This window comes from Streptomyces sp. NPDC087420 (genome assembly GCF_044744165.1).
Classification (GTDB): Bacteria; Actinomycetota; Actinomycetes; order Streptomycetales; family Streptomycetaceae; genus Streptomyces.
Window position 1 is genome coordinate 411,473 of the sequence record NZ_JBIUXU010000008.1, and the last position, 48,049, is coordinate 459,521.

44 protein-coding genes are annotated in these 48,049 nt (G+C 70.7%); 24 read left to right on the top strand and 20 right to left on the bottom strand.

Annotated elements, in window-relative coordinates; translation table 11 throughout:
- Nucleotides 1-265: 265 nt before the first annotated feature.
- The gene (locus ACIO1C_RS19315; RefSeq protein ID WP_401864942.1) at nucleotides 266-1,225 is read right to left on the bottom strand and encodes a L,D-transpeptidase family protein; all 960 of its coding nucleotides are present in this window, start codon (nucleotides 1,223-1,225) and stop codon (nucleotides 266-268) included.
- Between the two features lie 186 nt (nucleotides 1,226-1,411).
- Between ACIO1C_RS19315 and ACIO1C_RS19320 the strand changes: the two genes are divergently transcribed.
- Together ACIO1C_RS19320 and leuE are read left to right on the top strand one after the other, a co-directional pair.
- Nucleotides 1,412-3,019 carry a methylmalonyl-CoA mutase gene (locus tag ACIO1C_RS19320; RefSeq protein ID WP_401864944.1) on the top strand — a complete coding sequence of 536 codons (1,608 nt, stop codon included), beginning with the start codon at nucleotides 1,412-1,414 and terminating at the stop codon, nucleotides 3,017-3,019.
- 100 nt (nucleotides 3,020-3,119) lie between these two features.
- A complete protein-coding gene (gene leuE, locus ACIO1C_RS19325; protein ID WP_401864947.1) occupies nucleotides 3,120-3,809 on the top strand; it encodes a leucine efflux protein LeuE in 690 nt (229 codons plus the stop codon).
- 20 nt (nucleotides 3,810-3,829) lie between these two features.
- On the opposite strand, the gene ACIO1C_RS19330 is transcribed toward leuE, so the two are convergent.
- Together ACIO1C_RS19330 and ACIO1C_RS19335 are read right to left on the bottom strand one after the other, a co-directional pair.
- Nucleotides 3,830-4,384, bottom strand: a complete 555-nt coding sequence (locus tag ACIO1C_RS19330) for an HAAS signaling domain-containing protein (protein ID WP_401864949.1) — start codon at nucleotides 4,382-4,384, stop codon at nucleotides 3,830-3,832.
- Nucleotides 4,381-4,737: a PadR family transcriptional regulator gene (locus ACIO1C_RS19335; RefSeq protein ID WP_401864952.1), complete on the bottom strand. Its 357-nt coding sequence runs from the start codon at nucleotides 4,735-4,737 to the stop codon at nucleotides 4,381-4,383. The genes ACIO1C_RS19330 and ACIO1C_RS19335 overlap by 4 nt, the downstream gene beginning before the upstream one ends.
- Before the next feature lie 204 nt (nucleotides 4,738-4,941).
- Here ACIO1C_RS19335 and ACIO1C_RS19340 point away from each other — a divergent pair, with 204 nt between their 5' ends.
- Nucleotides 4,942-6,465 carry a hypothetical protein gene (locus tag ACIO1C_RS19340; protein ID WP_401864955.1) on the top strand — a complete coding sequence of 508 codons (1,524 nt, stop codon included), beginning with the start codon at nucleotides 4,942-4,944 and terminating at the stop codon, nucleotides 6,463-6,465.
- The gene (locus ACIO1C_RS19345; protein WP_401864958.1) at nucleotides 6,462-8,786 is read left to right on the top strand and encodes a glycosyltransferase; all 2,325 of its coding nucleotides are present in this window, start codon (nucleotides 6,462-6,464) and stop codon (nucleotides 8,784-8,786) included. The genes ACIO1C_RS19340 and ACIO1C_RS19345 overlap by 4 nt, the downstream gene beginning before the upstream one ends.
- A gap of 86 nt (nucleotides 8,787-8,872) precedes the next feature.
- Here the strand turns inward: ACIO1C_RS19345 and ACIO1C_RS19350 are convergent, their stop codons facing one another.
- Together ACIO1C_RS19350 and ACIO1C_RS19355 are read right to left on the bottom strand one after the other, a co-directional pair.
- Nucleotides 8,873-10,231, bottom strand: a complete 1,359-nt coding sequence (locus ACIO1C_RS19350; protein WP_401864961.1) for a polysialyltransferase family glycosyltransferase — start codon at nucleotides 10,229-10,231, stop codon at nucleotides 8,873-8,875.
- Nucleotides 10,231-11,211 (bottom strand): glycosyltransferase family 2 protein, encoded by a 981-nt coding sequence (locus ACIO1C_RS19355; RefSeq protein WP_401864964.1) that lies wholly within the window; start codon nucleotides 11,209-11,211, stop codon nucleotides 10,231-10,233. Before ACIO1C_RS19355 ends, ACIO1C_RS19350 begins: the two co-directional genes overlap by 1 nt.
- Nucleotides 11,212-11,398: 187 nt before the next feature.
- On the opposite strand from ACIO1C_RS19355, the gene ACIO1C_RS19360 reads away from it, so the two are divergent.
- From ACIO1C_RS19360 to ACIO1C_RS19375, 4 genes are all read left to right on the top strand, one after another.
- Complete coding sequence (locus tag ACIO1C_RS19360) at nucleotides 11,399-12,721, top strand: DUF6716 putative glycosyltransferase (RefSeq protein WP_401864967.1); 1,323 nt, start codon at nucleotides 11,399-11,401, stop codon at nucleotides 12,719-12,721.
- 122 nt (nucleotides 12,722-12,843) lie between these two features.
- A complete protein-coding gene (locus ACIO1C_RS19365) occupies nucleotides 12,844-14,109 on the top strand; it encodes a cytidylyltransferase domain-containing protein (RefSeq protein ID WP_401864970.1) in 1,266 nt (421 codons plus the stop codon).
- Between the two features lie 9 nt (nucleotides 14,110-14,118).
- Nucleotides 14,119-15,045: an N-acetylneuraminate synthase family protein gene (locus ACIO1C_RS19370; RefSeq protein WP_401864973.1), complete on the top strand. Its 927-nt coding sequence runs from the start codon at nucleotides 14,119-14,121 to the stop codon at nucleotides 15,043-15,045.
- A gap of 5 nt (nucleotides 15,046-15,050) precedes the next feature.
- The gene (locus ACIO1C_RS19375; RefSeq protein ID WP_401864976.1) at nucleotides 15,051-16,178 is read left to right on the top strand and encodes a hypothetical protein; all 1,128 of its coding nucleotides are present in this window, start codon (nucleotides 15,051-15,053) and stop codon (nucleotides 16,176-16,178) included.
- Between the two features lie 70 nt (nucleotides 16,179-16,248).
- Here ACIO1C_RS19375 and ACIO1C_RS19380 read toward each other — a convergent pair whose 3' ends face one another.
- Nucleotides 16,249-17,739 (bottom strand): ATP-binding protein, encoded by a 1,491-nt coding sequence (locus ACIO1C_RS19380; protein ID WP_401864978.1) that lies wholly within the window; start codon nucleotides 17,737-17,739, stop codon nucleotides 16,249-16,251.
- A gap of 259 nt (nucleotides 17,740-17,998) precedes the next feature.
- Here ACIO1C_RS19380 and ACIO1C_RS19385 point away from each other — a divergent pair, with 259 nt between their 5' ends.
- The 8 genes from ACIO1C_RS19385 (at nucleotide 17,999) to ACIO1C_RS19420 (ending at nucleotide 27,081) form a co-directional block, all read left to right on the top strand.
- The gene (locus ACIO1C_RS19385; protein WP_401864981.1) at nucleotides 17,999-19,246 is read left to right on the top strand and encodes an amidohydrolase; all 1,248 of its coding nucleotides are present in this window, start codon (nucleotides 17,999-18,001) and stop codon (nucleotides 19,244-19,246) included.
- Nucleotides 19,247-19,482: 236 nt separating this feature from the next.
- Nucleotides 19,483-20,550 (top strand): BMP family protein, encoded by a 1,068-nt coding sequence (locus ACIO1C_RS19390; RefSeq protein WP_401864984.1) that lies wholly within the window; start codon nucleotides 19,483-19,485, stop codon nucleotides 20,548-20,550.
- 214 nt (nucleotides 20,551-20,764) lie between these two features.
- Nucleotides 20,765-22,345, top strand: a complete 1,581-nt coding sequence (locus ACIO1C_RS19395; RefSeq protein ID WP_401865104.1) for an ABC transporter ATP-binding protein — start codon at nucleotides 20,765-20,767, stop codon at nucleotides 22,343-22,345.
- On the top strand, nucleotides 22,342-23,469 hold the full coding sequence (locus ACIO1C_RS19400; RefSeq protein ID WP_401864987.1) for an ABC transporter permease: 1,128 nt from the start codon (nucleotides 22,342-22,344) through the stop codon (nucleotides 23,467-23,469). Before ACIO1C_RS19395 ends, ACIO1C_RS19400 begins: the two co-directional genes overlap by 4 nt.
- Nucleotides 23,466-24,761 (top strand): ABC transporter permease, encoded by a 1,296-nt coding sequence (locus ACIO1C_RS19405; RefSeq protein ID WP_401864990.1) that lies wholly within the window; start codon nucleotides 23,466-23,468, stop codon nucleotides 24,759-24,761. Before ACIO1C_RS19400 ends, ACIO1C_RS19405 begins: the two co-directional genes overlap by 4 nt.
- Nucleotides 24,758-25,183: a cytidine deaminase gene (locus ACIO1C_RS19410; protein ID WP_401864993.1), complete on the top strand. Its 426-nt coding sequence runs from the start codon at nucleotides 24,758-24,760 to the stop codon at nucleotides 25,181-25,183. The genes ACIO1C_RS19405 and ACIO1C_RS19410 overlap by 4 nt, the downstream gene beginning before the upstream one ends.
- Before the next feature lie 197 nt (nucleotides 25,184-25,380).
- Nucleotides 25,381-26,658 carry a thymidine phosphorylase gene (locus tag ACIO1C_RS19415; protein WP_401864996.1) on the top strand — a complete coding sequence of 426 codons (1,278 nt, stop codon included), beginning with the start codon at nucleotides 25,381-25,383 and terminating at the stop codon, nucleotides 26,656-26,658.
- 111 nt (nucleotides 26,659-26,769) lie between these two features.
- Nucleotides 26,770-27,081, top strand: coding sequence for an STAS domain-containing protein (locus ACIO1C_RS19420; RefSeq protein ID WP_401864999.1), 312 nt, complete (start codon nucleotides 26,770-26,772; stop codon nucleotides 27,079-27,081).
- A 66-nt stretch (nucleotides 27,082-27,147) separates the two neighbouring features.
- Here ACIO1C_RS19420 and ACIO1C_RS19425 read toward each other — a convergent pair whose 3' ends face one another.
- The 3 genes from ACIO1C_RS19425 to ACIO1C_RS19435 form a co-directional block, all read right to left on the bottom strand.
- On the bottom strand, nucleotides 27,148-28,131 hold the full coding sequence (locus ACIO1C_RS19425; protein WP_356423877.1) for a sigma-70 family RNA polymerase sigma factor: 984 nt from the start codon (nucleotides 28,129-28,131) through the stop codon (nucleotides 27,148-27,150).
- A gap of 67 nt (nucleotides 28,132-28,198) precedes the next feature.
- Complete coding sequence (locus ACIO1C_RS19430; protein WP_161310339.1) at nucleotides 28,199-28,894, bottom strand: L,D-transpeptidase family protein; 696 nt, start codon at nucleotides 28,892-28,894, stop codon at nucleotides 28,199-28,201.
- 166 nt (nucleotides 28,895-29,060) lie between these two features.
- A complete protein-coding gene (locus ACIO1C_RS19435) occupies nucleotides 29,061-30,350 on the bottom strand; it encodes an MFS transporter (RefSeq protein ID WP_401865002.1) in 1,290 nt (429 codons plus the stop codon).
- Between the two features lie 62 nt (nucleotides 30,351-30,412).
- Here ACIO1C_RS19435 and ACIO1C_RS19440 point away from each other — a divergent pair, with 62 nt between their 5' ends.
- Nucleotides 30,413-31,435, top strand: coding sequence for a LysR family transcriptional regulator (locus tag ACIO1C_RS19440; RefSeq protein WP_401865004.1), 1,023 nt, complete (start codon nucleotides 30,413-30,415; stop codon nucleotides 31,433-31,435).
- 76 nt (nucleotides 31,436-31,511) lie between these two features.
- Here ACIO1C_RS19440 and ACIO1C_RS19445 read toward each other — a convergent pair whose 3' ends face one another.
- On the bottom strand, nucleotides 31,512-32,678 hold the full coding sequence (locus tag ACIO1C_RS19445; protein ID WP_401865006.1) for a hypothetical protein: 1,167 nt from the start codon (nucleotides 32,676-32,678) through the stop codon (nucleotides 31,512-31,514).
- A 252-nt stretch (nucleotides 32,679-32,930) separates the two neighbouring features.
- Here ACIO1C_RS19445 and ACIO1C_RS19450 point away from each other — a divergent pair, with 252 nt between their 5' ends.
- Together ACIO1C_RS19450 and ACIO1C_RS19455 are read left to right on the top strand one after the other, a co-directional pair.
- Complete coding sequence (locus ACIO1C_RS19450) at nucleotides 32,931-33,635, top strand: histone protein (protein ID WP_401865008.1); 705 nt, start codon at nucleotides 32,931-32,933, stop codon at nucleotides 33,633-33,635.
- 6 nt (nucleotides 33,636-33,641) lie between these two features.
- Nucleotides 33,642-34,586: an SRPBCC family protein gene (locus ACIO1C_RS19455; RefSeq protein ID WP_401865011.1), complete on the top strand. Its 945-nt coding sequence runs from the start codon at nucleotides 33,642-33,644 to the stop codon at nucleotides 34,584-34,586.
- Between the two features lie 47 nt (nucleotides 34,587-34,633).
- On the opposite strand, the gene ACIO1C_RS19460 is transcribed toward ACIO1C_RS19455, so the two are convergent.
- Entirely contained in the window at nucleotides 34,634-35,314 is a 681-nt protein-coding gene (locus ACIO1C_RS19460) for an alpha/beta hydrolase (protein WP_401865107.1), read from the bottom strand.
- 241 nt (nucleotides 35,315-35,555) lie between these two features.
- Between ACIO1C_RS19460 and ACIO1C_RS19465 the strand changes: the two genes are divergently transcribed.
- Nucleotides 35,556-36,701 (top strand): adenosine deaminase, encoded by a 1,146-nt coding sequence (locus ACIO1C_RS19465; RefSeq protein ID WP_401865013.1) that lies wholly within the window; start codon nucleotides 35,556-35,558, stop codon nucleotides 36,699-36,701.
- A gap of 136 nt (nucleotides 36,702-36,837) precedes the next feature.
- Entirely contained in the window at nucleotides 36,838-37,152 is a 315-nt protein-coding gene (locus ACIO1C_RS19470; protein ID WP_401865016.1) for an ATP-binding protein, read from the top strand.
- Between the two features lie 141 nt (nucleotides 37,153-37,293).
- Here ACIO1C_RS19470 and ACIO1C_RS19475 read toward each other — a convergent pair whose 3' ends face one another.
- From ACIO1C_RS19475 to afsQ1, 5 genes are all read right to left on the bottom strand, one after another.
- Nucleotides 37,294-37,500 (bottom strand): PspC domain-containing protein, encoded by a 207-nt coding sequence (locus tag ACIO1C_RS19475; RefSeq protein ID WP_401865019.1) that lies wholly within the window; start codon nucleotides 37,498-37,500, stop codon nucleotides 37,294-37,296.
- Between the two features lie 91 nt (nucleotides 37,501-37,591).
- Nucleotides 37,592-38,167, bottom strand: a complete 576-nt coding sequence (locus tag ACIO1C_RS19480) for a VanZ family protein (protein WP_401865022.1) — start codon at nucleotides 38,165-38,167, stop codon at nucleotides 37,592-37,594.
- A gap of 148 nt (nucleotides 38,168-38,315) precedes the next feature.
- Entirely contained in the window at nucleotides 38,316-38,960 is a 645-nt protein-coding gene (locus tag ACIO1C_RS19485) for a hypothetical protein (protein ID WP_401865024.1), read from the bottom strand.
- 5 nt (nucleotides 38,961-38,965) lie between these two features.
- Nucleotides 38,966-40,738, bottom strand: a complete 1,773-nt coding sequence (locus ACIO1C_RS19490; RefSeq protein WP_401865027.1) for an ATP-binding protein — start codon at nucleotides 40,736-40,738, stop codon at nucleotides 38,966-38,968.
- Nucleotides 40,636-41,313, bottom strand: coding sequence for a two-component system response regulator AfsQ1 (afsQ1, locus tag ACIO1C_RS19495; RefSeq protein ID WP_161312356.1), 678 nt, complete (start codon nucleotides 41,311-41,313; stop codon nucleotides 40,636-40,638). Before afsQ1 ends, ACIO1C_RS19490 begins: the two co-directional genes overlap by 103 nt.
- A 228-nt stretch (nucleotides 41,314-41,541) precedes the next feature.
- On the opposite strand from afsQ1, the gene ACIO1C_RS19500 reads away from it, so the two are divergent.
- Nucleotides 41,542-42,309, top strand: a complete 768-nt coding sequence (locus ACIO1C_RS19500; RefSeq protein ID WP_401865030.1) for a SigE family RNA polymerase sigma factor — start codon at nucleotides 41,542-41,544, stop codon at nucleotides 42,307-42,309.
- Nucleotides 42,310-42,459: 150 nt separating this feature from the next.
- On the opposite strand, the gene ACIO1C_RS19505 is transcribed toward ACIO1C_RS19500, so the two are convergent.
- Nucleotides 42,460-43,137, bottom strand: a complete 678-nt coding sequence (locus tag ACIO1C_RS19505; protein WP_401865033.1) for a hypothetical protein — start codon at nucleotides 43,135-43,137, stop codon at nucleotides 42,460-42,462.
- A 141-nt stretch (nucleotides 43,138-43,278) separates the two neighbouring features.
- Here ACIO1C_RS19505 and ACIO1C_RS19510 point away from each other — a divergent pair, with 141 nt between their 5' ends.
- Entirely contained in the window at nucleotides 43,279-43,683 is a 405-nt protein-coding gene (locus ACIO1C_RS19510; protein ID WP_401865036.1) for a hypothetical protein, read from the top strand.
- 89 nt (nucleotides 43,684-43,772) lie between these two features.
- Here ACIO1C_RS19510 and ACIO1C_RS19515 read toward each other — a convergent pair whose 3' ends face one another.
- The 3 genes from ACIO1C_RS19515 to deoC are packed head-to-tail and all read right to left on the bottom strand — an operon-like array spanning nucleotide 43,773 to nucleotide 47,065.
- Nucleotides 43,773-44,660 (bottom strand): aldehyde dehydrogenase family protein, encoded by an 888-nt coding sequence (locus ACIO1C_RS19515; RefSeq protein WP_401865039.1) that lies wholly within the window; start codon nucleotides 44,658-44,660, stop codon nucleotides 43,773-43,775.
- Entirely contained in the window at nucleotides 44,653-46,110 is a 1,458-nt protein-coding gene (locus ACIO1C_RS19520; protein WP_401865042.1) for an aldehyde dehydrogenase family protein, read from the bottom strand. The genes ACIO1C_RS19515 and ACIO1C_RS19520 overlap by 8 nt, the downstream gene beginning before the upstream one ends.
- Before the next feature lie 7 nt (nucleotides 46,111-46,117).
- Nucleotides 46,118-47,065 (bottom strand): deoxyribose-phosphate aldolase, encoded by a 948-nt coding sequence (gene deoC / locus ACIO1C_RS19525; RefSeq protein ID WP_401865110.1) that lies wholly within the window; start codon nucleotides 47,063-47,065, stop codon nucleotides 46,118-46,120.
- 129 nt (nucleotides 47,066-47,194) lie between these two features.
- Here deoC and ACIO1C_RS19530 point away from each other — a divergent pair, with 129 nt between their 5' ends.
- Entirely contained in the window at nucleotides 47,195-47,833 is a 639-nt protein-coding gene (locus ACIO1C_RS19530) for a PH domain-containing protein (protein WP_401865045.1), read from the top strand.
- The last annotated feature ends 216 nt before the right edge of the window (nucleotides 47,834-48,049 follow it).

Here is a 48,049-nt window from a genome sequence, read left to right on the forward strand (position 1 = left end):
TGCTGTTCGCGCGCGCCCCGGCCAAGTCGTCGGTGCGCCTAGGGCACTGCGCCCGGCAACGGCGGCCCCCGCCCCCCCCCCCCCCCCGCCCCGGGCGGGGGGGGGGGGGGCCCCCGCCCCCCCGGCCCCCCCCGCGCCACTCACTTTGCGCCTAAGCCGGCGAGCCCCTTTCGCGCCTAAGCCGGCGCCGCTCTCGCGGATGTGGTTGCTGTGGGTGGGGGTTGCTCAATTGATGGTTGCGGTCACTGCGCGGTGGTGTGCGGGACTACCAGTAGATGACTACCTTGTCGCCTGTTTTGACCTCGACGAAGAGGTCCGCGATCTTTGCCTCGTCCCGGACGTTGACGCAGCCGTGTGACGCGCCGCTGTAGCCCCTGGCCGCGAAGTCCGCCGAGTAGTGGACCGCCTGGCCGCCGCTGAAGAACATCGCGTACGGCATCGCGGTGTCGTACAGCGTCGAGACGTGGTGCCGGGACTTCCAGTACACCGTGAACGTGCCCTCGCGCGTCGGCGTGTACTCCGAACCGAAGCGCACATCCATCGTCGACACTCTCGTCCCGTCGACCATCCACGACAGCGTGCGGCTGTTCTTGCTGATGCACAGCACCCGCCCCTTCAGACACCGGGGATCGGGCTCCGCGACCGGCCGTTCCGTCGGCGGCCACAGTTCGGCGCCGGTCGGCTTCCGCGTCATCGTGAGCAGTTTCTGCCAGGTGACGCTGTCCGTCGTGCCCGTACGGGACAGTCCGCGCTTGCCCTGGAAGGACGAGACGGCCGTGGCGGTGAGCGTGCCGTAGTAGCCCGTCGGCGTGCGGTCGAAGTGGCCGATCTGCCGCAGCCTCGCCTGGAGTTCGCGCACCTGGTCGCTCTCGGCCCCGCTCGCCATCACCGTCCTCGGCTTCGCCGCGCCGGGCGAAGGGGTACGGGCGGAGGACGGCGTACGAGCGGAGGCGGAGGCGGAGGCGGAGGCGGAAGGCGATACGGAACCGGAAGGGGACGGCGCCGCGGTCGGCCGGGCGGCGGGGTTCTTCGACGGCCTGGGCGGCGCGGAGGGCAACGACGTACCGGATCCGGCCCCGGGAGTGGCAACCGCCCCCGCGCCGCCGCCCGACTTGCCGTCAGCACCGGCCGGCCGGCCGTCGGTCGGCTGCGCCGTACAGCCGACACCCACGGCCAGCACGGCCGCCGCCGCGAGCCCTCTGCGCAGTGCGGAGGTCCTGAGCATCTTCGCTCCCCTGTTTCTCCCTCTGAGTCATGAATTCCAGTGGCAACTCCCCGGAAAGAAACCGCTTCACACCCGGCGCGGTCCCTGGCCCCCGGAAGATTCCGGGCATGGCGGGCCCCGATGTTTGCCTCCCAGCGCCGATCATGGGGGCGGACAGCACTCATACGGACACAGAGGCCCCGGACCATGGCACCCGACCCCCACCCCGCCCGTTCCACCGAGAGCGGTCTGCCCATCGAGCCCGTCTACGGCCCCGCCGCCCTCGACGGCTGGGACCCCGCCGAGAAGCTCGGCGCGCCCGGCTCGTACCCCTTCACCCGGGGCATCCGCCCGACGATGTACACCGGCCGGCCCTGGACGATGCGCCAGTACGCCGGGTTCGGCACCGCCGCCGAGTCCAACGCGCGCTACCGGCAGCTCATCGCGCACGGTACGACCGGCCTCTCCGTCGCCTTCGACCTGCCGACCCAGATGGGCCACGACAGCGACGCGCCCCTGGCGAGCGGTGAGGTCGGGAAGGTCGGGGTCGCCGTCGACTCGGTCGACGACATGCGGGTGCTGTTCGACGGCATCCCCCTCGACCAGGTCTCCACCTCGATGACGATCAACGCGCCCGCCGCGCTGCTGCTGCTGATGTACCAGCTCGTCGCCGCGGAAAAGGGAATTCCGGGAAGCGCCCTGACGGGCACGATCCAGAACGACGTGCTCAAGGAATACATCGCCCGCGGCACCTACATCTTTCCGCCGGAACCCTCCCTTCGGCTGGTCGCGGACATCTTCACGTACTGCCGTACGGAAATGCCCCGGTGGAACACCATCTCGATCTCCGGCTACCACATGGCGGAGGCCGGCGCCTCGCCCGTGCAGGAGATCGCGTTCACCCTCGCCGACGGCATCGCGTACGTACGGACCGCTCTCGCCGCCGGAATGGACATCGACGAGGTCGCGCCCCGGCTCTCGTTCTTCTTCGTCTCGCGGACGACGCTGCTCGAAGAGGTCGCCAAGTTCCGGGCCGCCCGGCGGATCTGGGCGCGGACCATGCGCGACGAGTTCGGCGCGAAGGACCCGAAGTCGCAGATGCTCCGCTTCCACACCCAGACGGCCGGGGTCCAACTCACCGCCCAGCAGCCGGAGATCAATCTGGTACGGGTCACCGTCCAGGGCCTGGCGGCGGTCCTCGGCGGCACCCAGTCCCTGCACACGAACTCCTACGACGAGGCCATCGGCCTCCCCACCGAGCGCGCCGCGCGCCTCGCGCTCCGTACCCAGCAGGTGCTGGCGTACGAGACGGACCTCACCGCGACCGTCGATCCCTTCGCCGGTTCGTACGCCGTGGAGGCGATGACGGACGAGGTGGAGGCGGCGGCGGTGGCGCTGATGACCCGGGTCGAGGATCTGGGCGGGGCGGTCGGGGCGGTCGAACGCGGCTTCCAGAAGGCGGAGATCGAGCGCAGCGCGTACGAGGTGGCCCGGCGGACCGAGAGCGGCGAGCGGGTCGTGGTGGGGGTCAACCGCCACACCCTGGAGCCGGGGACGGACGAGGCGCCGTACGAACCCCTGCGCGTCGACCCGCGGATCGAGGCCCGGCAGGCGGCGCGGCTGGCGCGGCTGCGGGCGGAACGCGACGGCGCGGCCGTGGCGGTGGCGCTCGCGGACCTGCGGCGCGCGGCGGCGGGCACGGACAACGTGCTGTACCCGATGAAGGAGGCCCTCAAGGCGCGGGCGACGGTGGGGGAGGTGTGCGGGGCGCTGCGGGAGGTGTGGGGGACGTACGTGCCGACGGACACCTTCTGACGTCCGGCGTCCGGCTTCTGACCGGGGCTTCTGACCGGGTACGCGCGGTCGCCGCGAACCCGGATGCGTGCGTACGAACCGGTCTGCGAGACTCGCGCCCATGTTGGGTGTCACGGATCTGCCGACCTATCTCGTCGGCCTTGTGCTGATCGTCCTGCTGCCAGGACCGAATTCGCTGTACGTCCTCTCCGTCGCGGCCCGGCGCGGGGTCCGCGTCGGGTACCGGGCGGCCATGGGCGTCTGGTGCGGCGACACCGTGCTCATGGTGCTGTCCGCCGCGGGGGTCGCCTCGCTGCTCCAGGGCAACCCGCTGCTCTTCGGGATCGTGAAGTACGCGGGCGCCGGGTATCTGACCTGGCTGGCGGTCGGGATGCTGCGCGCGGCCCGGTCGCTGTGGAGGAGCCGCCACGAGGGGGCCGGCGAGGGGGCGGCGGGGGCGGCGGGGGAGCGGGACGAGGCGGGCGGTGCCGGTACGGCTCCGGAGGCGGTGGAGCGCCCGTACCGCAGGGCCCTGCTGATAAGCCTGTTCAACCCCAAGGCGATCCTCTTCTTCATCTCCTTCTTCGTGCAGTTCGTCGACCCGGGCTACGCGCACCCGGCCCTGTCGTTCGTCCTGCTGGGCGTCCTCGCGAACGTCGCCAGCGCGCTCTACCTCTCGGCCCTGATCTTCGGCGGCACACGGCTCGCCGCCGCCTTCCGCCGCCGCAAGCGCCTCTCGGCGGGCGCGACGACCGCGGCGGGCGCCCTGTTCCTGGGCTTCGCCGTGAAGCTCACGGTGAGCAGCGCGTAGGCCCGTCCGTCAGGGCCGGGTCATGGGGTGGTGGCCGTGGGGTTCGCGGTGAAGGCGGACGGCGGGGAGTCGGACGGCGGGGAGTCGGTCCCCGTGGGGGTTACGAGCACCGGCGGGGTCGCGGTCCGGCCGTTCGGGGCCGACGGGGCAGGGCCGGAGTCCTGGCTGACCGTGCCGAACATGGCGAAGGCACCGATGAGACCGAAGAGGACGACGGCTGTGGCCGCGCAGCCGAGCAGCAGCGTCCTGTGGCCGGATCCCCGTACTTCCCCTTCCCCCGTCCCCTCCACCACCGGGACCGGGGCCGGACCGGCCGACTCCACCACCGGGACCGGGATCGAGCCCGTCGACCTGGTCCCCAGCTCCGCCGCGACGATCTCCGCGGGCGGCCCCAGCCGCGCCAGGATGCCGCGTACCGCCTCCGCGTCGAGGTTCTCCACCTCGTCCATCGCCGCGTCGATGTGCTCCCGGATCTCCTGCCCCAGCTCCGTGCGGCGGTCCGCCGACAGGAACGCCGACGCGGTGTCGAGGCGTTGCAGGTACTCCGCGATGAGCTGATTCCGTACAGACGTCATCCGTGCTTCTCCCCGGTCTCCAGCAGTTGGTCCACGGCGGTCCGGAAGGGCGCCCACTCGGCGGCGAAGTCCGCCAGCGCCCGGTGGCCGGTGGAGGTCAGCGAGTAGTAGCGGCGCGGCGGCCCCGTCTCGGACTCGCGCCAGGAGGTGCTCACCCACTCCTCCTTGCGGAGGCGGGACAGGAGCGGATAGATCGTGCCTTCGCTGGTGACCAGCCCATGGGCGTCACACAACTCCCTGACCAGCTCGAAGGCATACTTCTCACCGTCGCGGAGCAGCGCGAGGACGCAGAACTGGAGCACCCCGCGCCGGAGTTGGCTGACTCCGGGGCGTGTCCCACCGACAGGTACCATGCAGTGCAAGGTACCTGTCGGTCTCCTGCCGGGCAACCTCCCCCACCTCCGGTCACCGGGCCGGGCGCCCTGTTATTTCCACTCCGGATCGTCTCGTTTGCCCCGCCGACGGGCCCAGTTCACCCAAGGGTCGTCCACGTTTCCTAACGTGTCGCCGACCCGCCATCTGTCAGCGGGACAGCAGACGCTTGGAGCAGGATGACAATGGCCCGCAACAGATGGCCGAGGGTGCGCAGCTCGGAGACCCCGGTCGTCGCACCCGACGGCACCGCAGACCAGGCCCGGATCAGGCCGACCGAGCTGGACGAGTGCCTCCGTGCCTGCGCCGTCCACAGCGGCAAGCTGGTCGCCGGCCTCGACCGGCGGCGCACGGAGCTCGCCGAGAAGCTCCGGCACGCGCTCGCCACCCACGCCCTCGCGGAGTCCGGCACGCCCGCCCGCGCCTCGTCGGCCGGCAGCGCCGCCGCCGCCCTGCTGCGCCGCGGCACCAGCGCCGTCGGCGTCTCGGGACCGGCCCTCGGCGGGGACCTGCTCGACGCGCTGCTCGCCGTCGGCAACAAGGCGCTGGAGTGCAAGTACGACGACGAGCTGAAGCTCGCCCTCCTCATCAGCGACACCGTGCTGACCCAGCGCAAGAACTCGCGCGCCGGATGGCGCCTGCGCGCCAGGACGCTGGAGGCGTTCGGCAACGAGTCCGCCGCCATCGAGGCGTACGACCGCTACCTCGCGCTCACCGAGGAGGACGGGTTCGGCGTCGCGACCAGGACCGCGGGCCTGCGCACCGGCCGCCAGTACCAGGCGCAGCTGCTGGCGCAGCTGAAGAGCGAGCGCCCCCGGTCCGCGCTGTACTCGCACGGCCTGCCCACCGACACCTGGGCCGAGGGCCTGGTCCTGCACGACCGCGGCGACTGGGAGCAGGCCGAGCTGCGGCTCATCGGCGCCCTGCTCACCATGGCCGGCGACGGCACCCCGGTGCCCGACCTCCAGGACGCGCTCGCGCACTACCTCGACCTGCGGATCTCGGTGAACGGCGGGGACGCATCCGAGCTGCGCGACCTCGTCGGCCTCTACGCCGAACAGCGCAGGAACCGCATGCGCGGCCCGGTCGCCGACCCCACCTACGGCGGTGTCGAGTGGCTCAGCCTCGGCGAGTTCCGCAACCAGATCGCCGGCAAGTCCATCTGCCTGATCGCCAACTCCCAGAGCGTCGGCCGCGGTTCGATCGGCCGGGAGATCGACGACTACGACCTGGTCGTCCGCTTCAACTCGTACAAGATCGACGCCCCGGCCACCGGCAAGCGCACCGACATCCACGTCTCGATCCACAAGCACAGCTTCAACTGGGACCAGAAGGTCACCACGCGGCTGATCTTCGGCGGGATCTCGGGCGACTGGAAGCACTCCGTGCGCAACCGCCTGGTCCCCGGCGCGCAGACGTACCTGGGCGACGAGTCGCTGCGCTGGCCGCTGCGCAACATCGGCCAGATCGGCGCGAGCGTCTGGCCGTCCATCCCCACCAGCGGCTTCAATATGCTCTGGCTGCTGGATTTCCTGGACGTCAGCCCGCGCCTCGACCTGATCGGCTTCGACTTCTACGAGAGCGGTGCGTACCGGCTCCAGGAGGCGATGCGCATGCCCATCACCTCCGTACACGAGTACACCACCGAGAAGGCGTGGGTCATGGAGCGTGCCCAGAGCGTGAACGACACGAGGATATCCCTGCGATGACCACCACCAGCTTCTCCGGCGTGGCCCCGGCCGACACCTCCACCAACGCGCTGACCGGCAAGCGGCGTATCGCCTTCGCCAGCTTCGTGGACGAGAACTACCTGCCCGGTTTCCTGGTGCTGCTGCGCAGCCTCGCGCTCTCCAACCCGGGCGTGTGCGAGGACTTCATCGTCCTGCACGACGGGCTGCGCCCCGCCTCGGTCGCCAAGATCCGGGCCCTGCACCCGCGGATCGACCTGCGCCGCGTCGACGCCGAGCGCTACGAGTCGTACGCCAAGGGCGACCAGGACAACTACCTGGTGCGCAAGGCGTACTTCATCCTCGACGTGTTCCGTATCCGGGACTACGACACCGTGATCACCCTGGACACCGACATGGTGGTCCTCGGTGAGCTGGGTGACCTGCTGAAGCTGCGCGACGGGCTCGCGGCCGTCCCGCAGTTCTTCTACGGGCAGCACAAGCTCAACAGCGGACTCCTGGTCATCCAGAAGGAGTACCTGAGCGACGAGTTCTGCGCCCGGATCGACGCCACGGGCCGCTCGGGCGACTACGAGCTGGACAAGCACGACCAGGGCATCCTCAACGCCGTCCTGGACGGGGACTTCGTCCAGCTCGACGCCCGCTTCAACTTCGTGAAGCGCCGGCTCTCCGGGGACCTGGAGGTGCCCGACGAGACGGCGATCCTGCACTTCACCGGCCGGCACAAGCCCTGGCAGGGTGGTGAGCAGGGGTACGGCAAGGCCGAGGACCGCTGGCGCGAGTTCGTGCTGTCGGACGCGGACTTCCACGCGGCGTACATGGGGCGCGGCGGCACCACCCACCACGACCTGCTCGTGCACTACGGCACTCCGCACGTCGCGCGCACCGGCGACGTGGAGAGCGCCCGCCGGGTCGCCCTCGCGCACATCGGCGCGGGCGAGTTCGAGGAGGCCGTGCGGGTGCTGTCCTCCGTGCACATCCCCGTCGACTCGTCCTGGCCGCACGAGGTGTACGGCCACGCGCTGATGAGCGTGTCCCGGTACGAGGAGGCCGAGGCGCAGCTGCTGCTGGCCACCGCGGCCCCCAACCGGGCGGCGACCGCCTTCTCCCGGCTGGCCCAGATCGCCTGGATCCACAACGACGACACCACCGCGCGCGACTACGCGATGGAGGGGCTGCTGGTCGACCCCACCCACCGGGCGAACCGGCTGATGCGGATCCGTACGTCCACGGTGCCGGCCCAGCGCGAGGGCGCGCCCGAGGACCAGCTGGCCCATGTGGCCTTCTACATGCCCCAGCAGGGCAACGCGGGCGACAAGCTGCTGCCGGAGTCCGTACGGCTCACCTTCGGCGAGGACACCGGAAACCGCCGCTGGCACTCGGTGCACGCCCACCGGCTCTTCGACGAGGAGGCGCTGGAGGGGGTCAACGCCCGGCGCGGACTGGTCATCGGCGGCGGCGGGCTGTTCATCCCGGACACCGCGCCGAACGGTAACAGCGGCTGGCAGTGGAACGTACCGGACGACCGCCTGAACCGGATCGACGTACCGATCGTCGTGTACGCGGTCGGCTTCAACGCCTTCGACGGCCAGTCCTACCGGGCCGCGCGCTTCCACTCCAGCGTGCGCCGGCTCGTCGAGCGCTCGGCCTTCTTCGGGCTCCGCAACCACGGCTCGATCGAGAAGGTCAGGGCGCTGCTGCCGCCCGAGCTCCAGGACAAGGTGCGCTTCCAGCCCTGCCCGACCACGGTCACCCGCCAGCTGGTCCAGGGCTGGACCGACCCCGCCGTACGCGAGAACACGATCCTGATCAACGCCGCGTACGACCGGGCCGGGCTGCGCTTCGGCCACGACTACGCGCACTTCCTGGCGGAGATGGCGAAGGCGATCCGGGCGCTGGGCGCGCACGCGGAGGTCAAGTGTGTGGCGCACTCGCTGGACGACGAGAAGATCGCGTTCGACCTGCGGCGCCAGCACGGCATCTCGCTGCCGGTGATCCCGATGTACGACTTCGAGAACGACGAGATCAGGGACCTGTACGCCCGTACGAAGCTGGTCATCGGGATGCGCGGCCACGCGGGAATGATCCCGTTCGGCTGCGGGACGCCGATCATCAGCCTGATCTCGCACCCGAAGATGACGTACTTCCTGTCGGACATCGGGCGGCCCGAGTGGGGGGTGTCCGTGCACGACAAGAACCTCGGCGCGGTGCTGACCGAGCGGGCCGTGGGTCTGCTGGACGACCACGCCGCGTCCGTGGCGGACGTGCACGCCCGGCAGCAGGAGCTGTGGAAGATCACCCAGGCGAACGCGTCCGACCTGCGGGTGATCCTGGGAGCGTGACGGCGGCGGGGGGGCGGGGGGGGGGGGGGGGGGGGGGCGCCCCCCCCCCCCGGCGCCCGGAGTTGTTCCTCGGGGGCTCCCAGGACTCAGTCCCCGCGCAGGACCGTCCTGCGCAGCTTCTTGGCCCGGCGCACCATCCGCCGCGCCGTCGCGTTGCGGGGCAGCCGCGCCAGCTGGGCCGGCACCCCGCCCGGCAGGCCGAGCCCGGTCAGCCGGCGCCGCTTGAAGTAGCGCCAGGTGCGCTCGTCCAGGTGCCGGGAGAGGTACGCCTCCGCCTCGCCCCGCAGCTCCGGGTATATCTGCGGCTGCATCGCGAAGCCCACGGCCGCCAGCAACCCCGGCAGGTGGGGGTCCGGGCGGTGGGTGCCCCGGTCGTCCAGCGGCGGCAGCAGCGCGTCCACGATGGTCACCGGCACCCGGTTGCTGTTCTGGTACGGGGCCAGCCGGTCCAGCAGGATGTCCGTGCCGACCCGCGCCACCGGCAGGCCGTAGAACGCGGACGCCGTGAACAGGGCCGTGGAGAAACACCCCACCACCAGCGCGGGCTTGATCCGCCGGAACAGCACCTCGGCGAGTACGGGGGAGTCGAGGAGGGTCAGTTCGACCCCGGCCTTCTCCGCCTCGCTCTCCAGCAGCCGCGACCAGACCGCGGGCGCGGCCGGATGCGGCTTGAAGATCACCCGGGTGTGCCCGAGGGCCGCCGCGCCCTTCACCATCCGTACGTGCAGCTCCTCCTCCTCGCGCTCGGTGAGGATGCCGAGCGCCGAGAGGTACTGGCCCAGGAGCAGGGCGGGAGCGACCGCCGGGGTCTCGAACTGCTCCTCCGCGTCGGCGAGTTCGTCCAGCACGCGGACGAACGCGTCCGTCGGCACCAGCTCCGGCTCGACGCCGAACTCGGTGAGGAGCCGGGGCGTGAGCCCCGGGACGAGATCGAGGTGCAGCAGCCTGCGCACCCGCCCGCCGATCAGCGGGTCGATCTTGGAGCGGGTGGGGCCGTAACTCATCAGACCGTCCGCGTACACCTCCATCGAGGCGCCGCCGAGGATCTGCGCGATGGCCTGCGCCGGGTTGACCTGGATCGATTCCACGATCAGCTGGAGGTCGTCGTCACCGAGCCGCCACGCGAGCCGCAGATGGCGCTCCCAGAGCGGCAGGTCGTCGGGCCGCGGCTCCCAGACGCCCGGGTGGAAGGGCGCGATGGTCTCGTTCCACGACACCAGGTCGTCGAAGCGGCCGCGCAGCCGCGCGAAGCCCGGCATGTCACTGACGGACGGGGTGAGTTCGGGCGTACCGGCGTTGTTGCTGACGACCAGCAGCCGGCGGCCGGCCGGGCGGAAGAGCCCCGCGTCGATCGCGGCGGCCAGCGTCGCGGCCCCGTACAGCGTGGAGACGCAGAAGATCTGCGTCGTCTCCCGCGCACCGGTCACATAAGGCGAGGTCACCATCACGCGGCCGCCTTCGCGGCCGACATGGATCGCTTGCCCAGGCGGCGCAGCCGCTCCGAGCGCTCGAAGTCCATCGAATCCAGTGCTTCTTTCAAGATGTCCTGGGGGAGCCGTTTCAGGGCGGCGGCGCTCAGGGAACGCAGCTTCTTCGCCACCGCCGGTTCGAACCGCTCTTTCGCCCCCAGGTGGTGGGCGATGATCGCGCAATAGGTGCGCACGGCCTTGGACAGGAAGCGGTCGGCGTCGGCGTCCTTCGCCGTCTCCTCGATCACCTCGTCGAAGGCCCGGATGAAGTCGAGCTGGCGTACGTCCCCGATCTGGGTGAGCGACGACGCCACCCCGCGCCGGTAGAACACCCCGAGCAGCCCGACGGCCGCGAACGACTCCGCCTCGCGGTGCAGCCGCCAGATCCACGGCCGGTCCTCGGCGGTGCGCAGCCCGTGCGTGAAGTGCACCAGGCCCCGGTCGACGATGCGGCGGTGGTAGATCCCCGCCCACGCGTAGGCGTAGTCGACGGACGTGGTGCGGTGGGCGGGCAGGATCGCGTCGCGCGGGTTCAGGACCTCGCCGCGCCGGCCGACCGGGACCCGGTGGACCGTACGGGCCCTGCCGGTGAACTGGACATGATCCGTACGGACGAAGTCGCAGCCCAGGGCCTCGGCGGCGGTCACCAGCTGGGAGTAGTAGCCGGGCGCCGCCCAGTCGTCCCCGTCCAGGAAGGTCACGTACTCGCCGCGGGCCGCGTCGATGCCCGTGTTGCGCGCGGTGGCCAGACCGCCGTTCTTCTCATGTCTGAGGAGCACCGCTCCTGGAAGATCACGCTCCGCCCGTTCGAGTATTTCGGGAGTTCCGTCGGACGAACAGTCGTCCACGAGGAGGAACTCGAAGTCCTCACGGGCGTTGGCCCGCAGGCTTCTCAGTGTTTCGAGGGCATATGTCTGCACGTTGTAGAACGGCACGACAACAGAGAGCTTGACCACCCGCGTCACGCTAGAGGGCGCCTGATCTTCCACGCTGACATTCGGGCGCACGGAAGGTGAACGACGAGTGGCGGAATGATGAATCCAGTCGCTTCTGTCCCCCTGCCCCCATTCGTAGAGGTGCTGTTAACCCTTTATTGCCGTTGAGTTGGGCTGACGAAGGGAATCACTTCCTAACGTCCAGGGCGTGCCATCACGTACCAGTCCAGCGGTCCGGGTCGCGGTGCTCGCCGACTCCGACACCCGGTGGAAATGGGGCGCGCTGACCGCGCGCCGCATCGCCCCGGAAGACCGCTCCGTCGAGCTCAGCGGGTTCCTGCTGCGCGGCCGAGCCACGCCCACCGCCCGACAGCTCGCCGAGGTCGGGGCGGACGCCGATGCCCTGCGCGAGATGACAGGTACCGCCTTCCTGAAGACCCTGCGCGAGGAGCCGTACGACATCGTCGTCCTGGCCCTCGTCGGCGGAGCCGTCCAGGCCATGCTCCACGGCATGGCGGCCCTCGGCCTGCCGGACCGGCCCCTCGTGGTCACCGGCTACGTCGGGGTCGTCTACGAGAAGCTCGCCGACGGACTGCTGCTGCGCCACGGCGCCGACGTCGTCCTCGCCAACTCCCGCTACGACGCCAAGCGGTTCCGCGAGGTGTACGAAGGGGTCGGCGCCGACGCCTCCTCCGTCACCGAGGCGGCCCTGCCCTTCCTCGCCGGGGAGCGGTACGTCCCCGAGGAGGGCCGCGACACCGTCGTCTTCGCCGCGCAGCCGTCCGTACCGGTGAGCCGCGCCGACCGTACGTACGTGCTCAGGCGCCTCGTCGAGCACGCCCGGCTGCACCCCCGCCGCGAGGTGCTCCTCAAGCTGCGCAGCAAGCCCGGCGAACAGACGACGCACATCGAGGAGTTCCCGTACCAGAAGCTCGCCGAACGGCTGCCCGGCGGCCTGCCGCCCAACTTCCAGCTGGTGTACGGGCACATGGGCGAGGTCCTGGACCGTACGGACCTGCTGGTCACCGTCTCCTCGACGGCCGCGCTCGAATCGCTGCACCGGCGCATCCCCACCGCGATCCTCACCGACCTCGGCATCCGTGAGCCGCTGGGCAACCACCACTTCATCGGCTCCGGATGCCTCGCGTCCTGGGACCAGCTGGACGGCGGCTACCGCCCGAAGGCCGACGTCGTCTGGGCCGACCGGCAGGGCGTCGCCGCCGACGGCGCGTACGAATCGGCCTTCGACCAGGCCCGCGCGCACGTCGCGAAGCTGCTCGCCGAGCCCGGACTGCCGCCGCTGCGCCCGTACTACACGACCACCACCGCACCCGGATACCTGCCGCCCCTGCTCGCCCGCTACCACCTGGCGGCCGACGGGACACCCCTCCCGGGCGTCAGGGCCGAGTCCAGCGACGACTCCCGGATGCGGCGCGCGGTGCGCGAAGCCGTACGGGGAGCGGCGCGCGGCGCCTACCGGCACGGCGTGCAGCGTGTGGCCCCCGTCATCCGCCGCATGGGCGAGCTGTGACCGGCCCGGCCGCGCACGCGGCCGACCACACGACGCAACGACCCACGGACCGCCCGGTGGCCGGCCCTCTGGACCCGTCCAAGGACCGGGCCCCGAACCGGCCCCTGGACCAAGGAGCACAGATGAACGCCGTCCTCGCCGTGATCCCCGCCCGCGGGGGATCCAAGGGCGTGCCCGCCAAGAACCTCGCCCCCGTCGGCGGAGTCCCGCTGGTCGTCCGCGCGGTCCGCGCCTGCCTCGCCGCCCGGCACGTGACCGACGTCGTCGTCTCCACGGACGACGCGGCCATCGCCGACGTCGCCAGGACCGCCGGCGCCGAGGTCGTGCTGCGCCCCGCCGCCATCGCGGGGGACACCGCGACCAGCGAGGCGGCCGTCCTGCACGCGATGGACGCGTACAACGCGATGCGCGGAGTCACCGCCGACGTGGTGCTGCTGGTGCAGTGCACCAGCCCGTTCATCACCGCGGAGGACCTCGACGGCGTCGTGTCGGCCCTCACCGAGGACGGCGCCGACTCCGCCCTCACCGTCGCGCCCACCCACGGCTTCATCTGGCGCGACGACCGCACGGGCAGCACCGAGCGCGACGGCTACGGCGTCAACCACGACAAGGCCAACCGCCCCCGCCGCCAGGACCGGCCCCAGGAGTACCTGGAGACCGGCGCCGCCTACGCGATGCGCGCCGCCGGATTCCGCGCGGCCCAGCACCGCTTCTTCGGCCGCACCGCGCTCGTCACCACCGACCCCGCCCGGGTCCTGGAGATCGACGACCCGCACGACCTGGCACGGGCCCGCGCCCTCGCGCCACTCCTCGACCCGGCGGCGCTGCCCGTCCACGACGACATCGACGCCGTCGTCCTCGACTTCGACGGGACCCAGACCGACGACAAGGTCCTCATCGACTCCGACGGCCGCGAAATGGTCGCCGTACACCGGGGCGACGGCCTCGGCATCGCCGCGCTGCGCCGCTCCGGGCTGGAACTGCTCATCCTCTCCACCGAGCAGAACCCCGTCGTCGCGGCCCGCGCCCGCAAACTCCAGGTCCCCGTCCTGCACGGCATCGACCGCAAGGACCTGGCGCTCAAGCAGTGGTGCGACGAACACGGCATCGCGCCCGAGCGCGTGCTGTACGTCGGCAACGACGTCAACGACCTCGGCTGCTTCGGGCTCGTCGGCTGGCCGGTGGCCGTCGCGAGCGCCCATGACGCCGTACGCGCCGCGGCGCGTGCCGTCACCACGACTCCGGGCGGCGAAGGGGCGATCCGTGAGATCGCCGCCTGGTTGCTGGGACCGGGACTCCACGTCCCGTCCCCGCAGGAGAAGACCCCCACGTCTCACGCTCTCCGCCCGAACGACACCCCCCACACGATCAACGCCCACGACAAGTAAGGACCCCTCATGAGCACCGACGCCACCTCCCGCCTGCGCACCCTCGGCACGCGGACCGCCGGCCCCGGTCGCCCCGTCTATGTCACGGGTGAGATCGGCATCAACCACAACGGCGAGCTGGACAACGCCCTCGCCCTGATCGACGTCGCCGCCGACGCGGGCTGCGACGCGGTCAAGTTCCAGAAGCGCACCCCGGAGATCTGCACCCCGCGCGACCAGTGGGACATCGAGCGCGACACCCCCTGGGGCCGGATGACGTACATCGACTACCGCCACCGCGTCGAGTTCGGCGAGGACGAGTACCGCACGATCGACGAGCACTGCAAGAAGCGCGGCATCGACTGGTTCGCCTCCCCGTGGGACACCGAGGCCGTCGCCTTCCTGGAGAAGTTCGACGTCCCCGCCCACAAGGTCGCCTCCGCGTCCCTCACCGACGACGAGCTGCTGCGCGCCCTGCGCGGCACCGGCCGTACGGTCATCCTCTCCACCGGCATGTCGACGCCGAAGCAGATCCGCCACGCGGTCGAGGTCCTCGGCAGCGACAACATCCTGCTCTGCCACGCCACGTCGACGTACCCGGCCAAGGCCGAGGAGCTGAACCTCCGCGTCATCAACACCCTCCAGGCGGAGTACCCGAACGTCCCGATCGGCTACAGCGGCCACGAGACCGGTCTCCAGACCACCCTCGCCGCCGTCGCCCTCGGCGCCGCGTTCGTCGAGCGCCACATCACCCTCGACCGCGCGATGTGGGGCTCCGACCAGGCCGCCTCCGTCGAGCCGCAGGGCCTCCAGCGCCTCGTCCGTGACATCCGCACGATCGAGGCGTCCCTCGGTGACGGTGTCAAGAAGGTGTACGAGTCGGAGCTCGGCCCGATGAAGAAGCTCCGCCGTGTCGCGGGCGTCGTCGCCGAGTCCACCGAGCCGGTCTCGGTCTGACGACCATGCCGACCCCCAGCGCGGGCAGCGCCCCGCACTCGCAAGCGATCGCGTTCGTCGAGAGCCCGGTCCAGCTGCTGAACGTGCTGGAGTGGGCCAGGACGGCCGTCGTCCTCGACGGTGACGGCGCCGCCGGACCCCGTGCCGGCGGTGCTCCCGCCGGCCGGGCCGACGCGCTCACCGTCGTCGTCCTGTCCCCGACCGACCCCATGTCGCGCGGCCAGCTCCGGCGGATGGCCGACCTGGCCCGCGACGAGGGGTTCACCGTGCGCTGGGAAGAGGCGCGGAGCGGGGCCGGGGCGCCGCTGCGGACCGTACGGCAGCTCACACCGCTGCTGCGCAAGGCGGACCGGATCGTGATCGGCGATCCGTTCTCCCGGTACGTACAGCTCCTGCTCACGCTCGTCCGCGGCAAGCGGCTGACGGTCGTGGACGACGGCACGGCGACCATGGAGTTCATCGGCCAGGTCGCCCGCGGGGAGCGCCTGGTGCGCTGGCACCGGCGCGGCAGCGGCCGGGGGCCGCGCGAGCTGGTCCTGGCACCGGTCACCGCGGCGGCCCGGCGGCGGCTCACGCCGTCCGCCGACCGCCCGGTGGAGGTCTTCACCTCGATGCCGGTGGACGAGGCGCCGGAGGGCATCGAGGTCACACCGAACACCTTCGAGTGGACGAAGGCCACCTTCGGCCCGCCGTCGATCACGGAGACGGCGGACATGGTGGGCACCTCGCTGGTCGAAACGGGCGTGGTGGACGTGGACCAGTACATCGCGGCGGTCATCTCGCTGGCCCGTACGCACAACGCGGCCCGCTACTTCGCGCACCGCCGCGAGAGCGTGGAGAAACTGCACCGCCTCCACGCGGACACGGGCCTGGAGATCGTCCGCCCCGACCTCCCCCTGGAACTGATCGCCCGCCGCGGCCCCATCGGCAGCACGGTCCTCAGCTTCCCGTCCACGGTGGTCCACACCCTGCCCCTGGCCCTGGCGGGAACGGGCGTACGGATCGCGGTCTGCGACATCGCCCCGGAATGGCTCAAGTCCTCGGCGTCCCCCCGGGCCCAGGGCTTCCTCTCAGGCGTCACCACCACAGCCAGAGACGTCCACCGCCTCTCCCGCATCCCGTCCCCGGCCTGACGGCCGCACACAACGAAGGCCCGCGTCGCCTCTTCCCACCAGGTGGCACGGGCCTCGTCATATCAGCGGGTCAGTAGAGGGCGGCCAGATCGACCAGGAGGACGTTAGGGCGCCCCGCCGCCGCTCGAGTCAGGTCCTGGTGGAAGCCGGCCAGGGAGAACAGGGCCAGGACCGAGCCCTCTGTGTCGTATCCCTGCGCGGACAGCAGCGCGCGGATGTGTTCCAGGCGGGCCAGATCGTGGGGGCCCCGGCGTTCGATCGTCGCCTTCGCCTCCCCGAGCAGCCGGATTCTCGCGCCGGGCTGTCGTGGGCGGCTGTCCAGGTCGAGTGCGAGGACGTCGACCTCGTGGGAGGTTCTGGCCGCCGGGTCGGGGACGACCGTCGTACCGATCGCCCCCGGCTCCAGGCCGGGGAGCACCTCGGCGAGGTGGTTCCCCGTCCACTGGCGTGCCAGCTCCTCGAAGTGCGGGCCGAGGATCTTGGACCGGAAGGTGGCGGACGACGTGTGCCACGCCTGGTCGGCGCGGCCGCGGTCGATCAGATCGGCCCGGGGGACGGTGATGAGCTGGTTGAACCGGATCACGGGATCGACAAGTTTGATGCTGGTGTGGCGGCTGCGGAGGATGTCCTCCTCCTTCACCACGTACCCGGAGCTTTTCAGGACGTCCAGGGGATGCGCCAGCGCCGTACGCTCCCTGCCGATCAGACCGCCGATCTTGGACGGGGAGGACGCGCCGCGGGCGAGGGCGGTGAGTACGTCGTAGTAGAGCGTCCTGCGGGTGATGCGCGGGTCCTCCCGCAGCAGGTATTCCGTTTCGGTGCGGGTGAAGACCCCGATGTCGGGGCTGAGGAGGTTCTCGATCACCCATGTGTCGAAGCCGCTCTCCGTGTCGGGCGTGCCGGTGGCCACCAGCTGCCGGTAGCCCGGGGCCCCGCCGAGCGTGGCGTGCACGCGCAGTGCCACGGCCGGGTCCTCGATCGACCACAGACGGCGCGCGGCCCGGTAGCCGAAGGCGGCGAGCCGCATGTCCATGGCGGCCCGCCCCCGGAGCGGCTGCGTGCCGGACAGCAGTTCGTGCATGACGCTCATGGCGGAACCGCACAGGATGATCCGGCCACGGACCGGACGGCCGACTCCGGACCGGGAGTCGTCGTAGAGCTTCTGGAGGATGCCGGGGATCTCGGGCGAGTGCTCCAGAAGGTAGGGCAGTTCGTCTATGACCAGCAGCGGGACGGTCGCCCGTTCGGCGACCTGGTCGAGTGCGGTGGCCAGGATCCGTTCCCAGTCCCCTATCTCCAGGCTCGCGTCCGGTAGCCCGGCGTACGCGGCGATGGCGTCCGTCGCCCGGCGCGAAGCGCTGACCCGGCCCTCCTCCCGCACCGCCGTGAGGTACAGGCCCCCAGCCCGCTCGGTCAGGGCTCGCAGGAGGAACGACTTGCCGTGACGTCTGCGGCCTGACAGCAGGCCGAGCCGCAGATGCGGGTCGTCGGCCGCCAGGAACTGGTTCAGGGTGCGCCACTCGCGGTCGCGGTCCAGCACCCGTGCGGGTTTGTCCAGCATCGCCTCGGTCGCCAATCCGTATAGGTGGACCTATACGGATCAGTATATGTGGAGCACTACGAGGGGGAGGTGGCGATGGGGGAGATGGCGATGGGGTTGCGGGAGGGCCGGTGGGGCTGGAGTGAGGGAGGGGAACGGGCCGCGCTACCCCACCCGCTCGTCTCACCATGCGGGCCGCCCGCCTGATTTTTGGCTGGGTGGCTGAAATTTTTGTTGATCGCTGGGTAGTTGACCTAGGAAGAGGCCTAATCTTCAGAAGGTGAACCACTTGACGTCCCGTGAATCAGATGTCCCCCCGGCCGGCGAAGCAGCGTTGCCCGGTGCGCTTCCCGAGAGTCTGCGCGCCGAGCTGATCGCGTTCCGCCGGGACATGCACATGCACCCTGAGCTGGGCAATCAGGAGTTCCGCGCCACCGCCGCGATCAAGCGGCGGCTGGAGCTGGCCGGGCTGGAGCCTCGGGTGCTGGGCAGTGGGACCGGGCTCATCTGTGACATCGGGGAGATCGGGGAAGCCGGCGGGGTGTCGGCGCAGGGCGTGCGGCCCGTGCTCGCGATCCGTGGCGACATCGACGCCCTGCCCATTCCGGACACCAAGGTGGGCGTGGAGTACCGCTCCACCATCCCCGACCGCGCCCACGCGTGCGGCCACGACGTGCACACCACCGCCGTCCTCGGCGCCGGACTGGTTCTCGCCGACCTCCACCGGCGGGGTCTCCTGCCGAACCCGGTGCGGCTGATCTTCCAGCCCGCCGAGGAGGTCATGCCCGGCGGCGCGCTCGCCGCCATCGACTCCGGCGCCCTCGTCGGTGTCGGCCGGATCATCGCCGTCCACTGCGACCCCAAGGTCGACGCCGGCCTCATCGGACTGCGGGCCGGACCCATCACCTCCGCCTGCGACCGGCTGGAGGTCGCCCTCGACGGCCCCGGCGGCCACACCGCGCGGCCGCACCTCACCACGGACCTGATCACCGCCATCGCCAAGGTGGCCAGCGAGGTGCCCGCGCTCCTCGCCCGCCGGGTCGACGCCCGTTCCGGGCTCGTCCTGACCTGGGGCCGTATCGAGTCGGGCCACACGGCCAACGTCATCCCGCAGCACGCGGAACTGTCCGGTACGGTCCGCTGCCTGGAGCTCTCCGCCTGGCACGACGCGCCGGACCTGATCCACGAGGCCGTCGACGAGGTCGCCGCGCTCCATCACGCCAAGACCCAGGTCACGTATGTACGGGGCGTCCCGCCGGTCGTCAACGACGCCGTCGTCACCGAACTGCTGCGGGACGCGCAGGCCGCCCGCCGCGGGTTGTACGCAATCGAGGACACTGAGCAGAGTCTCGGCGGCGAGGATTTCTCCTGGTACCTGGAGAAGGTCCCCGGCGCGATGGCCCGCCTCGGCGTCCGGCCGCCCGGCGACACCGCGCGGTACGACCTCCACCGGGGCGATTTCGACGTGGACGAGCAGGCGATCGGCGTGGCCGTGGAGCTGTTCACCGCCGCCGCGATGCTGGCCTGAGCAGGGGGTGTCCGGCCGTGGGGGGAGCGGATGTCCGGCCGCGGGTACAGCGGGTGCACGGCCCCGGGGAGCGCACGACTCCCCGGGGTGTCCGGATGGTCACCCGGGGTGCCCGCGCGGGTTCGAAGACGATCCGATAACGACTGGTGAACGTGTCTTTAACTGACATCTACGCGCGTTACGATCGGCGCGAAACCAGCGCCAACGGAGGCGCTTCGAGTGAAAGGGCCCCTCTCGTGCGCCGGGTATCCAAGATCGCTGTAGCGGGCATAGCCTCAGCTGCACTTGCCCTCACCGCCACCGCGTGTGGCAGTACGTCCGCCGACAAGGCCAAGGAGGACGCGGCCCCGTCCGGCTCGTCCTCCGCGAAGTCCGGTGTCAAGGTCGGTGTCGCCTACGACGTGGGCGGCCGTGGCGACCACTCCTTCAACGACTCCGCCGCGCGCGGCGTCGACAAGGCCAAGGCCGAGTTCGGCGGCGAGGCCAAGGAGCTGACGGCCAAGACCACCGACACCGAGGCCGACCGCGTCGACCGCCTGACGCAGCTCGCCGAGGCGGGCTACAACCCCGTCGTCGGCATCGGCTACGCGTACGCCAACTCGATGAAGTCGGTGGCCGCGAAGTTCCCCGCCGTCACCTTCGGCATCGTCGACTCGGTCGTCGACGCCCCGAACGTCGACAACATCGTCTTCACCGAGGAGCAGGGCTCCTACCTCGGTGGCGTCGCCGCGGCGCTCAAGACCAAGAAGGACCGCGTCGGTTTCATCGGCGGGGTCGACGTCCCGCTCATCAAGAAGTTCGAGGCGGGTTACGTCCAGGGTGTCCACGACACCAACCCGAAGATCAAGGTCGACGTCCAGTACCTGTCGCACGGCTCCGACACCTCCGGGTTCGCCAGCCCCGACAAGGGCAAGGCCGCCGCCCAGGGCATGCTCGACAACGGCGCCGACGTGATCTACAGCGCCGCAGGCTCCTCCGGCTCCGGCGCGATCGAGGCCGTCAACGGCACCAAGGGCGCCTGGGCCATCGGCGTCGACTCGGACCAGTACAACCAGGTCTCCCTGGCCAAGTACAAGAGCTCGATCCTGACCTCGGTCGTCAAGAACGTCGACATCGGCGTGTACGACCTGATCAAGTCGATCAACGACAAGAAGCCGCTGGTCGGCACCAACGCCTACTCGCTGGCCAAGGACGGCGTGTCGCTGTCCACCAGCGGTGGCTTCATCGCGGACATCCAGCCCAAGATCGACGCCGCCAAGGCCAAGATCGTGGACGGCTCGATCAAGGTCAAGACCACCCCGTGACCTGCTCCGGCGCCCGGTTCTCCACCGGGCGCCGGCTGAGCGTACGGGCCCGGTGAAAGTGCTCCGCCCCCTTTCGCCGGGCCCATAACGATGTACCAACTCTACGCGCGTAGGCGTGAGTTGACACGCTAGCGTCACCGAACGCCCCCCGCCCCAACGCTCCTTCTCCCGAGGAGAGTGCGCCATCAACGCGTCCAGCCCTCCCGCCGTCGAACTGCGCGGCATCACCAAACGCTTCCCCGGTGTCGTCGCCAACCGCGATATCGACATCACCGTTCGCAGAGGCACGGTCCACGCCCTCTGCGGTGAGAACGGTGCCGGCAAGTCGACCCTGATGAAGATCCTCTACGGCATGCAGAAGCCCGACGAGGGGACCATCACCGTCGACGGCGCGCAGGTCAGCTTCGGCAGCCCCGCGGACGCCATAGCCCGCGGCATCGGCATGGTGCACCAGCACTTCATGCTCGCCGACAACCTCACCGTCCTGGAGAACGTCGTCCTCGGCGGTGAGAAGCTCCACGGCATCGGCAACCGGGCCCGCAAGAAGATCCAGGAGATCTCGGACGCGTACGGCCTCGGGATCCGCCCGGACGTCCTCGTCGAGGAACTGGGCGTGGCCGACCGCCAGCGCGTGGAGATCCTCAAGGTTCTCTACCGGGGCGCCCGCACGCTCATCCTGGACGAGCCCACCGCGGTCCTCGTCCCGCAGGAGGTCGAAGCCCTCTTCGACAACCTGCGCGAGCTGAAGTCCGAGGGCCTGACCGTCATCTTCATCTCCCACAAGCTGGGCGAGGTGCTGTCGGTCGCCGACGAGATCACGGTGGTCCGGCGCGGTACGACGGTGGGCAGCGCCGACCCCCGTACCACCACCTCCAAGCAGCTCGCCGAGCTGATGGTGGGCAGCGAGCTGCCCTCCCCGGAGACCCGCGAGTCGACCGTCACCGACGTGCCCACGCTGAAGGTCGAGGACCTGAGGCTCACCGCGACCGACAGCGACGGAGTCGTACGCGACGTCCTCGCCGGCATCCGGTTCACCATCCACCAGGGTGAGATCCTCGGCATCGCCGGCGTCGAGGGCAACGGCCAGGCGGAACTCGTCGAGGCGATCATGGGCCTGCGCGACCCCGACGGCGGTGTCATCACCCTGGACGGTACGGACATCTCCCACGCGCCCACCCGCACCCGGCGCGAAAGCGGCATCGGCTACATCCCCGAGGACCGCCAGCGCCACGGCCTCCTGCTGGAGGCCCCGCTCTGGGAGAACCGCATTCTCGGCCACGTCACCGAGACGCCCAACTCCCGGCGCGGTCTCATCGACGGCAAGGCCGCCCGCCTCGACACCGAACGGATCGTGCGCGAGTACGACGTACGGACCCCCGGCATCGAGGTCACGGCCGGCTCCCTGTCCGGCGGCAACCAGCAGAAGCTGATCGTCGGCCGGGAGATGAGCCACCACCCCAAGCTGCTGATCGCCGCGCACCCCACCCGGGGCGTGGACGTCGGCGCCCAGGCCCAGATCTGGGACCAGATCAAGGACGCCCGCCGCGACGGCCTCGCCGTCCTGCTCATCTCCGCCGACCTGGACGAACTGATCGGCCTGTCCGACACCCTGCGGGTGATGTACCGGGGCCGCCTGGTCGCCGACGCCGACCCCGCCACCATCACCCCCGAGGAACTGGGCTCCGCCATGACGGGTGCCGCCACCGGCCACCTGGCGCACACCGTGCCCCCGCAGCGCTCGGGCGGAACAAGCGAAACAGGCGAAACAGGCGAAACCGCGGGAGAGGCCCGATGAAGAAGCTCACCTCCCGGCTGGACAAGGAGCGGGTGATCCTCGCGGTCGGCGCGCCCCTGCTGGCCCTGGTCGCGGCGCTCGTCGTCACCGCGCTGGTCATCCTCGCCACGGGCAAGAACCCGTTCGAGGCGTTCAACGACATGCTGTCGTACGGCTCCGCCAGCGACAGCCAGATCTACATCCTCAACAAGGGCACGACGTACTACCTCGCGGGTGTCGCGGTCGCCATCGGCTTCCGGATGAACCTCTTCAACATCGGGGTCGACGGCCAGTACCGCATGGCGGCCTTCGCCGCGGCCGTCGTCGGCGGCGCGCTGCACCTGCCGGCGCTCGTCCAGATCCCGGTCATCATCCTGGTCGCGATGCTCGTCGGCGCCATGTGGGCCGGCATCGCGGGCATCCTCAAGACCTCACGCGGGGTCAGCGAGGTCATCTCGACGATCATGCTGAACTCCATCGCCACCGCGATCATCGGCTATCTGATCCAGCCCGAGCGGCTCGGCCAGCTGGACGACGCGGGCACCCTGGTCTCCACCAAGCCCCTGCCGGAGTCGTCCTTCTTCTTCACCCTGGACATGGGCCCGGCCGGCCAGCTGTGGGGATTCATCGTCGTCGCCGCGCTCGCGGGCCTCGCCTACTGGTTCGTCCTCGGCCGTACCCGCTTCGGCTTCGACCTGCGGGCCGTCGGCCAGTCGGAGTCGGCCGCCGCCGCGAGCGGCGTCAGCGTCAAGAAGATGATCTTCACCAGCATGATCCTCTCGGGCGCCATGGCCGGCCTGATCGGCATGCCGACGCTGCTCAACGAGAGCCACATGTACAGCAACGACTTCCCGCTGGGCATCGGCTTCACCGGCATCGCGATCGCACTGCTCGGGCGCAACCACCCGATCGGCATCGCCCTCGCGGCCCTCCTCTGGGGCTACCTGGAGCGCACCACCAACCACCTCGAAGTGATCGGCTACGACAAGGAGATCCTCGGCGTGATCCAGGGCGTCATCGTCCTGTGCGTCGTCATCGCCTACGAGATCGTCCGCCGGTACGGCCTGAAACGCCAGCAGCAGCGGGTCGGCGCCGAACTCGCCGCCCAGGCGGCCACGACCCAGAAGCTGGAGGTGGCCCGATGACCGCCACGACGACCGACACCCCGCCTCCCACTCCCGCCACGCCGAAGGCACCGGCCGCCAAGCCCGCCCGGCGCAAGCTGACCCTCGCCCGGGTCCTGCTGATCGTCGCGGGCGGGCTGATCCTGCTCTCCCTCGTACGGATCCTCACCGGCGCCGACCAGCTCACCTCGGCGGGCCAGATCAGCGCCTCGCTCGGCCTCGCCGTGCCGATCGGCCTCGCGGGCCTGGCCGGCCTGTGGTCGGAACGCGCCGGAGTGGTCAACATCGGCCTCGAAGGCATGATGATCCTCGGCACCTTCGGCGCCGGCTGGATCGGCTGGCAGACCAACCCCTGGCTCGGCATCCTGGCGGGCATCGCCTTCGGTGTGCTCGGCGGCCTGCTCCACGCCGTCGTGACCGTGACGTTCGGGGTCGACCACATCGTCTCCGGTGTGGCGATCAACCTCCTCGCGCTCGGTGTCACCCAGTACCTCGCCAAGATCTTCTTCAACGCGGGCGAGGCGCAGACCCTGGGCGGCAACCCCAAGCAGTCACCGGCCGTCGACTCGGTCCCGGACATCACGATCCCGGGGCTCTCCGACGGACTCAAGTCGCTGGCCGACCATCACTGGTTCCTGGTCTCCGACCTCGCGGGCATCCTCGGCGGCGCGATCACCAACCTGTCCGTGCTGACGGTCTTCGCCGCCGTTCTCTTCGTGGGCAGCTGGTGGGTGCTCTGGCGGACCCCGTTCGGGCTGCGCCTGCGCTCCTGCGGCGAGAACCCGATCGCCGCCGAGTCCCTGGGCGTCAACGTCTACTCGTACAAGTACATGGCGGTCGCGATCTCCGGCGGCCTCGCCGGACTCGGCGGCGCGTTCCTCGCCACCGTGCCCTCGCACATCTACCTGGAGGGCCAGACCGGCGGCCGCGGTTACATCGGTCTCGCCGCGATGATCTTCGGCAACTGGCGGCCCGGCGGGCTCGCCATGGGCGCGGGCCTGTTCGGCTTCTCCGACGCGCTCCAGCTGCGCAACGGCGGCGAGACCGTGCACGCGCTGCTGCTCCTGCTCGTGGTGCTGCTGGTGCTGCTCGCCGCGTGGAAGGCGTACCGGAAGGCACGCTTCCAGGCGATCCTCAGCGGAGTCACCGCGCTGCTCATCCTGGTCTGGTACCTGGTCACCGACACCGTCCCCTCGGACTTCGTTGGCGCCACGCCGTACGTCGTGACGCTTCTGGTGCTGTCGTTGTCGGCCCAGCGGCTGCGGATGCCCAAAGCTGACGGTATGCGCTACCGAAGAGGACAAGGAAAGTGACGGCCGACGGCTCCGCGGGTACCGCGGACACGCCGGGGGACATCGACTGGACGGAACTGCGGTCCGTCGCGCGGGACGCGATGTCCCGGGCGTACGTCCCGTACTCCGGCTACCCGGTCGGCGCGGCGGCCCTCGTGGACGACGGCCGTACGATCAGCGGCTGCAACGTCGAGAACGCGTCGTACGGCCTGTCGCTGTGCGCCGAATGCGGTCTGGTCTCCGCCCTGCACCTGACGGGCGGTGGCCGGCTCACCCACTTCACCTGCGTCGACGGCGCGGGGGAGGTGCTGGTGCCGTGCGGGCGGTGCAGACAGCTGCTGTACGAGTTCGGCGGCCCCGAGCTGGTGATGGAGACCCCGGCGGGGATCCGCACGCTGGACGACATGCTCCCGCAGGCGTTCGGCCCCGGGCACCTGGCCTGAGCGCCGGCCGTGTGGGCCCGCCCGCCCGCCCCACCCCCTGACCCGGCCCCGCCGCCGCCGCGACCCGGCGGCGCCGGGGCCGCACAACTGCGTACGACCCGCCGGGGCCGCACAACTGCGTACGACCGGTGTGCTGCCGCACACCCACCGCACCACCCATCCCTCGCACACCTGTTGTGCCGAAAGGAACGCACGCCATGGACGTCATCTCCGTCATCCGCACCAAGCGGGACCGGGGCGAACTGAGCCCCGAGCAGATCGACTGGGTGATCGACGCCTACACCCGGGGCGAGGTCGCCGACGAGCAGATGTCGGCGCTGGCCATGGCGATCCTCCTCAACGGCATGAACCGCACCGAGATCGCCCGCTGGACCGCCGCCATGATCGCCTCCGGCGAGCGCATGGACTTCTCCGCGCTGTCCCGTCCGACGGCGGACAAGCACTCCACGGGCGGCGTGGGCGACAAGATCACCCTGCCGCTCGCCCCGCTGGTCGCGGCGTGCGGGGCGGCGGTCCCGCAGCTCAGCGGGCGCGGCCTGGGCCACACCGGCGGCACGCTCGACAAGCTGGAGTCCATCCCCGGCTGGCGGGCGCTGCTCTCCAACGCCGAGATGCTGCACGTCCTGGAGAGCACCGGCGCGGTGATCTGCGCGGCGGGTGACGGTCTTGCCCCCGCCGACAAGAAGCTGTACGCGCTGCGCGATGTCACCGGCACCGTCGAGGCCATCCCGCTCATCGCCTCCTCGATCATGTCGAAGAAGATCGCCGAGGGCACGGGCTCGCTGGTCCTGGACGTCAAGGTCGGCTCCGGCGCCTTCATGAAGACCGTCGAGGACGCCCGTGAGCTGGCGGCGACGATGGTGGGCCTCGGCAACGACCACGGCGTGCTGACGGTCGCGCTGCTCACCGACATGGATACGCCGCTGGGCCTCACCGCGGGCAACGCGCTGGAGGTCCGCGAGTCCGTCGAGGTCCTCGCGGGCGGCGGTCCGGCGGACGTCGTCGAGCTGACCCTCGCCCTGGCGCGCGAGATGCTCGACGCGGCGGGCCTGCGGGACGCCGACCCGGCGAAGGCGCTGGCCGACGGCTCGGCGATGGACGTCTGGCGCCGGATGGTCGCGGCCCAGGGCGGCGACCCGGACGCGGCGCTCCCGGTGGCCCGCGAGCACCAGGTGATCACGGCCCCCTCCTCGGGCGTCCTGACCCGCCTCGACGCGTACGGAGTAGGCGTCGCCGCCTGGCGCCTGGGCGCGGGCCGCGCCCGCAAGGAGGACCCGGTCCAGGCAGGCGCGGGCATCGAACTCCACGCGAAGCCCGGCGACCACGTCACAGCGGGCCAGCCGCTCCTCACCCTCCACACGGACACCCCGGAGAAGTTCCCGTACGCCCAGGAGGCCCTGGACTCCACGTACGACATCGCCCCGGCGGGCACGACATACGACCAGCGCCCGGTGGTGCTGGAACGTATCGCCTGACCTGCGGTTTCCCCGAACGGGTGAACGGGACCGGTGGACCTACGCCGGTCCCGTCCGCCATGCCGGCCGGGCGCCCGATGAGTTCTGACGGCCGTGGCGGTCTTTCTGGTTGTGGATGCCACGAAACCGATCGTTCTTGTTGTCTCGGGCCGGCTCGGGCCCGGTGACGTGCCCCGGTTGTGTGACGAGCTGGTCGCTCGGCTGCGGGGGAGCGGGGCCACCGAGGCGGTCTGCGACGTGCGGGAGCTGGAGCGGCCCAGTCTGGTCGCCGTCAACGCGCTCGCGCGGTTACAGCTCACCGCCCGGCGGCGCGCGGTCCGGTTGCGGGTGCGGGGGGCCGGGCGGGAGTTGCGGCTCTTGCTGGACCTGGTGGGTCTCGCCGACCTGGTGGAGCCGTATCCGGACCTGGACGACGATCCGTAGCGGGCGGGGAGAGGGGCGTATCCGCGTGGGCCGGGTCGTGCCGGCCGGCCCACGCGGATCCGGCGGCTACTCCTTCTCCAGCCTCGCCGGCAGGTCGAACAGCGGGAACCACCGCTCCGTGTCCAGGAACGAGTTGATGCCCGAGATCCGGCCGTCCACGATCTCGATGACCATCAGCGCCCACGGCGTATGCCCGTTGCCGTCCTCGGCCGGGTGGTAGTGCGCGAACGCCGGGGTGCCGTTGGCCACCGTCGGGATGAGGCGTGAGCCCCGGCAGACGGAGCCGACCCCGAGCATCCAGCCCACGATGTCGTCGTGACCCCGCAACCACAGGTCGTACGGCGGCATGGAGAGCGTCGCGTCCTCGTGGAGGAGAGTCGTCAGCGCCTTCATGTCATAGCCCTCGAAGGCCGTGACATAGCGCTCCAACAGCTCCTTCTGCTCGTCGTCCAGCGGATCCGCCGCGTCCGTGGACGCCGGCTCCGACTCGGCGATCGTCGCCCGCGCCCGCTGGAGCGCGCTGTTCACCGAAGCCACCGTCGTGCCCAGCAGCTCCGCGACCTCGCTCGCCTTCCACGCCAGCACCTCGCGCAGAATCAGCACGGCCCGCTGCTTGGGCGGCAGATGCTGGAGCGCGGCCATGAACGCCAACCTGATCGTCTCCCGCTCCACCGCCCGCTCGGCCGGGTCCGCCACCGAGGGCAGCACCCGGCCGTCCGGCACCGGCTCCAGCCACGTCACCTCGGGCCGCGCGTTGAGCTGGGCCTGGGCCACCGGCGTCGCGGCCGTCAGGTCCATCGGCCGCGCCCTGCGGTTGCCCGCGTTCAGCATGTCCAGGCACACGTTCGTCGCGATGCGGTACAGCCACGACCTGAGCGAGGACCTGCCCTCGAACTTGTCGAAGCTGCGCCACGCCCGCACCATCGTGTCCTGCACGGCGTCCTCGGCCTCGAAGGCCGAACCGAGCATCCGGTAGCAGTACCCCGTCAGCTCCGTCCGGTGTTTCTCCAGCCGGGAATCAAGATCCTCTGTTGTCGCGAGATCACTCATCGGGTCACCCCAGTCGCCCCCTTGGAACCAGTCCTTCGGAAGCTACCGCACCCCACTGACAATCGGCTCAGGTTCCGGGCTTACGGCCGTACACGAAGACGTCGTCACCGGTCTTGAGCAGCGACCAGTACTTCGAAGCCGCCGCCGTCGTCATGTTCACGCAGCCGTGCGAACCCGGCGGGTTCCACATGCTCACGCCCACCGAGTGGAACGCCTGGCCGCCGTCGAAGAACTGGCTGTACGGCATGGGCACGTCGTAGATCGACGACACGTGGTTCTTGTCGCGCCAGCCGATCTTCTTCAGACCGGTCCTGGTCTCGTACTTGTCGCGGCCGGTGCGCACCGGGACCGGTCCGTACACCAGCTTCTTGCCGTCCTGGATCCAGCTCAGCTGGCGCGTCAGGTCGACACACGCGATACGGCCCTTGTTGGTCGGGCACTTGCCGGCCTTGTTGGGCGTCTTGCCCGCGGCCTTCTGCTTGTTCATGAGGTCCATCACGCCCCAGGTGACGGGCCCGGCGTAGCCGATCGTCGGCGTGATGCCGTGCTTCGACTGGAAGGCGCGGATGGCCTTGCAGTCGGTGGCCGACTGCTTGCCGTCCACCGGCCGGCCGAGGAACTTCTCGACCTGCTTCTGGTTCGGCCCCGTACTGGTCGTACAACTCGCCGCCTGCGCGGGGGTGCCGCCCAGTGCCACGGTCAACGGCACCACCAGCGCGGCGATCCCCGCCGCGACGGCCCCTCTGCGTCCGATGCTTCCCATACGTCCCGCCCCGTCCGTCCTCGTACCTGATCCGAAATGGCTGTGTGCCGCGCCTTTTTGTAGCGCGTGTTCAGGGAGATAGACGGACGAACGGTACGCGTAGTTGCACGCCCCTGTACGCTGATTCGGTAACAGCGATGGCCGGTCCTCGGCGTCCTTGGCGGCCTCAGTGGCCCGCGAGCACCCGGCGCCGCTCCACCCGCGCGCACCGCGACCCGTACAGCGTGACCGACACGACGCCCAGCACCGCCAGCAGCCCGAGCGAGACCGTCGCCGCCCAGCCCCCCGCGTGGAAGGCGATCGCGCCCAGCGTGCCGCCCGCGCTGCTGCCCAGGTAGTACGAGGACTGGTAGAGCGCCGACGCCTGCGCGCGGCCCGACTTGGCCGTACGGCTCACGGACGACGACGCGACCGCGTGGCCCGCGAAGAAACCCGCCGTGATCAGCACCAGGCCGAGCAGGACGGCTGCGAGCGCGTCCGAGAGGGAGAGCAGCAGGCCCGCCGTGGTCGTGCCGACGGCCAGGTAGAGCGCGCCGCGCCGCCCCAGCCGCCCGACGAGCCGGCCGGCCGCCGCGGAGGAGACCGTACCGACCAGGTAGACGACGAAGACCGAGCCGACGACACCTTGGGGGAGGTTGAACGGTTCCGCCACCAGCCGGTAGCCGATGACGGTGTAGACGGCGCCGAACACCGTCATGAACAGCCCGCCGATCGCGTACAGCCGCAGCAGCAGCGGATCGGACAGGTGGCCCCAGATCGTCTTCGCCAGCGCCCTCGGGCTCAGCGTGCGGGACGTGAAGTTCCTGGCCCTCGGCAGCATCGCGCGGAAGATCATCGCGCAGGCGACCGCCAGCAGCCCGACCGCCGCCAGCGCCGCCCGCCAGCCCCACGCCTGGGCGACCCAGCCGGTGAGGATACGGCCGCTCATGCCGCCGATGCTGTTGCCCGCGACGAACAGGCCGATCGCGGCGACCAGCGCCTTCGGCCGTACCTCCTCGGCGAGGAACGCCATCGCGGAGGCCGGCAGCCCGGCCAGGGCCGCGCCCTGCACGGCGCGCAGCGCCACCAGCCACTCCAGGTTCGGCGCGAACGGCACCAGCAGCCCCACCACGACGGCGACCGCCAGCGAGGCGGTCATCAGCGTCCGCCGGCCGAAGCGCTCGGAGAGCGCGCTCAGCGGCAGGACGAAGAGGGCGAGCGCGCCCGTCGCCGCCGACACCGTCCAACTGGCCTGCCCCGCCGTGACACCGAAGTCCGTGGAGATCGCGGGCAGGAGGGCCTGCGTGGAGTAGAGGAGGGCGAAGGTCGCGATCCCGGCGGCGAAGAGCGCGAGGCTCATGCGGCGGTAGCCGGGACCACCGGGGGCGAGCTGGTCACCGGGGGTGAGCCGGTCGGGGGCGGACGGTGCTGCGGAGGCACCCGTGGTGACGGGTGCCTCGGTACTGACAGAAGGCATACGACGAACGTAGGCACCGTTCGCTCATGCGTCCAATGCATGGAATGGCGATAATCGATCCCATGGTGCATCAACCGAGATCAGACGGCACGCGGGACGGCGTGCGGGGCAGCGTACGAGACGGCGTACGAGACGGCGTACGAGACGGTACGCGGGACTCGCCGCAGGCCGGTCTGGACCCCGCGTCCTGGCCGGCCCTGCTCGCCCCGCGCCTCGCGTACTTCGCCGGGGTCGCCCGCCACGAGCACGTGACACGGGCCGCGCAGGACATGGGAGTCCCGCAGTCCACGCTCTCCCGGGCGATGGTCAGGCTCGAACAGGACCTGGGGATCACCCTGTTCGCCCGCAAGGGCCGTACGGTCTCGCTCACCCCCGCCGGCCGCGCGTTCCTCACCTCGGTCGAAGGGGCGCTCGCCGAAGTGGAGCGGGCCGCCGAGTCCGTACGGGCCGACGCGGATCCGGCCTCCGGCAAGGTCGCGTTCGGCTTTCTGCACACCATGGGCTCCGAGACGGTGCCCGGCCTGATCCGGGCCTTCCGCGCCGACCATCCCCGGGTACGGTTCCAACTCGTCCAGAACTACGGCGAGGCGATGATCGAACGCCTGCGAGCCGGGGACCTGGACCTGTGCCTGACCTCACCGGTGCCGGACGCCCCCGACCTGGTCGCCCGGCGGGTCGACGTCCAGCGGCTGCGCCTGGTCGTCCCCGACGACCACCGGCTCGCGGGCCGCAAGCGCGTCCGGCTGGCCGAGGCGGCGGACGAGTCGTTCGTCACGCTCGAACCGGGGTACGGGCTGCGCCGGATCACCGACGACCTGTGCGCCAAGGCGGGCTTCAAGCCGCGTGTCGCGTTCGAGGGGGAGGAGGCGGAGACCCTGCGCGGCCTGGTGGCGGCGGGCCTCGGCGTCGCCCTGCTGCCCCCTCCGGCGGTGGCCCGCCCCGGGGTGGTGGAACTGACGGTGACGGCACCACGCGCCGTACGGGAGATCGGCCTGGCCTGGCTGGACGGCCACCCGGACACCCCACCGGTGGCGGAGTTCAAACGCTTCCTCCTGTCCCGCCGGGGCCAGATCCTGCCGGACTGACGCGTCTGCCGCACTGACGCGCCTGCCGCACTGACGCGGCGGGGGCGGGGGACGTACGAGACGGCCGGGCGGGCCCTCAGCGTTCGGCGCGCCGCCTCGGGGTACGTGCCTCGGCGTCCGTGGATTCCCGGGTGCGTTTGCCGGCGGTCCGCGACGGGGGCTTCCGGCGCTTCGACTTCGCCGTACCGGAAATCGTGCCGGCCGTCCTGTCGGTGGTCCTGCGGACCCTCTTGCCGGTGTTCCGGGCGGTACGGGACGCGTCCCGGCCGGTCTCCTCGACGTCTTCGGCCCCCTCCTCGACGGCCTCCCCGGCTTCCTCCGCGAGGTCTCCGGTCTCCTCCCCGATGTCCTCGCCGACGTCCCCGACATCCTCGACGGCGTCCGCAGCCCCACGGCCGACATCCCCGGCCACCTCTCCGGCACCTCGGCCCACGTCGTGAACCGCCCCTCCGGCGCCTTCGCCCACTCCTTGAACGGCTCCTCCAGCACCTTCGCCCACGTCCCGGACCGTTTCTCCCGCGCCCCGGCCGACGTCCTGAACGGCTCCTCCGGCGCCTTCGCCGACGTCCTCCACCGCCTCGCCCGCCCCGTGACCCACGTCCTCCACGGCCTTCCCCGCCCCGCGTCCGACGCCCTCCACCGCGCCACCGGCGCCGTGTCCCACCTCTTCGACGGCTTCCCCCGCTCCCCGGCCGACGTGTTCCACCGCCCCGCCGGCCCCGCGGCCGAGTTCCCCGACCGCCTGCCTCGTGCCGGTGCCCACCTCCTGGACCGCGGACCCCACGCCCCGTGTGATCTGCTCCAGGATCTGAGGGTTCCGGTCGATCGTGGTCAGCACCCGGTTGAGAATCATGGCGACATGGTGCAGCCGGACCTTGAGTTGGGCCTGGGCCTCCACTCCCTTGATGTCGAGTTCCACCCGGCCCAGTTCCACGTCGGCCCCGACATTCAGCTTGAGCAGATCCAGCACCTCGGCCTGCAAGGAAACTCTTGCCCTGAGGTCTTCGACCTGGAGATCGATCTCCTCGATCTTCAGCACGGGCACGTCGAGATACACGTCGGGTGCTTCGTCGGCCATTGCCTCGTCCTCGGCGGCCACCTCGCCCTCGATCTCGTCGCCGTCGTCCTCGTAAGCCACGGCGTCGTCGGATTCGGCTTCCGTGTCATCCGATTCGCCATCCGGTTCGACATCGTCATACATCTCTTCGGACGGTTCTTCGGCGTACCCTGCGTCCTTCTCCATGCCGGCAGCACATCCTCGAATCTGGCCCATTTCCCCCTCCGGCAATGGTCGCACGATCCCTCGTCGCCCGGAGATTGTCGCTCTATGTGAGAAGGGGTCGCACTCTGCTCGGCTGAATGGCGTCGACCGTATATGCCACGCACACTGGAAGGAGTTCGTACGGGGGATGCCGGTGTGGACGCGGTCAGGCCCGTTCGGGCGCCGAACGTCAGAAACCGGACGTAGACAAGGCATTGGAAGGTGGCGTACTCGATGGAGGAGAACAACAAATACGCGCTGGGCGCCGCGGTCGTCGGTGGTTATGTGCTCGGCCGTACGAAAAAGGGGCGGCTCGCCCTGACTGCCGCGATGTACCTCACGGGCAAGCGAATGGGCCTCGCCCCGCGGCAGTTGATCTCCGGGGGAGTGAGCCGCCTCGGTGAGATCCCGCAGGTCGCGGAGCTCCAGGAGCAGGTGCGTACGGAAGGCGCCCAGGCGGCCCGCAAGGCGCTCACGTCCGTGGCGGGCCGGGGCATGGGATCGCTCTCCGGTGCGCTCGGCGGCCATGGCCTCGGCGGCAAGGGCGGCAAGGACGAGGAGGAGCAGGAGCAGGAGGGGGCCGAGGAAGAGTACGAGGACGAGTACGAGGAGGGGGAGCCGGAGGACGGCGACGAGGAGCCGGACGAGGCGACGGACGAGGCGACGGACGAGGAACCCGAGGAACCGGACGACGAGGACGAGGAGGCCGGGGAAGAGCCTCCCAGGCAGCGCCGGCACACCCGCTCCCAACGGCCGGAGCGGCCCGCGCAGAAGAAGCGGCAGCCCGCGCGGCGCGCCCCGGCGAAGAAGTCGGCCCCCGCCAGGAGGACAGCGGAGAAGAAGGGGGCCCCGGCCAAGAAGTCGGCCGCGAGGAAGAGCGATCAGCCGTCCAAGAAGGCGGCGAAGAAGTCGTCACCGCACGCCGACCGCCGGAGGTAGTCAGCCATGGCCAGGACCGAGCAAGCGATTGCCCATCTCGGCACCGTCGCCGTGGAGAAGGTGCGGGAGGAAATCACGGGCTTCGTCGGCGCCCAGGTGGGACATCTCGCCGAGAGGGCCGGGGACAAACTCACGAATATCACGGGTCAGTTGACAGAGATAGCGGAGAACGACGGGAAGCTTCCCTCGATCGGGACCCTGGTCGGGCTCGGCGAGTCGCCTGTGAAGACGCTGATCTCGAACAAGGCCAAGGACGTGAAGGACAACGTCGTCGACAAGGTGACCGGTGGCGGTGGGGGCGGCAAGGCGGGCGACACAAAGGTCACCAGTGTCATCGAGTCTCTGGACGTGGGCGTTCCGATCAGGACCGCCTATGACCACTGGACGCAGTACGAGAAGTTCGGGGGATTCACCAAGGGCGTGCAGAACGTCTCGATGGACGACGAGACGACAAGCCAGTGGAAGGTGAAGGTGGGTCCGTCGTCACGGAGCTTCGAGGCGACCGTTCTGGAACAGGTGCCGGACGACCGCATCGTATGGGAGTCGGAAGGCGCGAAGGGGTCGACCCACGGTGTGGTCACTTTCCATGAACTGGCGCCTTCGCTGACCAGGATCGTCCTTGTCGTCGAATATTATCCTGCGGGATTCTTCGAGAAGACCGGAAATCTCTGGCGTGTCCAGGGCCGTCGGATGCGCCTGGACTTCAAGCACTTCCAGCGGTACGTGACGCTCACCGACGAGGAGGCCGAAGGCTGGCGGGGCGAGATCCGCGACGGCGAGGTGGTCCGCAGCCACGAGGACGCCCTGGCCGACGAGGAGGACGAGTACGACGACGAGGCCCCGGACGATGACGCCGAGGACGAGTCGGAGGACGACGACGAACAGGCCGGGGAGTGGGAGGACGACGACGAGCCGGCGGCGGAGGACGACGGGGAAGAGGACGCGCGCTGAGTCCGTACGTCCGTACCGCCCCGCCCCCTCCCCGGAGGCGCGGAACCCTACCGCCGTAACGACCGCCCGAACCCCGCCGCCAGCGGCATCCGCAGGCCCAGCGGCGGCGGAGCCGCCAGCGCGTCCGCGACCGGGCGGGAGTAGGTGCGCGACAGCAGCGCGCCCAGGACGAAGTCCGTGGCCAGGGCCAGGACTTCGCCGTGGTGCTGGCGCAGCGCGTGGCCGTCCGAGTGGACCTCGAAGCGGCACGTGTCGCGATTGGTCTTCTTGGCCCGCTCGGCCAGCCGGTAGGAAAGCTCGGGATCGGTCCGCGCGTCGTTCGTGCCGTGCATGATCAGCACCTGGCGTCCCACGAGCTGCCGTACCGGCTCCTGTTCACCCGCCACGTCGTCCTCGGGCAGCCAGGGCGCCATCGCCAGCACCGAGTTGACCGCCGGATGACCGGCGGCCCGCAGCGCCGCCCGGCCGCCCATGCCGTGTCCGACGAGGCACACCGGCACGTCGCCGTACCGGCGCAGGACCTCGTCCGCCGCCCAGCGGGCGTCCGCCGCGAGCCGCGCGTCCACACCGTTCCAGCCGCGCAGGCCGTACCGCACGACATGCACCACCAGCCCCTCGCCCACCCCCGACCTGGCCAGCGACCGCGCGAGCGACAGCACCCCCGTGTGCGACACGAGGGAAGGCCGCCGGAGCGAGACCGCGTCCCCCTCGGGCAGGACAAGCACCACCCCGCCCGTCGCCGATCCCGTGGGCGGCGGCAGTACGGCCCGCCCCAGCCGCGCGTGCGGCTCCCCGCGACCCGACCGCCCCTGCCCGTCCCCACCCGCCATGCGCTCCCCCGGCCCGGGAACCACCCGCTGTCCCATAACAGAACAGTCTCAGAAGGACAGGTGTACTCCACCCGTCCGCACGGTCACTGTTACGTATCGACCCCCCGTGATCTACGCGCGTAGGCGCTAGAGTGCGGGGATGACGAGCCAGACCTTCCGTCCGCCCACAGCCGACCAGATCCGCCGCGCCCCCAAGGTCCTTCTCCACGACCATCTGGACGGCGGGCTGCGCCCCGGCACGATCATCGACCTCGCCCGCGAGGTGGGGTACACGTCGCTGCCCGAGAACGAGTCCGACAAGCTCGGCCTCTGGTTCCGCGAGGCCGCCGACTCGGGTTCGCTGGAGCGCTATCTGGAGACCTTCGCCCACACCTGCGCCGTCATGCAGACCCGTGACGCGCTCGTGCGGGTCGCCGCCGAGTGCGCGGAGGACCTGGCCGAGGACGGCGTGGTGTACGCGGAGGTCCGCTACGCCCCCGAGCAGCACCTGGAAGGCGGCCTCACCCTCGAAGAGGTCGTCGAGGCCGTCAACACGGGCTTCCGGGAAGGCGAGCGGCGCGCCCGCGAGAACGGCCACCGCATCCGCATCGGCGCCCTGCTCACCGCCATGCGCCACGCGGCCCGCGCCCTGGAGATCGCCGAACTCGCCAACGGCTACCGCGACTCGGGCGTCGTCGGCTTCGACATCGCCGGCGCCGAGGCGGGCTTCCCGCCCACCCGCCACCTCGACGCCTTCGAGTACCTGAAGCGGGAGAACAACCACTTCACGATCCACGCGGGCGAGGCCTTCGGGCTGCCGTCCATCTGGCAGGCCCTCCAGTGGTGCGGCGCCGACCGCCTCGGCCACGGGGTGCGGATCATCGACGACATCGACGTCGCCGAGGACGGCGCGGTGACCCTCGGCCGTCTCGCCGCGTACGTACGCGACAAGCGGATCCCGCTGGAGCTGTGCCCCAGCTCCAACCTCCAGACGGGCGCCGCCCCCTCGATCGCCGAGCACCCCATCGGCCTGCTGCGGAAGCTGCATTTCCGCGCGACGGTCAACACGGACAACCGTCTGATGAGCGGCACGAGCATGAGCCGTGAATTCGAGCTGCTGGTCGACGCGTTCGACTACGCGCTCGACGACATGCAATGGTTCACAGTCAATGCGATGAAATCAGCATTCATTCCTTTCGATGAACGACTGGCCATGATCAACGACGTGATCAAGCCCGGATACGCCGAGTTGAAATCCGAATGGCTGTTCAGGCAGACGGCTGTGACCAGCGAGTCCTCGGTCTGATTCACGGGAGTACGGGGATCGGGGCGCCACCGGGAACACAGAATTCCGGTGGTGCTCCGGTGTTTGCGGGCGACGCGCGCGCTGGCTACCTTGCAGAGCCGCTCACATTCCCCCTTCCCCAAGGACGAAAACCCAGATGAAGCAGTCCGCTGTCAAGACTCTCGGTGTCGCCGCCCTCGGTGCCGCCTTCGCCGTCACCGCCGCCGCGGGCAGTGCCTCCGCCGCGCCCTCCGTGCCCGACGCCGGCGGCGCGCTGGACCTCGTCTCCCAGACGCTTCCGTCGGAGGACATCGCCGAGCAGCTCCCCATGGGCGTCGACGGCGCGCTCCTCGCGGGCCGCAGCGCTCTCACCACCATCCAGCAGACGGCTCCGGTGGCCCTCGGGGCGATCCAGGCGGGCCCGGCCGCGGGTCTCCTCGGCGGTCTCCCGGTCAAGGGCGCCGCGATCTGAGGCTGAGCCCCCCGGGAGGCTGAAGCCCCCTCGGAGTCCGCGTACGCGAAAGGGGCGCACCCCCGTCGATCGGGGTGTGCGCCCCTTCCCGCCTGCCGGCGGAGGACCTTCTCCGCCGGGCGCCCGTCACCGGGCGGTCGTCTACCAGGCAGTTGTCGTCTTGGCCTGCTTCTCGCCGGGCAGAAGCACCCACAGCGCCAGGTACAGCAAGAACTGGGGACCCGGCAGCAGGCACGAGACCACGAAGATCACACGCATCGTGGTCGCGGAGGTGCCGAAGCGCTGAGCCAGCGCCGCGCACACTCCACCGATCATGCGTCCCTCTCGGGGGCGGACCAATGCGGCCATGATGAGCTCCTTCACGAGACCGTTCGGGAGTCTGTCCGTCGCAGCTCCCCTTCTCTCCATGGTGCGCCGGAGACGGGTTCCGCGCCTCGCTCTACGGGGCCACGCCGACCCTGGGAATCGTCGGGGTCGCCCCCTGAGACGCCTCCTCCCACGGGAGGGGCACCTGGTCATCCCCCCGTGACGAGGGGGTACGGGTGGGGTGGGGGCGCCTCCTGCGGCGCATCCGGGACCGGGTCGCCGGAACGACCGCCAGATGCGCGAGGGCCACCCCGGTCGTGTTCAGCAGCAGGGAGTCCACGTCGACCACCTGACCGGGCACCCCGGTCTGGAGCAGCTCGATCGCCAGCGAGATCAGCGCGCCCGCCGCGACCGTACGGGCCAGCGAGGCCCACGGGGAGACGGCCAGCCGGCCGCCCGCCACCGGCAGCAGCACCCCGAGCGGGGCCAGCAGGAGCAGTCCCTCGCCGATGCGGCGGAACGCCTCGACGGGACCGAGCGCGAGATCCGCCCTGATACCCGCGAAGGGTCGCAGGTTCGCCGCGGTGACCCACATGACATCGAGCGGGCGGAGCGTCAGCCACGCCACGACCAACAGATGCGTGACGAGGAGAACGAGCCCCGCCGTACGGATACGGATGACGGCACTGCCGTCCGGGCCTTGGCGCACGCATCCCAAGACGCCACGCCCGGGACGATCGGTTCCGCTCCGTACACGGGAACAACGGGGTGAGACCCGGATCACCCGGACCCGATCCGATGACTGTCCGTCCTAGGACGAGGGACGGTCCGTAGACGGACTCTCCGGGGCCCTCCTCCTAGGAGGACGGAGACGCGGTGACCGGGCCGAGGGTCGGTACGGACGAGTCCGGCCGGTTCTTCGTCTCCTCCGCGCACACGTACGCGCGCGGCGGATAGTCGCCGGGACCGCCCAGCACGACCTTCCCGTCCGTCGCCGCGCTCTCCGCGAACGTACAGACGATCTGCGCGAGCGCGGCCGCCGGCAGGTCCTCCGGCTGGCGGCTCAGCCGCAGCGTGCCCGCGGGGTCGGCGGAGCGCCCCGGGGAGACGGCGAGCGGCCCCCGCACCTCCGTGGTGAAACCGGCCTCACGCTCGGCGGCCGACGGCCGCGCCTGGAGTTCGTCCAGCAGCACCTGCGCGAGCCGCGCGCGGTTGTCGGCGTTCTTGTTGTCTTTCCCGTCCTGGATCCGCGCGGCGCGCTCCACCGACGCCAGCTCGGACGAGCACTCCAGATACACACGCACCGACAGCCCCGGTGTGGTCTGCGTGACCACGTCCTTCCGCGGCACCTCGCACGGCATCCGCGAGGGCGCGGGCCCGGCGTCCACCGGCACCGACGTGGTCCTGATCCCGCACGCCGTGGCGCAGAACGCCAGCGCGAGCACCCCCGCCAGCACCCCGCCCGTACGGCCCGTCCGGCTCACCCGTGTCACCCGTGTCACCCGTGTCACCGTACGTCGCCTTCCTCTCCCGTTTCCCGACCGAGGTCCCGATCCCGGTCCCGGTCCGCGTCCGCGGTCCTGGAGCCGTCCCGGGGCAGCCGCAGCACAAACATCGCGCCGCCGTCCGGCACATTCGCCGCCGTGATGTCGCCGCCGTGGATATGGGCGTTCTCCCTCGCGATCGACAGCCCCAGCCCGCTGCCCTCCGAGCGCGGCCGGGACGCGCTCGCCTTGTAGAACCGGTCGAAGACGTGCGGCAGGACGTCCTCGGGGATGCCGGGCCCGTGGTCCCGTACCTCGATCACCAGCTCCTCGCCCTCCGTCCGCACCGCCACCCGCACCGGCGAACCGCCGTGCTTGAGCGCGTTGCCGATCAGATTCGCCAGGATCACGTCGAGCCGGCGCGGATCCAGCCGCGCCACCATGCCGCGCTCCGCGTCCAGATCCACCGCGTCCAGCCAGGCCCGCAAGTCGATGCAGGCCGTCACCTGGTCGGCGACGTCCACGTCGTCCAGGACGAGCCGGGCCGTCCCCGCGTCAAAGCGGGTGACCTCCATCAGGTTCTCCACCAGCACGTTCAGCCTGCGCGTCTCGCTCACCACCAGCGTCACGGCCGGCGCGATCATCGGGTCGAGGCTGTCCGCCTCCTCCTCCAGGACCTCCGCCACGGCGGTCAGCGCCGTGAGCGGAGTGCGCAGTTCGTGCGACATGTCCGCGACGAAGCGGCGGCTGGACTCCTCCCGCGCGCTCATGTCCGCGACCTTCTTCTGCAACGACTCCGCGGCGTTGTTGAACGTACGCGACAGCTCCGCCAGCTCATCCGTCCCCGACACCCGCAGCCGGGTCGCGAACTTGCCCTCACCGAGCTGCCGCGCCGCCTCGCCCAGCCGCTGCACGGGCTTGAGTACGGTCGTGGCGGCGGCCTGCGCGAGCAGCGCGGAACCGACCAGGGCCAGGGCGGTGGCGATCCCCAGCGACCAGGCGAGCGAGTTGAGGTCGGCCCGCTCCTGGTCCAGGGACTTGTACATATAGCCGGTCGGGCCGCCGCCGATCACGCGCGTACCGCCCACCAGGTACGGCGTCCCGTGGCGCTCCGTGCGCTGCCAGAAGAGGTGGAAGGGGTACTTGTTCCCCGACGTCACCTTCTGCTGCCGGTTCACCGCGTTCTGCAACGAGGCCGGTACGTCGTCCAGCGTGAAGGTGTCGCGATCGGAGGCGCCCGCGATCGGCTTCCCCTCCGCACGCTCGCCGATCAGCAGGACGCTGTACCCGGGGCTGTCGCCCGCCATCTGCTCGGCGGTGCTCTGGAGCTCGCTCTGCTGCGGCCGCAGCGGCAGGTCCGCCGCGAGGTTCTGCATCTCCTGTTGGAAGTCCGTCAGGGCCGCGTCCTGCGTCCTGGTCAGGACCGCCTCGCGGTTGAGCCAGTACGCGATGCCCGACGCGGACACCGCAGCGGTCAGCGCGACCGCGCCGAAGACGACGACGAGCCGCAGCCGCAGGCTGGTCCAGCGCAGACTGGCCATGATCGCCTTCTTCGCGGCACTGCCGCGCGCGACCCGGCTCTCGGGCGGGCGGCCTTCTATCGCGCCGTCGTCCGCCGTACCAGCGCCTGTGCCGTCACGCACGCCGTCACCCACCGGACCGCCGTCCGGGCCGTGCCCCACCGCCACGCCACTCACGAAGGGGCGTCCAGCCGGTAGCCCACACCACGTACCGTACGGATCAGCGTCGGCGAGGACGGTACGTCCTCCACCTTCGCCCGCAGCCGCTGCACACACGCGTCCACGAGACGCGAGTCGCCCAGGTAGTCGTGCTCCCATACCAGCCGCAGCAGCTGCTGCCGCGACAGCGCCTGCCCCGGCCGGCGGCTCAGCTCCAGCAGGAGCCGCAGCTCCGTCGGCGTGAGCTGGAGATCCTCACCGTTCTTCGTGACCGTCATCGCCGACCGGTCGATCACCAGGGAGCCGAACGACGCGGAATCGGTCGACTCACGCTCCCCGCGCCGCAGCACCGCGCGGATCCGGGCGTCCAGCACCCGCCCCTGCACCGGCTTCACCACGTAGTCGTCCGCGCCGGACTCCAGCCCGACGACCACGTCGATGTCGTCGTTGCGCGCGGTCAGCAGGATGATCGGCAACTGGTCGGTGCGCCTGATGCGACGGCACACCTCGAAACCGTCGATCCCGGGCAGCATCACATCCAGCACGATCAGGTCCGGGCGCTGCTCGCGCAGCAGCTTCAGGCCGTCCTCTCCCGTCGCCGCGGTGGCCACACGGTGGCCCTGGCGTGACAACGAGAGTTCGAGGGCCGTGCGGATGGCGTCGTCGTCCTCGATCAGCAGCAGGAAAGGCACGGAGGTCATTCTGTCCCATGGGGGGACCGGAGTTCGACAGTTGGAGCGCTCCCACTGTTCCGGCCCTCTTTTACCGGTGCTTCCACCGGCACTTCGACCGGTACTTCACCGGTGCTCCACGACCCCTGTGACAGGCCTGTGACAGTCGGCGGACAGGTCCATGAAACTGCCCCGGCAATCTCATTGGCACAGGGAAAAGAACAGACTCCAACCGACGGGGGGCGCGAGATGAACGCACTGCACGGCACCACCTCAAGCGCAGTTGTCACGCGTCTCCACGACGTCACGCGGAGCACCGAGAAGTCCGGCGCCGTGAACGGGCGGGGGTGCGTGCGCGGCGCCGGGCGTCAGGTCAAGACCTCGTCCTACATGACGCTGATCGACGTGGTCGAGGGCGTCAACGGGGGTTCGGGCGACGGGGGAACGGCGTACGGGGAGGGCACGGGGGAACGGGTCCCGACGGAGAAGGAGAACGCGGAAGCCGCGTTCACCGCCTACGTCCAGGAGCGCCGCGCCTCCCTGTACGCCACCGCCTACCACCTGACCGGCGACCGCTTCGAGGCCGAGGACCTGCTCCAGAGCGCGCTGTTCTCCACGTACCGCGCCTGGGACAGGATCAGCGACAAGGCGGCGGTCGGGGGCTACCTCCGCCGCACGATGACCAACCTGCACATCAGCGCCTGGCGCAGGCGCAAGCTCAACGAATACCCGACGGAGGAGCTGCCGGAGACGGTGGGCGAATCCGACGCGATGCGCGGCACGGAACTGCGCGCGGTCCTCTGGCAGGCGCTCTCCCGCCTCCCCGAGACCCAGCGCACGATGCTCGTGCTGCGTTACTACGAGGGCCGTACCGATCCCGAGATCGCGGACATCCTCGACATCAGTGTCGGCACGGTGAAGTCGAGCATCTGGCGGTCACTCCGCCGGCTGCGCGAGGACCAGGTCCTCAGCTTCGGCCGTGACGAGGAAGAGTCCTTCGGCGAGCTGGTCGCCTGAGGGCAGTAGGGGGAGCGGGGCCCGTCGTCTCGGGGGAGACGGCGGGGAGTGGGGGGAAGCACGGGGAAAGGCGAAGCGGCTCGTACAGGTCCGGGGGGTCCTGTACGAGCCGCTTCGTCGTGCTTCGACGTGCCTAGGCGTACGGGGTGCTCAACGGCCGCCGGCGGTGGGGGCGGCCGTGGTCCTGGCGGGTGCGGTCACCGGTGACGGGAGGGCCACCGCCCCCATCGTGACGGCGGCTTCGATACGGCTCAGCGCCTCCGCCTTCGCGCACGGGTGGGCGCCCAGGGCCGCCTGGCGGGCCACGATGCCGCGTTCCGCGCGCATCAGGCGCCAGCCCCGGCGCAGCAGGAACGGGACCGACTTGCGCCCCTCGCGCAGGTCGCGCAGCAGACGGCGGCGGTACGTGGTCGAGGGGCGGCCCCGCAGGCAGAGCGCGTCCGCCAGGACGCCCAGCTCGCCGCAGCGGGCGACGATGTCGGCGGCGAAGATGCCCTCCGCGACGAACACCGGCGCTTGCCCGAGGCCGAACGCCTCCGTGTCCTCGCGTGAGCTGGTCGCGATCGAATAGACGGGGACGGTCGTACGGCCCGTACGGCACAGCTCCACGATCGCCGCGACAGCGGCGTCCGCGTCCCAGGACAGGGGCGAGTCCCAGTCGATGTCCGTACTGCCGGGGACCAGCGGGAGCGTCGGGTCGACGCCCTCCTTGTAGAAGTCGTCGAGACGCAGCACGGGCAGTCCCGTACGGGCGGCGAGGGACGACTTGCCGGAGCCGGAGGGGCCGGCGAGCAGCACGACCCGGGTCGGGTGCGGTTGGGGGCTCACGGGACACCAGTCTGGCGCATGGACCGACGGAGAGGATCCCCGGGGAGGGTTCGGGATGAATTGTTGGTGTCGGAGAGGGCCGGTCAACTACGCTACGTGTCATTCCGATTACGTACACCACTCGGCCAGGCAGGAATCCCCATGGCACGTCACGCAGCCCACACCTCTCCGCGCCGCGCTCTGCTGCGCGCCGGTCTGACCGTCACGGCGGCCGGCGCGGCCCTCGGCCTGGCGGGCGCGGCGGCCGACGCGGCACCGGCGGCGGCGCCCGTGGCCGCCTCGGACGACACCCCGCTGGCGGCGGCCGGGTCGGCGGCCGCGGCGGGCCTCACGGGGGCCCTGACGCATACGGCCGCCCCGCTCACCAGCCTCAAGTTGAACCCGCTGGCGGGCACGGGCGTGGACCCGCTGGACAACGCGGTGGGCACCCAGATCGCCGACTTCAAGCCGGTCTCGACGGCCCGCCTGACGGCCCCGGTCACCAGCGGCGGAGCGATCAAGGACCTGCCGGTGGCGGGCGCGGTGACGGGGCTGCTGACGGGCTGAGCGGGCAGGGGCGTACAGGACTGTGCCCGCCGTTCGACGGAACGGCGGGCACAGTCAGGTACAAGAGGGGCCTGTCGGCGCCACGCGGGTCAGTACGACGCGCCCGAGGTGCCCAGTTTGCCGGTGGGGTGCCAGACCGTCTTTGTCTCCAGGAACGCCGTCAGGCGGCGCGTGCCGGGGTCGGCCGTCCAGTCGTCGGTGCGGCGGCGCAGGACGCGCTTGACGTTGTCCGCCGCCGCGATCTCCAGTTCCTTGGCCAGGGCCTCGTCCGCGCCCGTCAGGTCGATGCCGTTGACGTCCTGGTGCGCGGCCAGCGGGGTCGCGATCTCCGCCGTACCGCCGGACAGGATGTTGACCACGCCACCCGGTACGTCGGAGGTGGCCAGCACCTCGCCCAGGGACAGCGCGGGGAGCGGGGAGGCCTCGCTCGCCACGACAACTGCCGTGTTGCCGGTCGCGATCACCGGGGCGAGGACCGAGACCAGGCCCAGGAAGGACGACGTCTGGGGCGCCAGGACCGTCACGACACCGGTCGGCTCCGGGGTGGAGAGGTTGAAGTACGGCCCCGCGACCGGGTTCGCGCCGCCCACGACCTGGGCGATCTTGTCGGTCCAGCCCGCGTACCAGACCCAGCGGTCGATCGTGGCGTCGACGAGCGCCGCCGCCTTCGACCGGGAGACGCCCTCCGACGCGGCGACCTCCTGGGCGAACTGGCCCCGGCGGCCCTCCAGCATCTCGGCGACGCGGTAGAGGACCTGGCCCCGGTTGTACGCGGTCGCGCCCGACCAGCCGCCGAACGCCTTGCGGGCCGCGACCACCGCGTCCCGCGCGTCCTTGCGCGACGACCGGGGGGCGTTCGCCAGCCACGTGCCCTTGGAGTCCGTCACTTCGTACACCCGGCCGCTCTCGCTGCGGGGGAACGCGCCCCCGACGTACAGCTTGTAGGTCTTGAGGACGGACAGTCGCTCGTCAGACATCGAGGTATGCCTCCAGGCCGTGGCGGCCGCCCTCGCGGCCGTGACCCGATTCCTTGTAGCCGCCGAAGGGCGAGGTCGGGTCGAACTTGTTGAACGTGTTGGCCCAGACGACGCCCGCCCGGAGCTTGCCCGCGACCGCGAGGATGCGCGAGCCCTTCTCCGTCCAGATGCCCGCGGACAGGCCGTACTGGCTGTTGTTCGCCTTGGCCACGGCCTCCTCGGGCGTGCGGAACGTCAGCACGGACAGCACCGGGCCGAAGATCTCGTCCCGCGCGACGGTGTGCGCCTGGGTGACGTTCGTGAAGAGCGTGGGGGCGAACCAGTAGCCGGAGGTGGGGAGTTCGCACGCGGGCGACCAGCGCTCCGCGCCCTCCGCCTCACCCGTCTCCGCCAACGCGTGGATACGGGCCAGCTGTTCGGCGGAGTTGATCGCGCCGAGGTCCGTGTTCTTGTCCAGCGGGTCACCGATCCGCAGCGACGACAGGCGGCGCTTGAGCGCGTCCAGCACCTCGTCGTGGACCGACTCCTGGACGAGGAGCCGCGATCCGGCGCAGCACACCTGGCCCTGGTTGAAGAAGATGCCGGTGACGATCCCCTCGACGGCCTGGTCGACCGGCGCGTCGTCGAAGACGATGTTCGCGCCCTTGCCGCCCAGTTCGAGCGTGACCTTCTTGTCCGTACCGGCCAGCTGCCGGGCGATGGCCTTGCCGACCCCCGTCGAGCCGGTGAAGGCGATCTTGTTCACGTCCGGGTGCGCCACCAGCTCCGCGCCGGTCGAGCCGTCCCCGGTGATGATGTTCACGACGCCCTTGGGCAGCCCCGCCTGGCGGCAGATGTCCGCGAAGAAGAGGGCCGACAGGGGTGTGGTCTCGGCGGGCTTGAGGACCACGGTGTTGCCGGTGGCGAGCGCCGGGGCGATCTTCCACGCGAGCATCATCAGCGGGAAGTTCCAGGGAATGATCTGCCCGGCCACCCCGAGCGGGCGCGGATCCGCCCCGTACCCCGCGTGCCCGAGCTTGTCCGCCCAGCCCGCGTAGTAGAAGAAGTGCGCGGCGACCATCGGGAGGTCGAAGTCGCGTGTCTCCTTGATGGGCTTGCCGTTGTCGAGCGTCTCCAGGACGGCCAGTTCGCGCGAGCGCTCCTGGATGATCCTGGCGATACGGAACAGGTACTTGGCGCGCTCGGCGCCCGGCAGCACCGACCACTTCTCGAAGGCCTTGCGGGCCGCCCGGACGGCCCGGTCCACGTCCTCGGCCCCCGCCTGGGCGACCTCGGAGAGCACTTCCTCGGTGGACGGGCTGACCGTCTTGAAGACCTTGCCGCCGGCCGCGTCGGTGAACTCGCCGTCGATGAACAGGCCGTAGCTCGGCGCGATGTCGACGACGGAGCGCGACTCCGGTGCGGGCGCGTATGCGAATGCGTTCGTGGATGCCACGTTCTTGGATGCCATCTCTGCCTCAGTCCACCGTGACGTAATCGGGGCCGGAGTACCGGCCGGTGCTGAGCTTCTGACGCTGCATCAGCAGGTCGTTCAGCAGACTGGACGCGCCGAAGCGGAACCAGTGGTTGTCCAGCCAGTCCTCACCGGCGGTCTCGTTCACCAGCACCAGGAACTTGATCGCGTCCTTGCTGGTGCGGATCCCGCCCGCCGGCTTCACGCCGATCTGTACCCCGGTCCGCTCCCGGAAGTCCCGGACGGCCTCCAGCATCAACAGCGTGTTCGCCGGGGTGGCGTTGACCCCGACCTTGCCGGTCGACGTCTTGATGAAGTCCGCGCCGGCGATCATCCCGAGCCAGGAGGCGCGGCGGATGTTGTCGTACGTGGACAGCTCGCCGGTCTCGAAGATGACCTTGAGGCGGGCGGCGCCCGCGGCCTCCTTCACGGCGCGGATCTCCTCGTACACCTTGAGGTAGTGGCCCGCGAGGAACGCGCCGCGATCGATGACCATGTCGATCTCGTCGGCTCCCGCGTCCACGGCGTCCCGGGTGTCCGCGAGCTTCACGCTCAGCGAGGCGCGGCCGGCCGGGAAGGCGGTGGCGACGGAGGCGACCTTCACGCCCGAACCCGCGAGCGCGGCGACCGCTGTCGCGGCCATGTCCGGATAGACGCACAGCGCGGCTGTGGCGGGCGCGGTGCGGTCGGTCGGGTCGGGCCGGAGCGCCTTGGCGGCGAGCGCCCGGACCTTGCCCGGGGTGTCCGCGCCTTCCAGCGTCGTCAGGTCGATCATGGAGATGGCCAGATCGATGGCGTACGCCTTGGCCGTGGTCTTGATCGAACGCGTACCGAGCGACGCGGCGCGCGCCTCCAGGCCCACGGCGTCGACGCCGGGTAGTCCGTGGAGGAACCGTCGCAGTGTGCTGTCGGACGCGGTCGCGTCGGCGAATTCGTGGGTGGTGGTGGGCATGCTCACCAGAGGAGCATATCTACGCGCGTAGCGGTGTGTACAGCGTCCGTCGGCGTCCGGAGGGGAGCGTTCCCTAGATGTGACCGTGGCCTGGCCACGCTTTTCAGGACGTACGGCAGAATCGAAGGTATGACGAGTACCGACCAGCCCTCCGAGCCGACCTACGCCGACCGTGTCTACCGGTCCTCGGGCGGGATCGCGGGCGGGGTGATGCTGCTCCTGCTCTCCGTCTGGCTCGGCGGCGACGCGCTCATCAACGGCACGGGCCGCACGCCGTGGCTCGCGCTGGCGGGGCTGCTGCTGGTGGTGCCGCTCGTCGTCGCGTTCACCCTGCGGCCGGCGGTCTTCGCGGGCGAGGACCGGCTCCGGATCAGGAACCCGTTCCGGCTGATCACGGTGCCCTGGGCGGCCGTGAGGGACGTCCGGGCCGGGTACTCGTGCGAGGTGTTCACGGAGGACGCGGGCAAGTACCAGCTGTGGGCGGTGCCGGTCTCGCTGCGGCAGCGGAAGCGGGTGGCGCGGCGGCAGTCGCGGCAGGCGCATGACGATCCGCACAATATGACGTCCGTCACGGCGGATGTGAACGACACGAAGGCGCGGATGGCGCAGGCGGATCAGACGGTCGTGGAGCTGCGGGATCTCGCGGAGCGGGGCGGTTTGCGGGGCGCGGCTTCGGGGGAGCCGGTTGTGGCGCGGTGGGCGTACGAGGTGATTGCCCCTGCGGTGGCGGGGCTGGTGGTCTTGATCGTGCTGCTCGCGACGGGCTGACGGGCGGCTGCGTTTCGCCCGGTGGGCGTTGCTGTTACTGATTGTCCTCAATCGCCGGACGGGCTTGATTGTGCCCGCTGCGGGCCGGTTTTTGTCCGCGGGCCGGTTGCCGGGGGCCGGGCAGGGGCCGTGTCCTGCACTGCATGTTTTACGTCGCGTTCAGCAACTCCGAATCGCGTAACGGTCGCCATGCGACACAAAACACGCTTTACGTTC

What these genes read in the sequence shown, in the direction of transcription:
- ACIO1C_RS19315 (WP_401864942.1), bottom strand. Translation starts at nt 1,225, where the DNA reads ATGCTCAGGACCTCCGCACTGCGCAGAGGGCTCGCGGCGGCGGCCGTG.
- ACIO1C_RS19320 (WP_401864944.1), top strand. Translation starts at nt 1,412, where the DNA reads ATGGCACCCGACCCCCACCCCGCCCGTTCCACCGAGAGCGGTCTGCCC.
- leuE (WP_401864947.1), top strand. Translation starts at nt 3,120, where the DNA reads ATGTTGGGTGTCACGGATCTGCCGACCTATCTCGTCGGCCTTGTGCTG.
- ACIO1C_RS19330 (WP_401864949.1), bottom strand. Translation starts at nt 4,384, where the DNA reads ATGACGTCTGTACGGAATCAGCTCATCGCGGAGTACCTGCAACGCCTC.
- ACIO1C_RS19335 (WP_401864952.1), bottom strand. Translation starts at nt 4,737, where the DNA reads ATGGTACCTGTCGGTGGGACACGCCCCGGAGTCAGCCAACTCCGGCGC.
- ACIO1C_RS19340 (WP_401864955.1), top strand. Translation starts at nt 4,942, where the DNA reads ATGGCCCGCAACAGATGGCCGAGGGTGCGCAGCTCGGAGACCCCGGTC.
- ACIO1C_RS19345 (WP_401864958.1), top strand. Translation starts at nt 6,462, where the DNA reads ATGACCACCACCAGCTTCTCCGGCGTGGCCCCGGCCGACACCTCCACC.
- ACIO1C_RS19350 (WP_401864961.1), bottom strand. Translation starts at nt 10,231, where the DNA reads ATGGTGACCTCGCCTTATGTGACCGGTGCGCGGGAGACGACGCAGATC.
- ACIO1C_RS19365 (WP_401864970.1), top strand. Translation starts at nt 12,844, where the DNA reads ATGAACGCCGTCCTCGCCGTGATCCCCGCCCGCGGGGGATCCAAGGGC.
- ACIO1C_RS19370 (WP_401864973.1), top strand. Translation starts at nt 14,119, where the DNA reads ATGAGCACCGACGCCACCTCCCGCCTGCGCACCCTCGGCACGCGGACC.
- ACIO1C_RS19375 (WP_401864976.1), top strand. Translation starts at nt 15,051, where the DNA reads ATGCCGACCCCCAGCGCGGGCAGCGCCCCGCACTCGCAAGCGATCGCG.
- ACIO1C_RS19380 (WP_401864978.1), bottom strand. Translation starts at nt 17,739, where the DNA reads ATGCTGGACAAACCCGCACGGGTGCTGGACCGCGACCGCGAGTGGCGC.
- ACIO1C_RS19400 (WP_401864987.1), top strand. Translation starts at nt 22,342, where the DNA reads ATGAAGAAGCTCACCTCCCGGCTGGACAAGGAGCGGGTGATCCTCGCG.
- ACIO1C_RS19405 (WP_401864990.1), top strand. Translation starts at nt 23,466, where the DNA reads ATGACCGCCACGACGACCGACACCCCGCCTCCCACTCCCGCCACGCCG.
- ACIO1C_RS19415 (WP_401864996.1), top strand. Translation starts at nt 25,381, where the DNA reads ATGGACGTCATCTCCGTCATCCGCACCAAGCGGGACCGGGGCGAACTG.
- ACIO1C_RS19425 (WP_356423877.1), bottom strand. Translation starts at nt 28,131, where the DNA reads ATGAGTGATCTCGCGACAACAGAGGATCTTGATTCCCGGCTGGAGAAA.
- ACIO1C_RS19430 (WP_161310339.1), bottom strand. Translation starts at nt 28,894, where the DNA reads ATGGGAAGCATCGGACGCAGAGGGGCCGTCGCGGCGGGGATCGCCGCG.
- ACIO1C_RS19435 (WP_401865002.1), bottom strand. Translation starts at nt 30,350, where the DNA reads ATGCCTTCTGTCAGTACCGAGGCACCCGTCACCACGGGTGCCTCCGCA.
- ACIO1C_RS19440 (WP_401865004.1), top strand. Translation starts at nt 30,413, where the DNA reads ATGGTGCATCAACCGAGATCAGACGGCACGCGGGACGGCGTGCGGGGC.
- ACIO1C_RS19445 (WP_401865006.1), bottom strand. Translation starts at nt 32,678, where the DNA reads ATGGAGAAGGACGCAGGGTACGCCGAAGAACCGTCCGAAGAGATGTAT.
- ACIO1C_RS19450 (WP_401865008.1), top strand. Translation starts at nt 32,931, where the DNA reads ATGGAGGAGAACAACAAATACGCGCTGGGCGCCGCGGTCGTCGGTGGT.
- ACIO1C_RS19455 (WP_401865011.1), top strand. Translation starts at nt 33,642, where the DNA reads ATGGCCAGGACCGAGCAAGCGATTGCCCATCTCGGCACCGTCGCCGTG.
- ACIO1C_RS19465 (WP_401865013.1), top strand. Translation starts at nt 35,556, where the DNA reads ATGACGAGCCAGACCTTCCGTCCGCCCACAGCCGACCAGATCCGCCGC.
- ACIO1C_RS19470 (WP_401865016.1), top strand. Translation starts at nt 36,838, where the DNA reads ATGAAGCAGTCCGCTGTCAAGACTCTCGGTGTCGCCGCCCTCGGTGCC.
- ACIO1C_RS19475 (WP_401865019.1), bottom strand. Translation starts at nt 37,500, where the DNA reads ATGGCCGCATTGGTCCGCCCCCGAGAGGGACGCATGATCGGTGGAGTG.
- ACIO1C_RS19500 (WP_401865030.1), top strand. Translation starts at nt 41,542, where the DNA reads ATGAACGCACTGCACGGCACCACCTCAAGCGCAGTTGTCACGCGTCTC.
- ACIO1C_RS19510 (WP_401865036.1), top strand. Translation starts at nt 43,279, where the DNA reads ATGGCACGTCACGCAGCCCACACCTCTCCGCGCCGCGCTCTGCTGCGC.
- ACIO1C_RS19515 (WP_401865039.1), bottom strand. Translation starts at nt 44,660, where the DNA reads ATGTCTGACGAGCGACTGTCCGTCCTCAAGACCTACAAGCTGTACGTC.
- ACIO1C_RS19520 (WP_401865042.1), bottom strand. Translation starts at nt 46,110, where the DNA reads ATGGCATCCAAGAACGTGGCATCCACGAACGCATTCGCATACGCGCCC.
- deoC (WP_401865110.1), bottom strand. Translation starts at nt 47,065, where the DNA reads ATGCCCACCACCACCCACGAATTCGCCGACGCGACCGCGTCCGACAGC.
- ACIO1C_RS19530 (WP_401865045.1), top strand. Translation starts at nt 47,195, where the DNA reads ATGACGAGTACCGACCAGCCCTCCGAGCCGACCTACGCCGACCGTGTC.